The following is a 54657-nucleotide window of genomic DNA, read 5'->3' as shown; positions in this document are numbered from 1 at the left end:
CCTGGGAGCCTTCCACGTGGACCACGTCCCCCAGGAAGAGGGCATGGTCGCCTTCCAGGGGAAGCTCGCCCACCTTGAGCTCGTACACCGCCAGGGCCCCTTCCGGTACCTGGGTGTGCTCCAGTTTCCTCGCCGGGCGCAGGGTCACCCCCAGCCTTTCCGCCTTGCGCACCTTCCGCCCCGAGAGGTAGCCGGAGCGCACCACCCAGCCCCGGGCCTCCCAGGGGAGGAAGGCGAGGGCGGCCTCCCCCAGCTCCCGCAGGAGGGTGAGGGTGTGGTTTTCCCGGTCCATGGCGAAGAGGAAGCGGAAGGGCTTTTTGGACACTGGGGTCCACCAGGCCATGGGCATGAAGTTTGCCCCCACGCACAAGAGGGCCAGGCGCATGGGGTAGAAGAAGGCCCGGTAGGGGGCTTGAGGGGTTTCCTGCTCCATGGCCTAAAGCTCCAACACCTCAGGGGGAGGTTCCCTGAGGACGCCTTCCAGCACCCGCCTGGCCGCCTCCTCGGGGGCCAGGGCCCCCTTGGGGGGGCCGCCCAGGGGGGCCCAAAGCCCCGTGGCCACCGCGGGGAGCCGCACCAGAACCACGCGGACCCCCTCCCGTTTTAGCTCTTTGCGGGCGGCTTCCAGGTAGGCCTCGAGGGCCCCCTTGGCCGCGGCGTAGGCCCCGAAGCCCGGCACCCGCACGTAGGCGGGGTAGGCCCCGAAGAAAACCGCCCTGGCCCCCGGCTGAAAGCGGGCGTGCTTGAGGGCGAAGGCGGCGGTGAGGAAGTGGACGGAGAGCATCCCTTCCAAAAGGTCCCGCCCGGCCTCCCGCACCCCCGCCCGGCCCGCCCGGCCCACCGGGTGGAGGAGGAGGTCTAAAGGGCCTGCTCCCTCCAAAAGGGCCTTGGCCTCCAGCTCGTCCTCGAGGTCCCCGGGGAGGGCCTTGCCCCCCACCTCGCCGGCGAGGGTCCGCAGGGCCTCCGCCCGCCTTCCCGAAAGGAGGAGCTCCTCCCCCCGCAGATGCCTCGCCAGGGCGCTTCCCAAGCCTCCCGTGGCACCCAGGATCAGAACCCGCATGCTTGGAAGCTACCCCTTTCCCCAAGGGGGGTTTGTAGTCCAAAAAGAAGTGGGCCCGAGGGACCCCGGGCCACATGGGCAAAGGTGCGGGCCTAGCGCTCCTCGGCTTGGGGGAAGTCCTCCTCGGAGAGCATGGCGTGGACCAGGTAGTAGGCGGCCTCCACCCCGGAAAGGGCCTGGCGCAGGGCGGTGGGGTCCTCGAGGCTCCCCCGCACCACCTCCACCTGCCCCACCCAGGGGCGGCCCTCCAGACGGGAGGAGTCCCGCACCAAGACCCGCACCCGGTGCCCCGCCTCTAGGAGGCGGGGGACCAGCCTCCCCCCCACGTACCCCGTGGCCCCGGTGACCAGGACGTGCATACCCCTAGCCTAGGGGATTGGGCCTTGGGGCAGGGTGGCCTGGGAGGGGGTTTGCAGCAGGACGATCCCTTCCCGGGCCGCCTCCCCCACCACCCCGACCTCCCCTTGCCGAGCCGCCCATTCCTCCGGGGTAAGGGCCACGTACTCCACGTGGCGGAGGGGCAAGGCGCGGTGGAGGAGAAGGAGCCTTTCCAGGTAGTCCATGCCCCGAAAGGCCGGGGAGACCACCAGGAGGTCCCAGTCGCTGTCCAACAGGGCCTCTCCCCGGGCTCGGGAACCGAAGAGCAGGGCCAGGGCGATGGGCAGGGGGGCCTGGGCCAGGGCTTCCCTCAGCTTTGCCCAACCGACCTCTCCGCCCATGTGAGCACCTCCTCCGCCGCCTGCAGGCGGGCTTCCGCCTGGGCCCTGCCGTAAAGCCGGGCAGGCAGGGTGCCGGCGGCGTCCGGGTAGCGGCTCACCGTGTAGTCCGGGGTGAGGAGGCGGGCTCCTTCCACCACCCCTTCAGGGGCCCCCAGGGCCTCGGCCAGGGCCAACAGGTCGTGGGTGCGGGGTAGGGTGCGCAGGCGTTCCACGTGGAGGGCCTTCAGGGCCTTCTCCGCCGCTTGCTGGGCAAAGAAGGCCGCGGCGTAGTGGCGCTCCCCCTGGAGGAGCACCCGGGCAGTGGTCAGGTCCTCGCGGGCCTGCGCCAGGAGCCGTTCCGCCTCGAGCCGCATCCCTTACCCATCTTAGCCTGGGCCAAGGTCGGGCCCTCCCTTCCCGGTTAGCCTGGGCCCGTGCGCGCGGTGGTGGTGGGAGCCGGCATCGGCGGGTTGGTGGCGGCCAGGCTCCTGCAAAAGGCGGGCCTGGAGGTGGTGGTCCTCGAGGCACACACCTACCCCGGGGGCCTGGCGGGGGATTTCTGGCACCGGGGCCACCGCTTCCCCGCGGGGGCCACCCTCCTCTCGGGCTTCGCCTCTGGGGGCCCCCTGGCCTTCCTGGAAGGCCTCCTAGCCCTGCGCTTCCCCGTGGAGCCTTACCCAGAGGGCTTCCCTCTGATGGAGGTGGTCCTCCCCCGGGGGAGGCTCCTCCGCCCCGTGGGACGCGAGGCGGAAAGGGAAGCCCAGCGGGACTTCTTCGGGCCCAAGATCCTCCCCTTCTGGCGCTGGCAGGGGGAGCGGGCCGAGAGGCTAAAGGCACTGGCCCCCAGGCTCCCCTGGCCCCCGGAGAGGGAGGAGGTCCCCGCCCTCCTCCGCCTTTTCCCCGAGCTTCTCCCCTTGCTTCCCGATCTCTTCCGCCGGGTCTCCCGCCTAGCCCCGGAAGACCCCGATTTCCGCCTCTTCTTCCGGGCCCAGCTCCTCATCGCCGCCCAGACGGAAGACCCCTACGCCCTCTACGCCGCCATGGCCCTGGACCTGCCCCACCTGGGGCCGGCGCGGGTGCCGGGCGGGGTGGGAGGGGTGGCCCGGGCTTTGGCGGAGGACCTGGAGGTCCGCTACCGGGCCCGGGCCACCCGGCTCCTCCTGCGGGAGGGGCGGGCCTACGGGGTGGAGGTGGCCTATGGGGGGAGAAGGCGGGGGGAGAAGGAGGTGGTCTTCGGGGACTTTTTCCTCCTCAATGTGCCTCCTGAGTCCCTCCTGGGCCTTCCCCAAAGAACGCCCAAGGATGCCTGGGGGGCCTTCGCCCTCTATGGGGTTCTGCCCTTCCGGGTGGACCCTCCCTTCTACCGGCAAAACGCCCGGGAGCGGCCCTTTGCCTTCCTCTCCCTCTTTCCGGAAGGGGAGAGGACCGTCTTCTCCCTCTCCCTCCACACCCCCCTGGCCCCCTGGGAGGGCCTCGAGGCGGAGGCCTACCGGGCCCTTAAGGCTCACTGGCAGGAGAGGGCCCTGGCCCTGGGGGAAGCGCTCCTCCCGGGCCTCAGGGAAGCTGAGTTCCTTTTCGCCGCTACCCCCCGCACCTACCGCCGCTTCGCCGGGCGGGCCTGGGTGGGGGGGTACCCCCAGACCCATCCCTTCCGCTTTCCCCGGGTGCGCCTCTTTCCCAACGTCTTCCGGGTGGGGGAGGGGGTCTTCCCCGGGCAGAGCGTCCCCGCCGCTGCCCTCTCCGGCCTGCGCGCGGTCCGGCTTCTTTTGCGGGCCGTGGGCCTGGGGGAGAAATGTGAGCTGGCTCCTGGTGTGTCTGGGGGCTAACCCATACCTACTGGTAGGTATGGACACCCGGTCCCGCATCCTCCAAGCGGCCCGCCGGGCCTTCGCCGAACGGGGCTACGCTGCCACCCGCCTGGACGAGCTGGCGGCGGAGCTGGGGCTCACCAAGGGGGCCTTCTACCACCACTTCCCCAGCAAGAAAGCCCTTCTGGCCGCCCTCCTGGAGGAGTCTCGCCTCCGGGCCCAGACGGCCCTGGAGGAGGAAGGACCCCTGGAGGAGCGCCTCCTCCGCTACGCCCTGGCCTACCGCGAAGGGGTGGAGCCCCTGGCGGCCCTGGTTACGGCCCATGGAGGGCGGGGAGGGGAGGAGGAAGCCCGCTTCCTCGCCCAGGAGGCCATGCGTCGGGAGATGGCCCACTTGGATGCCTTTTTCGAGGCCCTCTACCCCGGGCGGGGGCGTTCCCTGGCGGCCCTCTTCAGTTCCCTGGTCCATGGAGCCCACATGCTGGAAAGGCACGTGGGTGGCTACCGTGCGGAGGAGCTTTTGCAGGACTGGGTCCGGGTGTTCGTGAAGGGTTTGCCGAAAGGAGCAGGTGGGGTATGAGGAAAGTTTTGGCATTTGTGGCGGTGTGGGGCTTGGCTTTCGCCCTGAGCCCAGAGGAGGTGTGGAAGGCCCTCGAGGCCCACGCTAAAGTGACGGGCTATGTGGCCCAGGCCCGCCAGGGCCCGGTGGTCTACCAGGTGGCCTTCCGACGCCCCTGGGTGCGCATCGACTGGCTGGAGGGCCCCGAGTACCTGAAGGGTAGCGCCCTGGTCTCCGATGGACAACGGGCATGGAGCAAGGGCCCCAAGGGCCCCTGGCAGGAGGGCAAGGCCACGGCCCCTGAAGATCCCCTACAGCTTCTCTTTAGCGAGCCCCAGGCCGTGGCCCGGGAGTATGTTCTGCGGGAGGTGCAGGAAGAGGGAGGGCTTTGGCGCTTCCTCCTGGCCAAGAGGGTGCCCCCCAAGGATGAGCGTCAGCCTGCTGCCTGGCGCATCACCCTGAACCCCAAGGGGCACCTGCCCTTCCGCTACGAGGTGCTTTCTCCCTCGGGCAAGGTGCTCTCCCAGGTGGAGTACCTGAAGCTGGACCTCACGCCCCCGCCCCAGAGCCTCTTTGAGGTGAAGCCGTGAGCGGTAGGCTCCTTTTGGCCCTGATGCTGGGCGTCTTCATGGGCGCCCTGGACAACGCCATCCTGGCCCCGGCCCTGCCGGCCATCGCCGAGGACCTGGGCACCGGGGTGGACCGGATCACCCTGGCCTTCTCCATCTACTCCGTGTTCTACGCGGTGTCCGTGCCCATCCTGGGGAGGCTTTCCGACCTCTTGGGCTACGGCCGGGTGTACGGGGTTTCCATGGCCCTCTTCGCTGGCGGCAGCGCCCTGGCGGCCTTTTCCCAGAGCCTGGAGATGCTGGTGGCGGCCCGCGTCATCCAGGCGGTGGGCGCAGGGGGGCTATTCCCCGTGGCCCAGGCCATCGTGGGGGTGGTAGCCCCTGAGGAACGGCGCGGGGCTTATCTGGGCCAAATCCTGGGGGTCTTTGCCTTGGGCAACGTGCTGGGGCCGAACCTGGGCGGGTTCATCGTGGAGCGGGCTTCTTGGCACTGGGTGTTCTGGATCAACGTGCCCATCGGGATCTTCGGGGTGCTACTCCTGGCGGGCATGGCCCTTCCCCGGCCCACAGGCCGGGCCCGGCTGGACCTAGTGGGGGGGGCCTTGGTGGCCCTTACCTTCGGGAGCCTGGTCTTGGGCATTCAGGGGCTGGAACGGCTAGAGGACCTGGGCTTCCTTTCCCCGCGCATCGGCGGCCTCTTCCTCCTGGCCCTGCTGGCGGGGCTGACCCTGATCCTCTACGAAAGGCGCCATCCCGCCCCCCTCTTGGACGTGCGCCTGGCCCTTTCGCCCCCCTTCTTGCCCCTTTGGCTGGTGTCCACCCTGGTGGGCTACGCCCTCCTGGGGGGTATCGTCTTCGCCCCCCTTTACGCCCAGGTGGCCTTCTTCCTTTCCCCCTTCGCCTCCGGGGCCATCCTCAACGCCTTGGCCCTCGCCCTGGGTGGGGTGAGCGGGGCAGCGGGGGCCATGGTGGGCCGGGTGGGAGGCAAGCGGCTGGTGGTCTTGGGGATGGGCCTCACCGCCCTGGGCCTCCTGGTGATGGCCTACCTGGCCAGCGCCCTGTGGCTCCTCCTCCTAGGGCTTTTCCTGCTGGGAACGGGTCTCGGCCTCGTCCAGGGGCCCCTTTCCTACCTGGCCCTGGGCCTAGCCCCGGCGGGGAGCCAGGGGCAGGTTTCCAGCCTGGTTTCCCTCACCCGCAGCCTGGGAGCGGCGGCGGGGATCACGGTCTCCGGGGTGCTGCTGGCCCGCAGGAGCCAGGAGCTGGCCTCCCTCACCGCCGGGGGCCCAGGGGGGTTCTCCGGGGGCACGGGCAACCTGGCCGAGGCCCCGGCCTTCGTGAAGAGCCTGCTCCAGGGCACCCTGGGCCAAGGGGTGCTGGACGGTTGGCGGCTGGCCTTTTTCGCCGCCCTCCTGGGCTTCGCGACCGCGTTCCTCCTGCGGGAGGCTTCCCGGGGCTCCAGGGAGGCCAAGGCAGGGGCCAAGGGCTGAGGGTTTATGCCACCTCACGGGCACGAGGTTCGCGTGGGGGCCCCGGTGAAAGGGTAGCCAGGGCTTCTTCCGGGTTGGGGAGGTTGCCTGCGGGGCGCCTCTAGGGGCGCCCCGCCAGGTATTCCAGGAGGGCCTGAGCGGTGCGCCCTTGCCGCTCCGTGAGGAGGTCCAGGTGGGTGAGGCCGGGGAGGACCAGGGCCCAGCCGGGGGTTTGGGGAAAGGCCTCCCCCAGGTGGAAGTCCTCGGGCCGCGTCACCAGCCCTCGCCCTGCTCCCAAGGCCAGGACGGGGTAGGGGAGGGGCCGGGGCCCAAGGTCTGGGGCCACGTGGGGGTAGCCCGCCACCTCCAGGAGGAGGCGGTAGGGGAAGTACCATTCGGAAAACCCGGTCTCGGGCCGGGCGAAGGCCCGGAGGAAAGCCCTGGGGTCCGTGGCCTCTCCCGTGTCCCGCCATTCCACCACGTGGCTCCTGGGCCCCCGCGCGGTGAGAACCACCCGCCCTTGCAGGAGCCCCAAAAGGCTGAGCCCTTCCCGGGCCCAGGCCCGGCCTGCGCTCACGCTGAAGAGGGGAAAGAGGCTATAGTGGTCGTCCACCCGGAGGAGGGCCCTCGCCTCCCGGGTGGCCCGGTAGGGGCCGTAGGGCACGGGGTCCAGGGGGCGCTTTGCCGCCAGGAAGGCCTCCGCTTCCGCCAGGGCCAGGTCCTTGGGGGAGAGGAAGGGGAGGCGGAAAACGGGGTCGGCCCGGCCTTGGAGGAGATCTTCCAGGCCGGGGAAACGGCCGAAGGGGGTGACGTACCCTTGCTCCAAGGCTTCCCGGGAGAGGGGTTGCAGTTGGAGGGCTCCGTCCAGGAGGATAAGGCCCTTGAGCTTCTCCTCGTGGCGGAAGGCGTAGAGGGTGGCAAGGCTCGCTCCCAAGGAGTGGCCCGCCAGGACCACGGGGGCCCTTTTCCGGGCGGACTCCACCGCCAGGTCTAGGTCCTTCAGGTGCACCTCCAGCCCCCAGGAACGCAGAGGGGTAAGGTCTGGCTCGGGGAGGCCCTGGTAGTAGGCCGTAGGGTCTTGCGTGAGGAAACCCCAGCGGTCTTCCAAGCCGTTGGCCCGCCGTTCCCAGGCCCAGACCTCCAGCCAGGGGGCTTCCCGCCTTAGGTGCTCTGCAAGGAGGGCGAAGTTGGTGCTTCCCCCGAGGAGGCCCGGCACCAGGAGGAGGACCGCCTTTGGGGCCTCTGCCTCGTAGACCAGGGCGTAGCTCCGGTCCAGCTCAGGCCAGCCCGTGGGCGTTCCGGGAAGGGTCCGGTACTCCTGAGCCAGGGCTAAAGCGAAGCTGATGACCAACGCGGGGACGCGCATGAAAGCATCCTGTACCCGAAAGGTGTGGCGCACAGGGTTTGGGGCCACACGTTGCCCCGTCCAAGCTTCCCAGGTAGGGTTCCAGAGGCGCTGGGCGTCGTGCTTACCCCCCAGCGGCGGACCTTCCCCGACGGCGTGAGGAGAAAACGGTTGCGGTCGTCCCGCACCGGGCGCTTCAGCACGTTGAGGACCTGCTTCCTGGCCTCCTTGTCCAGGAGGAGGAAGAGAAGCTCAAAGCGTTTGTGGAAGTTTCTGGGCATGGTGTTAGCGCTGCTGAGGTTGTCCCCTGGCGGCAAAGGCGGAGAGCATGTACATTCGCGAAAGGTACATTTCGCGCATGTATAATGCCCCCGTGAGCCCAGACCGGTCCCAGCTCGTTATTTGGAAAAGCCTCGGCATTAAAAAGCCCGATAAGGCCCTCGAGGACCTGGCCCCCTACGCGGAGTACCTCCTTTTGGAGCGGGGCTACTCCCCCCGGGGGGTGCGGCGCTACCTCCAGGACCTGGCCTTCTGGTTCCGCTTCCTAAAGGCCCAATCCCTCCCGCCGGGCCCCGAGGCAGTCCGGGCCCTGCTGCTCCAGGAGCGCTGGGCGGCCAGGCGAGTCCAGGGCTTTCTGGCCGCCCTGAGGAGCTACTACCGCTACCTGGCCCAGGTGCGGGGCGAGGCGGCGGAAGACCCCACCGAGGGCATCGGCCGCCCCAAGGCGGGCCGGAGGCTTCCCCTGCACCCGAGCCCCGAGGAGCTTCGGCGCTTCCTCGAGGCTTTTCAGGAGGCCAAGGAAGCCAAAATGCTCAGCGCCTTAGCCCGCTTCCTTTACGGCACGGGCTTGCGCATCTCCGAGGCCCTTTCTTTGAAGGGCCGCAACCTGGTTCTGGAAAAGGGCGTTCCCGTGGCGGTGCGGGTGGTGGGCAAGGGCAACAAGGAGCGGCTGGTGCCCCTTTCCAAGACCGCTCGGGAGGCGCTCCAGGAGCTGGGGCCGGTCCAGGGGAATGTGCCCGTTTTCACTTTCCTCCAGGGCAAGCGCAGGGGGCGGGTGCCCTCCGCCCGGTATGTGGAAGCCCAGTTCCGGGAGGCGGCCCTGAGGGCGGGCCTGGACCCCCGCCGCTTCACCCCCCACAAGCTCCGCCACGCCTACGCTACCTTGCTGGTGGAGGTGGGTGTGGAGCTGGACGCGGTGAAGGACCTCCTGGGCCACGAGTCCATCGCCACCACCCAGATATACCTGCACGCCTCGCGGGAAAGGCTTAAGGAGGCAGCCTCGAGGCTTCCCGAACTCTGAAACGGCATCCTGTGGGGGCTTCAATAAGGATCCTGGGGCAGCACCTCGTGCGCCCGGCGGGCTAGGGCCCGGTCCAAGGTGGCTAGGCCCTCGAGGCCCGCCCGGTGCAAGAGAAAAGCGTCCACGAAGCTTAGAAGCCCTCGCCCTGCCTCCTCCAGGGCCAGGCGGCAGGCCTCCCTCTCCACCACCTCCACCCTCCCGGTCCAATAGGCCTGGGCTGCCTCTGCCTTGGGACCCGGTAGAAGGAAGCTAACCGAGGCTGCACGGTGATCCGGGACACTTGTCCCTTCGCTTTGCTTGTGCTAACCTAACGAACATCCGTTAGCCATGGAGCGCCGGGACGAGATCCTCCACGTGGCGGGCCAGCTCTTCAGCCAGAAGGGCTACCACGCCACCAGCATGCGGGAGCTGGCTAAACGCCTGAACCTCCAGGGGGGAAGCCTCTACGCCCACATCACCTCCAAAGAGGAGCTCCTCTTGGGCGTGGTGCGCCAGGCGGCTGCCCGCTTCTTCGCGGTGCTGGAGGGCCTCGAGGGCGACCCGGTAGCCAAGGTGCGCACCTTGGTCAAGGGCCACCTGCGGGTGATTGCCGAGGAACTTCCGAGGGCCACGGTTTTCTTCCACGAGTGGAAGCACCTCTCCCCTCCCCTTTTGGAGGAGGCCAGAGCCCTGAGGCGCCGCTATGAGGCGGGAGTGCAGGCGGTCCTTCAAGAAGGGGTGGACAAGGGGGTCTTCCAAGTGGAGGATGTGCGCCTGGCCACCCTCTTTCTGCTTTCGGCTCTCAACTGGACCTACCAGTGGTACCGCCCGGACGGGCCCATGCCCTTAGAGGAACTCTCGGAGGCCTATGCCAGGCTGGTCCTTAGGGCTCTTGGCGTGCGGGAAGGAGGCGAGGATGATGCAGCTTAGGATCGGCTACCCAGAGGATCGCGACTACGGGGAAAGGCTTGAGGAGTTTGAAGCCCGCATCGCTCGGGGCGAGAAGATCGAGCCCGGGGACTGGATGCCTGCCGAGTACCGGCGCCAGCTCATCCGCATGATCTCCCAACACGCCCACAGCGAGTGGGTGGGAATGCTCCCCGAGGGCGCCTGGATCACCCGGGCCCCCTCCTTGAGGCGCAAGCTCATCCTCCTGGCCAAGGTCCAGGACGAGGCCGGACACGGGCAGTACCTCTACCACGCCGCCGAAACCTTAGGGATCACCCGGGAGGAGATGGTGGAGGCCCTTCTTTCCGGCAAGGCCAAGTACTCCAACATCTTCAACTACCCCACCCTCACCTGGGCGGATGTGGGCATCATCGGCTGGCTGGTGGACGGGATGGCCATCAAGAACCAGACCATGCTGGCCCAGTGCTCCTACGGGCCCTACTCCCGGGCCATGGTGCGCATCTGCGCCGAGGAAACCTTCCACCACAAGCAGGGGAAGGAGGCGGTCCTCCTCTACGCCAAGGGCTCCAAGAAGCAGCGCCAGATGGTCCAGGACGCCCTGAACCGCTGGTGGTGGCCCACCCTGATGATGGCCGGGCCCCACGACACCGACTCCCCCCACACCCCCCTTCTCCTCCGCTGGGGCATCAAGACCAAGACCAACGACCAGGTGCGCCAGGAGTTCCTGAACGAGCATGTCCCCGAGCTCCTGGACGCTGGGCTCACCATCCCCGACCCCGACCTCCGCTACGACGAGAAGACTGGCAACTGGATCCACGGCCCCATCCCCTGGGACGACTTCTGGAAGGTGATCAACGGGGAAGGCCCCATGAACCGGCACCGCCTTGCGGCCCGGAGGAAGGCCCACGAGGAGGGGCGCTGGGTGCGGGAGGCCCTCGAGGCCTACGGCAAGCGCCACCTGGCCCAGGCCGCGGATTAGGAGGGCACCATGTGGGGAACCGAGTGGCCCCGGTTTGAGGTGATGAAGCAGGACACCCCCAGGTCCCCCGTGCAGATGGTGGGCTCGGTACACGCCGCAGACCCCGAGCACGCCCTCCTCGTGGCCCGGCACGTGTTCGTGCGGCGCCCCGCCGCCTACGCCCTCTTCGTGGCCCCAGCCGAGGCCTTCTTTCACGTTTCCCAGGAGGGCCTAAAGGATCTGAAGCCCACCAGAAGGGAGGGAGGAAGCGAAGAACCTTATTGGGTCTTCGCCAAGCGGAGCCACCGCCGGAGCATGGTCTACGGGGACCTGGTGGGCCGTTTCCTGGCGCAAGGCCCCGAGGACGCCATCGCCCAAGCCCTCCTGCAGACCCAGGGGGTGGCCTTCTGGGCGGTTCCCGAGCGCCTGGTGGTGGGGACCGAACCCAAGGAGGAAGTGGTGGAAAGCTGGTTCGCCCCGGCCAAGGAGAAGACCTACCGGCTGCAAAGCTACTACGGGCTCATCACCGCCAAGGGGGTGGAGGTGAACCGGGATGCTTGAGGCCTACCTGAAGGATGCCCTGGTGGCCCGGCTCACCGCCTGGGCTGACGATGAGGTGGTCCTGGCCCAGCGGCTTTCCGAGTGGGTGGGGCATGCCCCCATCCTCGAGGAGGACATCGCCATCGCCAACCTGGCCCAGGACGAGCTGGGCCACGCCAAGCTCTGGCTGGAGCTAAGGCAGGAGCTGGACGGCTCCGACCCCGACCGCCTGGTCTACTTCCGCGATCCCCTGGAGTTCCAAAACGCCATCCTGGTGGAGCTTCCCAAGGGGGACTGGGCCTTCACCATGGTGCGGCAGTACCTCTTTGATGCCTACGAGAACCTCAGGCTCAAGGAGGCGGCGAAGAGCGCCTACCCTCCCCTGGCCGAGGCGGCAAGCTGCATCCTGAAGGAGGAAAGGTTCCACCTGAAGCACTCTTCCCTCTGGGTGGAGCGCCTGGGCCAGGGTACGGAGGAATCCCACCGCCGGACGCAAGAGGCCTTAGAAACCCTCTTCCCCTACGTCCACCAGCTCTTCCAGCCTCTCCCTGGGGACGAGGCCCTGGTGGAGGCAGGGGTGGTGCCGGACCTCAAGGCCCTCGAGGCCCCCTACCTGGAGGAGGTGACCGCCCACCTGGTGCGTTCGGGCCTAAGGCCCCCTGAGGGAGGGTACGTGCCCAAAAGCCGCCGGGAGCACACGGAATACCTCTGGTCCCTCCTGGCGGAGATGCAGTCCGTGGCCCGCTGGGATCCGGAGGCCAAGGCATGGTAGAGCGGTACTGGGAAGCCCTAAAAGGGGTCAGGGATCCGGAGATTCCCGTCCTCAACATCGTGGAGATGGGGATGGTCCTGGGGGTAGAAGCGGAAGGGGAAAAGGTTAGGGTCCGCTTCCGCCCCACCTTTTCCGGCTGCCCCGCCCTGCGGCTCATCCGTGAAGAGATGGAAAAGGCCCTGCGGGGGGCAGGAGCCAAGGAGGTGGAGGTGGTGGAGACCAGGGTCCCCTGGAGCACCGGGGCCATGGCGGCCGAGGCCAAGGAGAAGCTACGCGCTTACGGCATCGCTCCACCCCTGCCCCTGCCCATGGCCGAGGTAGCCCAGGAAGACCCCCCTTGCCCCCGGTGCGGCAGCGGCCAAGTGGTTCTCAAGAACGCCTTTGGGGCCACCTTGTGCAAGATGCTCTACCAGTGCCAGGCTTGCGGGGAGGTGTTTGAAGCTTTCAAGGCCGTCTAGACCAAGCCCCAGGGAAGGGCCCCGGTCCCTCCGGGGCCCAACATGTCACCACGGGAGGGTAGGTTGATGAAGATCAAGAGCTACTTATTGGGAGAGTGGCGCGAGGGCATGGGCGAGGGCGTGGCGGTGCGGGATGCCGCCACGGGGGAGGTGCTGGGCTTCGTCACCTCCGAGGGCTTGCCCCTGCGGGAGGCCGTGGAGTGGGGGCGGGAGATAGGGGGGAAGGCCCTCCTGGCCCTGGACTTTAGGGAGCGGGGGCAGCGGCTACGGGCCTTGGCCCAGTATCTTTCCGAGCGGAAGGAAGAGCTCTACCGCCTCTACGCCACCACCGGGGGGACGAGGCGGGACGCCTGGTACGACGTGGACGGGGGGATTGGGGTACTTTTCGCCTATAGTTCCCTGGCCCGGCAGCTCCCCGAAGGCAACTTCCTCCCCGAGGAGGAAAACCTTCCCCTGAGCAAGGACTTCTCCTTCCAGGGGCGCCACCTCCTGGGGCCCAAGGGCGGGATCACGGTGCAGATCAACGCCTTCAACTTCCCCGTCTGGGGCCTTTTGGAGAAGTTCGCCCCCGCCTTCCTAGCAGGGGTGCCCACCCTGGCCAAGGCCGCCACCCCCACGGCCCACGTGGCCGAAGGGTTGGTGCGCCTCATGCTGGAGTCCGGGCTTCTGCCGGAGGGGAGCCTCCAGTTCGTGGCGGGCGGCCTGGGGGAGGCCCTGGAGGCCCTGGACCACCGGGATAGCGTCTACTTCACGGGCTCCAAGGCCACCGCCGACCGCCTCCGCCGCCATCCCGCCTTTCTAGAAAGAGGAGCCCTCTTCAACGCGGAAACCGACTCCCTCAACGCCGCCCTTTTAGGGGAAGAAGCGGGCGAGGAAGAGCTACAGCGGCTGGCCCAGGAAATCGCCCAGGAACTTGCCATCAAAACGGGGCAGCGCTGCACCGCCATCCGCCGGGTCTTCGCCCCCAAGGACCGCCTCGAGGCCCTCCTCGAAGCCACCCGCAGGCACCTGGAAGGCCTCCGGCTGGGCGACCCCCGGGAGGAGGGGGTGGACCTGGGCCCCCTGGCCTCCCTGGAGCAGAAGGAGGAGGTGGCGCGGGCGGTGGAAGCCCTTCTGGCAGGAGGGGCCCGCATCCATTGGCAACACCCGGGCAAGCGGGATGGGGCCTTCTTCCCCCCCACCCTGCTCCTGGCGGAGGAGCCCTACGGGGAGGCCTTGCACCGGGTGGAGCCCTTTGGTCCGGTGGCCACCTTCTTTCCCTACCGGGACCGGGAGGAAGCCCTACGTTTGGTCCGCATGGGCGGGGGGATGCTGGCCGCCACCCTGGCCACCCCCGACCCCGAGGAGGCCCGCTTCTACCTCCTGGGGCTTTCCGGGGAGGTGGGCCGGCTCCACGTCCTGAACCAGAGGGATGCCCACAGCTCCACCGGCCACGGCTCCCCCTTGCCCCGCCTCCTCCACGGGGGACCCGGACGGGCAGGAGGCGGGGAGGAGCTGGGAGGGCTTCTTTCCGTCAAGCGCCACCTGGCCCGCCTGGCCCTCCAGGCGGACCCCCACACCCTGCAGGCCCTCACCGGGGAGTACGCCAGGGGGGCGGAGCGTCCCACCCAGGTGCACCCCTTCCGCAAGCACTACGAGGAGCTGGAGGTGGGGGAAACCCTCCTCACCCACCGCCGCACGGTGACGGAGGCGGACATCGCCCTCTTCGCCCACCTCTCCTGGGACCACTTCTACGCCCACACCGACGAGGTGGCGGCCAAGGAGAGCCTCTTCGGGAAGCGGGTGGCCCACGGCTACTTCGTCCTCTCCGCCGCCGCCGGGCTCTTCGTGGACCCAGCCCCGGGGCCGGTGCTGGCCAACTACGGCCTCGAGGGCCTGCGATTCACCGAACCCGTGGGCATCGGGGACACCCTGCAGGCCCGGCTCACGGTGAAGGCCAAGCGCCCCCGGGACGAGAGGACCGGGGTGGTGGAGTGGGCGGTGGAGGTCCTGAACCAGGAGGGCAAGACCGTGGCCAGCTATACCGTCCTCACCCTGGTGGCCAGAAAGGCGCAGGGGAATAGGCCCTGAGGAAAAGCCAGGGGAAGGGTGCCCCCTGTGCTACCATGGGGGTATGGCCGAGCCCGAGGCCTTCTGCCCGGTGTACGAGGCCCTCAACCTCCTCCAGGAGAAGTGGACCCTGCACATCATCAGGGCCCTCCTGGAAGGCCCCAAGGGCTTCAACGAGCTCTCCCGGGCCATCGGGGGGGTGAACCCCGCTACCTTGTCCCAACGCCTGGAGCACCTGGTGGGCCTGGGCGTGGTGGAGAAGCGGGTGGAGTCCTACATGCCCCCCCGCACCCGCTACAGCCTCACCGAGGCCGGGCGGGAACTGGAGGCGGTCATCGCCGCCATCGAGCGCTGGGCCCGCAAGCACCTCAAGGCCCCCGTGGGCTAGGGACCCTACTCCGCCTCTCCCGCCAGGTACTGCAGGTAGTTGGCTAGGCCCATCTGCTCCTTAAGCTCCCGCTGGGTCTCCAGCCAGTCCACATGGGCCTCCTCGTCCTTGAGGATCTCCGCCACCAGGTCCCGGGTGCCGTTGTCCCCCAGGGATTGGGCCAGGTTCATGGTCTCGTTGTAGCCCTTCACCGCCTGGAGCTCTCCCTCGTAGTCCTTGAAGAGGATTTCCTCCACGTTCTTGCCGATCCGGATCTCCCCGATGCGGCTCACCTCGGGGAAGCCCTCCAGGAAGAGGATGCGCTCGATGTGCTTCTCCGCGTGGCGCATCTCGGTGATGGCGTGGGCCTTGAGGTGGCGGGCCAGGGCCTTGAAGCCCCAGTTCTCCGCCATTTCCGCATGGACCATGTACTGCAAGATGGCGGCAAGCTCCTCGGAAAGCCTCTCCTGTAGGCTCTGGATCACGTCCGGATGACCTTTCATAAGGGACCTCCAGGGCCATTATACCCCCGCGGGCACCCGGCTGAGGGTGAAGCCCTGGGCCTCGAGGTGGTAGGCCTCCTGGGCTTCCTGGGGAAAGTCCTCCCGGAAGTGGGCCCCGCGGCTTTCCTCCCTAAGGAGGGCCATCCGCAGGAGGAGGCGGGCCAAAAGGGCCAGGCTCCCCGCCTCCAGGGCGGGCCTTGTGGCCCGGTCCGGGGGGGCTTCTTCCAGGGGAAGGCCCTCGGCAAAGGCCAGGGCCTCCTCCAGGCCCTCCCGCCGCCGCACCACCCCGGCTTCCCTCGCCATCCACCGCCGGAGCTCGGGGAGAAGGCTTGGGTCCAGGGTGAGGGCAGGCAGGGCCTCGGGAGCCCTTGGAAAGGAGAGGCTCTCCAGCGCCGCCCGCGCGGCCCGCTCCCCCAGGACCAGGCCCTCGAGGAGGCTGTTGGAAGCCAGGCGGTTGGCCCCGTGTAGCCCGGTGGAGGCCACCTCCCCTGCGGCGTAGAGCCCTTCTACCCCGGTGAAGCCCCGAAGGTCCGTCTTCACCCCGCCCATGGCGTAGTGGGCGGCGGGGGCTACGGGGATGGGTTCCTTCAAGGGGTCCAGGCCTAGGGCGCGGGCCGAGGCCACCACCGTGGGGAAGCGCTCCTCCAGGCGGGGGATGGGCCTCAGGTCCAAAAAGACCCCGCCCGTGCGCTCCCTCTCCCGGAAGACCGCCCGGGCCACCACGTCCCGGGGGGCCAGCTCCCCCAGGGGGTCGTAGCGGGGCATGAAGCGCTCTCCAAGGGCATTCAGCAAGATGGCCCCCTCTCCCCGGCAGGCCTCGCTCACCAAGGCGCCATGCGGCAGGGCCGTGGGGTGGAACTGGACGAACTCCAGGTCCCTAAGGACGGCCCCTGCCCGGTGGGCCAGGGCCATGCCGTCCCCCGTGGCCCCAGGGGGGTTGGTGGTCACGGGGAAAAGCCGCCCGAAGCCCCCGGTGGCTAGGAGGACCGCCCCGGCCCGGACCTCCACCGGCCCTTCCGGACCGAGGACCCAGGCCCCGGCCACCCGCTTTCCCTCCACCAGAAGGCTCACCGCCAGGTGCCCCTCCAACACCGGGCTCTGCAGCCGGGCCAGGAGCCCCCGGAGGAGGAGGAGGCCGCTTCGGTCCCCACCCAGGTGGCGCACCCGGGCCCGGGAGTGCCCGCCCTCCCGGGTGGGCTCGGGGTGGAAGGGAAGGCCCCAGGCGAGGAGGCGCTCCAGGTGCCTGGGCGCCTCCTCTAGGATGGAGCGGGCCACCCCTTCCTCCACCAAGCCCCGCCCGGCCCGCAAGGTATCCTTCAGGTGGGTTTCTAAGTCCTTGTCGTCTAAGGGGAAAGCTATCCCGCCCTGGGCCCAAGGGGTAGAACCCGAGGGCAGGGGGTCCTTGCTGAGGAGGAGGACCCTGGCCCCTTCCGCCTCCGCGGCCAAGGCGGCGTACACCCCCGCCACCCCCGCGCCCAGGATCAGGAGGTCTACGCTCCGGCTGTGCATAAGGCGCGGAGGCCAGGCGCTAGCCCACGGCTACCATGGCCTCGAGGGCCCGCCGGGCCCTAAGGGCCACCTCCTCGGGTACCCGCACCACGTGGCGCATCTCCCTGAGGGAGAGGTAGACCTTCTCCAGGGTGATCTTTTTCATGTACTCGCAAACCGCTTCCGGCTTCACCGGGATGAAGGTCTTCCCCGGGGCCTCCTTGGCGAGGCGGTGGAGGATCCCCACCTCCGTGGCCACCACGAACTCCTTGGCCTCCGAGCGCTTGGCGTGACGCACCATGCCCTCGGTGGAGAGCATCTTGGCGTCCGGCTTGAGGTAAAGGCAGCTGGAACCGCAACCGCACTCGGGGTGGATCATGAACTCCGCTCCCGGGTGGGCTTCCAGGAGGGCCTGGATGTGCTCCTCGCGGATGCCCGCGTGCACGTGGCACTCCCCAGGGAATAGGTCCAGCTTCCTGCCCGTGACCCGGGCCACGTGGGCCCCCAGGAACATGTCGGGCACGAAGAAGATGGGCCGGTCCTCCGGCAGGCGGGAGACCACCTCCACGGCGTTGGCGCTGGTGACGCACACGTCCGCCAGGGCCTTCACCTCGGCCTTGGTGTTCACGTAGGCCACCACGATGCCCTCCGGGTGGGCCTCCTTCCAGGCCAGGACGTCCTCGGGGCGGATGCTGTCCGCCAGGGAGCAGCCCGCTTCCAGGTCCGGCAGGAGCACGGTCTTGTCGGGGTTGAGGATGGCGGCGGTTTCCGCCATGAAGTGCACCCCGGCGAAGACGATCACCTTGGCCCGGGTTCGCTGGGCCTCCCGGGCCAGGCCCAAGGAGTCCCCCACGAAGTCCGCCACCTCCTGCACCTCGGGGAGCTGGTAGGAATGGGCCAGGATCACCGCCTGCCGCTCCGCTTTCAGGCGGAGCACCTCTTGCGTAAGGAGTTCCTTGTCCATGGTCTAAGCGTCCACCGGGCTGAAGCCCTGTTCCCAAAAGTGTTCGTCAAAGGCCAAGGCCTTCCTTAAACCCCTTCGTTGCATGAAGAAAAAACTGGTCCAGTCCACCAGGCTGATTTCCCTCCTCCCGGAGGCCAGGAGGGCGGTCAGGGCCACCTGGTGCAGGTCCTCGTCCACAGGAACGGTATGGACCACCTCCAACAGGCCGTGGCAAAGGGCCCGCACCGCCTCGAGGCCCAACCTTCTCTGAACCAAGGCCACGCTTTCCACCACCACGTAGCTGTGGGTTACCAACCGCTCCCGGGCCGCCAAGAGGCGGCGAAACCTTTCCGCCGCCTCCGGGTGCCGGGCATCGTCCCGGTCCAGGAGGGCGTAAAGGGCCGAGGTGTCAACGAAGACGGCCAAGGTGGTCCTCACCCATCGCCAGGTAGCGGTCGTGCTCCTGGCTCACATCGGTAAGGCCCGAGGCAAAGCGGCCCACCACGGCCAAGGCCCGCTCTGCCCGCTCGGAAAAACCCCCGTTCTCCCTCTCCAGGAGATAGCTCTCCACCGCCCGGCGCACCAGCTCCGCCAGGGATACCCCTTCCTCCTGGGCCAGGGCCTTTAGGCGCTGGGCCTGTTCCTCGGGAAGCTGCACCTGGGTCCGCACCATGCCCTCATGGTAGCACAGCATGCCATCATGGCTTCACCACCAGGAGGGAAAGGTCCAGGGCCTTGGCCGAGTGGGTGAGGGCCCCCACGCTCACGTAGTCCACCCCGGCCTCCGCCGCCTGGCGGGCGCGCTCCAGGGTCATGTTGCCGCTGGCCTCGAGGGGCACCCGCCCCCCCACGCGGCGCACCGCTTCCCGCAGGTCTTCCACGGAGAAGTTGTCCAGGAGGATCAGGTCCGCCCCCGCCTCCAGGGCCTCCTCCAGCTCCGCCAGGCTCGTCACCTCCACCTCCACCTTCAGGTGGTGGGGCGCCCCGGCCTTGGCCCGGCGCACCGCCTGGGCCACGCCCCCCGCCGCCCGGAGGTGGTTCTCCTTGAGGAGGATCCCGTCAAAGAGGCCAAAGCGGTGGTTCTTTCCCCCGCCCACCCGCACCGCGTACTTCTCCAGGGCCCGGAGGCCCGGGGTGGTCTTGCGGGTGTCCAGCACCTGGGCCTTGGTCCCCTTGAGGGCTTCCACGTAGGCCCGGGTGAGAGTGGCGATGCCGGATAGGCGCTGGAGGAGGTTCAGGGCCAGCCGCTCCCCAGCCAGGATGCCCCTGAGGGGCCCCTCGAGGCGGGCCACCTCTTGTCCGGGGCCCACCCTTTCTCCTTCGGCCACAAGCGGGGTGAAGGCGATGTGGGGGTCAGCCAAGGCGAAGACCGCCTGGGCCACGGGAAGCCCGGCGATAACCCCTTCCGCCTTGGCCAAGATCACCGCTTGACCCCATAGGTCCTCGGGCACCACCAGCTGGCTGGTGAGGTCCCCATGGCCCAGGTCCTCCCAAAGCCACGCCCTGAGGGTCTCCTCCGACACCATGCCCTCCATTGTAAGGAAAGCGCCCCGGGGCGTTCCGTCTGCGGGCTAGGCTAGGGCCATGGGGAATCGCCTCAAGAATGCCCGCAGCCCCTACCTCCTGGCCCACGCCGACGACCCGGTGGACTGGTATCCCTTTGGCGAGGAAGCTTTCCAAAAAGCGCGGGCCGAGGATAAGCCCCTCTTCCTCTCCGTGGGGTACCACGCCTGCCACTGGTGCCATGTCATGCACCGGGAGTCCTTCCAGGACCCGGAGGTGGCGGAGCTTCTGAACCGCCACTTCGTCCCAGTGAAGGTGGACCGGGAGGAGCGCCCCGACGTGGACGCCGCCTACATGCGGGCCCTGGTGAGCCTCACGGGCCAGGGAGGCTGGCCCATGAGCCTCTTTCTGACCCCGGAGGGCAAGCCCTTCTTCGGGGGGACCTACTTCCCCAAGGAGGACCGGGGAGGGCTTCCGGGTTTCCGGCGGGTCCTCCTGGCGGTGGCCCGGGCCTGGCGGGAGGAGCGGGAGGCCCTGCTTAAGGAAGCGGAAGGGCTGTCCCAGGCCCTTTGGCGAAGCCTAACTCCCCCTCCTGGACCCGTGCCCCAGGACGTGGAGGGAAAGGCCTTGCGGTATCTGATTTACGCCTTCGACCCGGAGTGGGGCGGGTTTCTCCCCGCGCCTAAGTTTCCCCAAGGGAACCTGCTCCTTTACCTCCTGGCCCTGGCCTGGCGGGGGGAAGGGGAGGCGCGGCGGATCCTCCGGAAAACCCTAAGGGCCATGGCCCTAGGCGGGGTCTACGACCAGGTGGGCGGGGGGTTTCACCGCTACGCCGTGGACCGGTTTTGGTACCTTCCCCACTTTGAGAAGATGCTCTACGACAACGCCCTTCTCGCCCGGGTGTATCTGGGGGCCTATCGGGTCTTCGGCGAGGACCTTTTCCTGCGGGTGGCCCAAGAGACCTTGGACTGGCTTCGTGGCATGCAGGGACCCGAGGGGGGTTTTTACACTGCCCTGAGCGCCGAGAGCGAGGGGGAGGAGGGGCGCTACTACACCTGGACCGCAGAGGAGTTGGAGAAGGCCCTGGGCGAGGACTTCCCCTTGGCCCGCTGCTACTTCCGCCTGGAAACCACCCCCCTGGTGGGGGAAGGAGGGAGGAGGGTCCTCACCGCCTGGGGCGAGGAGGAGCTCCGGGAGGAGCTGGGGGAGGCCTTTGCCGCATGGCGGGCGCGGGTGCGCTTCCGCCTCCTGGCCTGGCGGCGCCGCCGCCGGGTTCCCCCAGACCTGGACGACAAGGTCCTGGCGGATGGGTCGGCCTTGGCGGTGCGGGCCTTGGCGGAGGCGGGTAGGCTCCTTGGCCACGAGGGCTACCTGGCGGCTGCCTACAAGGGAGCCCGCTTTCTCCTGGGCACCCTGGGCAGGGACGGCCTGGTGCGCCACACCTGGCGCGCGGGGGCCCTGGGGGAAGAAGCCTTCCTCCAGGATCAGAGCCTCACCGTCTTGGCCCTGCTGGAGCTTTACGCTGCCACTGGGGAGTGGCCCTATCTGGAGCGGGCAAGGTCCTTGGCGGAGGCGGCTTGGGAGGTTTTTCGGGGAGGGGACCTCGAGGGTAGCCCATCCAGCCCAAAGCCCCTACCCCTCCCCGCTAAGGAGGTAGAGGAGACCACCGTTCCCTCGGGTGCAAGCGCCCTGGCGGAGGCTTTCTGGCGGTTGCAGGCCGCCTTTGGTGGGAACTACCGGGAGCGGGCCCAGGTTCTCTTGGAGGAAAAAGCCCTCTGGCTGGCCCGGTATCCCCAGGCCCTCCCGGGGCAGTTATGGGTCCATCGTCTTCTCCTCGAAGGCTCGGAACTGGCTGTGCCTACCCCTTCCTTGGTCCTCGAGGAGCTTCGCGGCCTATACCTTCCCCTCACCCAGCTGGTGAGCGGCCCTGCTGGCGCGCTAGCTGGCTTGGAGGGGTGTGAGCCTGGGAAGATCTACTTGTGCCGAGAGGGGGCTTGCCGTTTGCCTGTGGAGAGCGTGGAGGGAGTTCTTGGGGAGGTGCAGGCACTGTATTCCGGTGATGTCAGTATGTAGCTTTTTTCACAATTATTCCACCACGTGCCCGTTTTCCCCGCTCAGCCCCTTGAACTCCACCCGCCACCCCCCTAGACTGTTACCGACCGACCGGTAAGGAGGCCTCATGCCCAAAGCCTGGATCGTCCAAGCCCTAAGAACCCCCATCGGCAAGCACGGGGGTGCCCTGGTCAGCGTGCGCCCCGACGACCTCCTAGCCCATGTCCTTTCCGCCCTCATGGAGCGCTCCGGCGTGCCCAAGGAGGAGGTGGAGGACGTCTACGCCGGCTGCGCCAACCAAGCGGGGGAGGACAACCGCAACGTGGCCCGCATGGCCCTCCTCCTGGCGGGTTTCCCCGTGGAGGTGGCGGGCTGCACCGTGAACCGCCTTTGCGGCTCTGGGCTTGAGGCCGTGGCCCAGGCGGCCCGGGCCATCTGGGCCGGGGAGGGCCAGGTCTACATCGGAAGCGGCGTGGAGTCCATGTCCCGGGCTCCCTTTGTGGTGCCCAAGGCGGAAAGGCCCTTCCCCACCGGCAACCAGGTGATGTACGACACCACCCTGGGCTGGCGGCTGGTGAATCCCAGGATGCAGGCCCTCTACGGCACGGAGAGCATGGGGGAAACCGCCGAGAACCTGGCGGAGATGTACCGCATCCCCCGGGAGGAGCAGGACCGCTTCGCCTTCCTCTCCCACCAGAAGGCCCTCCGCGCCTGGGACGAGGGCCGCTTCCAAGAGGAGGTGGTCCCCGTACCGGTGAAGCGGGGCAAGGAGGAAGCCCTGGTGGCGGTGGACGAGGGTCCCAGGCGGGACACCTCCTTGGAGCGGCTGGCCCAGCTCCGGCCCGTGTTCCGGGAAGGAGGCACGGTGACCGCGGGCAACTCCAGCCCCTTAAACGACGGGGCGGCAGCGGTCCTCCTGGTCTCCGACGGCTACGCCAAAGCCCACGGCCTCACCCCCCTGGCCCGGGTGCGGAGCATCGCCGTGGCCGGGGTTCCCCCCAGAATCATGGGCATCGGGCCAGTGCCCGCCACGAAAAAGGCCCTGGAGCGGGCCGGGCTTACCTTAAGGGATATCGGCCTTATCGAGCTCAACGAGGCCTTCGCTGCCCAGAGCCTGGCGGTGCTCAGGGAGTGGGGCCTAGACATGGAGGACCCCCGCCTGAACCCCAACGGGGGGGCCATCGCCCTAGGCCACCCCCTGGGGGCCTCGGGGGCCCGGATCCTCACCACCCTGGTCCACGAGATGAGGCGGCGGGACGTGCAATTCGGCCTGGCCACCATGTGCATCGGCGTGGGGCAGGGGATTGCGGTGGTGGTGGAGCGGGTCTAGCCATCCCGTCGGGGCTTGCCCCAGGCTGGGAGCCCCAGAAGGGTAATGGGTAAAGGACGCTAGCCCCCATAGGGCGGTTTCCGTGCGGGCGCTTTAGTCTACAGGCTAGCGGAGGCGTTGGGGGTTTACTCTCTCCCAGGGCAACCGGATGGGCATTTTGTGCCTCTGTTCACGATTAGACCCGCTTGTGAACTTCAGCTCTGCACCCGGCCACACCTGCCCCAGCAGCCAAAGGTCCTTTGGATGTACCCTCACCGGCTTGGCGTACCCCCCGAGGCTCCCCTTGTCCGCCAGGAGAACTAGGGGCCTGCCGGAAGGGGGAACCTGCACCCCGCCCAAAGGAGTGGCCTCGGAAAGCCCCTCCCCTCCCGGCACCTCCGGGCCCAGGAGCTCCACCCCCATGCGGTCCGCCCGCACCACGCGGAAGGCCCCGGAGAGGAACGCCCTCCAGGCCTCCTCGGTGAACTGGGGCCCGGGGAGGAGGCGCAAGCTCAAGGGTAGCGGCAGGGAAAGCTGGGGAAAGGCCATGCCCGGACGCGCAGGCCGGTCCTCCCCCAAGCCCAACACGTCCCCGGCCCTGAGGGCCCGGCCCACCCGGCCCCGGAGATCCGGGGAAGCGGAGCCCAGGAAAGAGCGGACCCCGAGTCCCCCCGCCACCGCCAGGTAAACCCTTACCCCTCGGTCTCGAGGCCGGAAGGAAAGGGTCTTGCCCTTTGGCCAAAGAAAGCTCTGGCCTGGCCCGATCTCCTCCCCATCCAGAAGGGCCACAAGGCCGTATCCCGCCAAGCCCACCACCAAATCCCTAAGGGCGGTGAGGACCGGACCCCGGTAGGCCACCTCCAAAAGAGGCGCGCCCGGGGGGTTCCCCACCAGGCGGTTCGCCAGCCCCGCCGACCGGGGGTCCAGGGGGCCGGAGCGGGCCAGGCCCAGGTGCCCCACCCGAAACCGTCCCCCGTCCACCACCAGGTCCAGAAGGCCGGGTTCCTCCACCCGGAAGGCGGGAAGCCTGGGGTCTTGCGGCAGGAGCTCCAGGGGCTCGGGCTCGGGAGGCGTGGGGCCCTCCACTTCCCGGAAGCGCACCCGGTCCCCCGGGCGGAGGAGGAAGGGCTCCTCCCGGTGGGGGTCATACACGGCCACCAAAGCGGTGCCCAAAAGGTGCCAGCCCCCAGGGGAAGGCAGGGGGTAGATGCCCGTCTGCGGCCCCGCCATGGCCACGGCGTGGGCGGGCACCCGGGGCCTGGGGTGCGCCCTGCGGGGCAGGCGCAGGACCTCGTCCACCGGGGCCATGAAGGGAAACCCCGGGGTGAAACCCAGGGCGTAGACCCGGTAGAGAGGGGCTTGGTGGCGGCGCTTTACCTCCTCGAGGGCAAGGCCGGTGCGGGCTGCCACCTCTGGGAGGTCTTCCCCATCGTAGCGGAGGGGAACCTCCACCACCCGCTCCTCAAGCCCCTCCTCCTCCGGAAGGCGAAGGAACCGGAGAAGACGCCTCCGGGAGAGGCGCCGGGGGTCGTACTCCAGGTAGAGGGTGCCGTAAGCGGGCACCGCCTCCAGAAGGCCTTGGGGCGGGGCCTTCAGCAGGGCCCGGGCCAGGGTCTGCGCCCAGCGGTTGGCCTCCTCGGAAATCCCCTCCCCGAAGACCAGGTAAAGCCCCTCCACCCCCTCACTCTAGCGAAGGCCGGGGCCCTAGACCCCTGGCCAGCTCCCGGTCGGGGAGGAAGAGAAGGGCCGAGGCCGCCAGCCCGGTGAAGAGAGCGCTGAAGAGGAAGATGCGCCGCAAGGCCTCCACGATCCCCTCCTTGAGGGCCTCCGTGAGCCGGACACGTACCTCTCTAAGCCGGGAAAGGGCCTCCTCCGGTACCTTGACCAGGGCCTCGGCCTGGGCGCGCTCCAGCCCGGCCTGGGCCACCACCTCGGCCTCCAAGGCCTTCAATCGGGCCAGCACCTGCGCCCGCAGGGCGGGCGGCGGAGGGGCGGAAAGGAGCCCCGCCAGGCCCCGGCCCCAAGGAAGCGCCAGGAGGGCGCTCTTCGCTCCCTCGTCCCCGGCCCAAGCCCGCTCCAGAAGGAGCAGGGTGCCTTCGACTACGCCCCCGGGGAGGAGAAGAGCCCGGTACGCCGGGGGCAGGCCAGGCTCCCGCAAAAGCCTCTGCCGCGCTTCCTCGTCCCCCCGCAGGGCCTGGACCAAGAGGGACCGCATCCGGCCAAACTGGGCAGGAAGCCCCCCGGGAACCAGGCTGGCCTTTAAGGCCTCGGGCAGAAAGGGATCGGCCCTCAAAGCCTCGTAGGCCGCCATATCCCCCTTAAGGGCCTTGGGAAGGAGGGCCTCGAGGCGGTCGAACTCCCGGTCCAGGTCCAGGGCCATGCCCTCCCCGCTCCGCACCATGGCCGGGGAGGAGGCGTTACCCCCGGGGAAGGCGCCCTGGAGGTGATGGGTGAGGCTCTGGGCCAAGACCGTGCCCAGGAGGGCGATCCCCATGGTGGAGCCGATCTGCCGGGTGAACTGGACCATGCTGGTGCCGCTTCCTATGCGTTCCTTGGGCAGATCGCTTTGCGCCACGATGTTGAGGACGCTCTGGGCCGGGCCGAGGCCAAGCCCCAAGAGGAAGAAGAGGAAGACCACCAGGGCCAGGGGCGTGCCCACCGCCAGGAAGAAGTGGAGCAGGAGGAAAAGGGCCAGAAGGAAGAGGGCGCTTCCCAAGAGGAGAACCTTGTACCGCCCCAGGCGGGCCACCAGCTGCCCCCCGCCGATGCTTCCCGCCATCACCCCCAAGGTGAGGGGCAAGACGGTGACGCCGCTTTGGCTGGCGGAAACCCCCTTGACCACCTGCAGGTAGAGGGGCAGGAAGGCTACGGCGCCCAGGAAGGCCGGACCGTAGAAGAAGGCCGCGGCGGCGGAGAGGCTGAAGGTGCGCCTTTGGAACACGGAAAGGTCAAAGAGGGGATGGGAAAGCCGCCGCTCCAAGGCTACCCAGGCCACAAGCCCCACCAGGGCAGACCCCAGAAGCCCCAGCATCACTGGGCTTCCCCAAGGGTACGTGCTCCCGCCCCAGGAGAAGGCCAGCATGAGGGGCACGGTCCAGAGGATCAGGAAAAGGGCTCCCAAGAAGTCAAAGGGTTCCCTGTGGCCAGGCCGCAGGCGAGGCATGTAGCGGAGGATAAACCAAAGGGCCACCGCGCCCACGGGCATATTGATGTAGAAGACCCAGCGCCAGGAAAGATGGTCCGTGAGGAGCCCGCCCAGCCAGGGGCCCACCGCCGAGGAAAGCCCAAAGAGGGCCCCGAAGGCCCCGGCCAGCCGCCCCCGCTCCCTGGGAGGGAAGAGGACGGCGATGGTGGTGAGGGCTAGGGCAAAGAGGGCCCCGCCTCCCACCCCTTGGAGGCCGCGAAAGAGGATGAGCTCGGCCATGTTCTGGGAAAGGCCCGACAGGGCCGAACCCAGGAGGAAAAGCCCTACCGCCCAAAGCAGGATGGTCTTCCGGGAGAAAAGCTCCGTGAGCCGCCCGAAGATGGGCGCCGACACCGTGGAGGTAAGGAGGTAGCTGGTGGTGACCCAGGCGTAGTACTCGGCCCCTTTTAGCTCCCCCACGATGCGGGGCATGGCGGTGGAAACGATGGTCTGGTCCAGCGCGGCCAAGAAGAGGCCGAGCAGGATGCCGGTCATGGTAAAGCGAACTTCTTGGGGTGTAGGGTTCATGCTTCCTCCAAACGCGCCAGGAGCCCAAGGAGGGCCTGGACCTCCTCGGGGCTCAGGCGGGCAAGCCTGCGGCGCAGGGCCTCGGCCATCAGGGCCTCCGCCCGGGAAAGGGCCTCCTCTCCCCTATCCGTGAGGCGGAAGGCAAAGCGGCGGAGGTCCTTGGGGTCCAGGGCGCGCACCACAAAGCCCCCCTCCTCCAGGCGTTTCAGCATGTGGCTCACCGTGGGCAGGGGCAGGCCCATCCTCCGGGCGGCCTCCGAGGGGTAGGGGTGAAGCTGGAGCACCCGCAAGAGCCAGGCCTCGAGGCCCGATATCCCTAGGTGTTCCAAACCCTTTTCCGTCTCCTCCCGCAGGCTCCGCTGGAGCCGCCACAGGTGCCCCAGCAGGTCCCAAACCATGGGTTTAGACTATTTCATCATGAACTATTTGATTGTAAACCACGCCACCTTGACCCCGGGGCGCCTCCGGGCGTAGCCTCTCGCTGGAGGTCCAGATGAAGAGCCGCTTCTACAGCCAAGGCGAGAACCACTACGCCCTAGACCCCGACCTGAAAGCGATCCTGGGCACCTTCGCTCCCGGCCTTCCCCAGGAGGAGCTTTCCGCCTTCGGGAGGCTGGTGGGGGAGGAGGTCTTGGAGGTGGCCCACCACGTGGACCAAGACGCCCCGCCCCGCCTGCAGATGCACGACCTGGACGGCAACCGCATCGACCGGGCCCTCCTCTCCCCCGCCCAGGCCGCCCTTCTGGAAAAGCTCCGCCCCATGATCCGTCCCGCCTACGAGGGCCGGGGCTGGCCCCTTCACTACGCCCTGGGCTACCTCCTGGCGGACGGAGGGCTTTACTGCATCCTTACCATCACCCACCAGGTGGCCTACGCCCTCCACAAGTACGCCCCGGAGCACGAGGCGGTGAAGCGGGAGCTCCTTTACGGCCCGGCCTTCGGGGCCACCTGGATGACGGAGATCCAGGGGGGAAGCGACCTGGGGGCCAACCGCACCCTGGCCCGGAAGGAAGGTGGGGCCTGGCGGCTCTACGGGGGGGACAAGTACTTCGCCTCGGGAGCGGGCCTGGCGGACTACGCCATCGTCACCGCCAGGCCGGAAGGGGCTCCCGAAGGACCCAAGAGCCTGGCCCTCTTCCTCCTGCCCCGGGAGGTGGAAGGGCGGCTCAACTTCACCGTGCGCCGCTTCAAGGAGAAGCTGGCCACCCGGGCGGTGCCCTCGGGGGAGGTGGAGCTGGAAGGGAGCCTGGCCCATCTCATCGGCAAGGCCGAGGAGGGCATCTACTACACCTTGGAGAACCTCACGGTGAGCCGGCTGGCCAACGCGGCCGCCGCCATGGGCATCGCCAAGAAGGCTCACCTCGAGGCCCTCTTCCGGGTGAGGCGGCGGACCGCCTCCGGCAAGAGGCTCCTGGACCACGACCTGGTCCAGCACGACCTCCTCACCCTACGCCTACGGCAGGTGGGGGGCACGGCCTTGGCCTTCCTGGCCATCCAAGCTTTTGACCGGGCCTGGGAGGAGCGGCCGCCCTACAGCGAGGCCTACCACCTGGCCAGACTCCTTTCCCACCTGGCCAAGGGGCGCACCGCCGAGCACGCCAGCGCCATCACCCAGCTGGCCATGGAGCTCTTTGGAGGCCTGGGCTTTTTGGAGGAGTACGGGGTGGCCCGCTGGCACCGGGAGGCCCTCATCACCCCCATCTGGGAGGGCCCCGCCAACATCCAGGCCCTGGACATGGCGGAGGCCATCGCCAAGAAGCGAGCCCACGAGCCCCTCTTGGCCATGCTAGGGGGAAGCCCAAGGACCCAGGCCGAGGCGCACAAGATCCTCAAGAAGCTGCAAGAGGAAGGACCCTGGTACGCCAAGGAGGCCCTTAGGGCTTTAGCGGACGTGGTGACGGTCTACGCCTTGGAGAAGTTGGCCGCCGAACCCTTCCCCGAGCTTGCGGAGCTCTACGCCCGCCGCTTCCTTAAAGGGGAAACCCTTCCCCCCTCCGCCCAAAGGCCCGAGCTTTACGACCCCTGGTCCAGCCTCTCGTAAAGGGGCGCCAGGTCCTCGGGGCGGAAGCGGGCGGTGTAGCCCTTGGGGGGCACGGGCTCCTCGTAGAAGAAGGCGGGGAGGCGGTCGTCCTCGTGGCTGAAGCCCGCCAGGTGGTTGAAGCGGTGCTCCAGGCGAAGCACCCCCTCCCCCAGCTCCCGCCAAAAGGCCGGGGTGAGGGCGGTGCCCAAGGCGGCGTTCACGCTTTCCGTGATGAACGCCACCTGCTTGTTGGTGACGCTTCCCCCGAAGACGCATAGCCCCAGGCTGTCGTTGGCGGCGGCGTTCACCTGGGCTTGGTAACTGGCCTCGAGGATCTCCTCCACGGGCATGGCCCGGGTTTCCAACCTGGGAGCGTTTCCCGCGGTGTGGTCCGCCCCCTGGGCGGTGGTCATCATGGTGATGCCCGTGGCCTCCACCACCCGGGGATCGTAGGCGGAGATGGCCTGGCGCTTGATCACGGGAACCCGCTTCAGGCCCAAAGCCTCCCCCACCCGGGCCGTGCCCTGAGCCAGGAAGCGGGCCTCCTCGCTTGGGGTGTAAAGGGCCTTAAGCTTGGCCTCCATGAAGGCGTAGTCCCCCCAAGGCCCCTCCCCCTTCTCCATGAGGAGGGCCAAGGTGGCCCCGGTTTCGATGGTGTCGATGCCCAGGTCGTTGGCCAGGCGGTTCAAGCGGGCGAGGGCATCCGGGTCGGTGAGGCCGCAGTTGGTGCCCAGAAGGCCGATGGTCTCGTACTCCAAGGGGGAGACCACCTCCTCCCCCTTCTCGTCCACGATTACGTTGGAGCACTGGATCACGCACCCCGGCATGCAGGCATGGGTGTGCTTGCCGCCCCGCGCCCGGTTCAAAGGGGCGATGTACTGCCCGCCCATGCGGAAGGCCTCGGGCGGGGCCAGCCTCCCCTCGCGGAAGTTGCGGACGGGAAGGCCGCCGAAGGCGTTTTGGAAGTCGGCCATGCCCATGGTGCCGATGGCGTTGTAGAACTGCATGACCAGGGGGTCTTCCCGTAGGAGCCCCGCGTAGCGGCGGACGCTCTCCGCCACCTTGGGCTTGTCCCAGACCTCCGCCTTCCCCGGGACCTCCAGCACGATGGCCTTCACCCGCTTAGCCCCCATCACCGCCCCCACGCCCCCCCGGGCGGCCAGACGGGAAGGGCGGCCGTCCGTGTCCGAGAAGGCGATGCCGGAAAGAAGGCCCAAGTACTCCCCCACGGGGCCCAGGAGGGCGAAGGCGATCTTCCGGCCGTAGGCGGCGAAAAGCCTCCGCGCCACCTCAAAGTTCCCCAGGCCCAAGAGGTCCTTTGCTGGTTCAAAGAACACCTGGCCGTCCCGGGTGAGGCGCAAGACCACCCAGTCGGGGCTTGCCCCCTCGAGGACCAAGTGGGAAAGCTTCATCTGCCCCAAGGCGTAGCCGAAGGTGCCCCCGCCATTGGCCTCCTTGATGCCCAGGGTGAGGGGGCTACGGGTGCCCACGCTGGTGCGGTTGGCGTTGGAAAAGCCCGTGCCCGCCAAAGGGCCGATGGCGAAGACCAGGGGGTTTTCCGGGGAAAGGGGGTCAAGGCGCCAGGCCTCCTGTTCCAGGAGGATCCGGCCCGTGCGGTACCGCCCGCCAAAGGCCACCTCCTCCGGGGCCACCTCTTGCCAGTACGCCTTGCGCGCCGAAAGGTCAAGCTTCAAAGACCGCCACACCGTCCACCACCCCTTGACCCCCAGGATAATCCCGAGGCGCAGGAGGAAAGGTTCAGTCCCCCACCCGCAAAACCTCTAGGGCCCTGAGCCGGTTCACCGCCGCCCCCAGCTCCAGAGGGCGCACCTCCGCCACCTCAGGGGCCTCCTCGAGGGCAAAAAGGTCCTCCACACCCTCCAAGGCGGTTTCCACCAGGGTCCTTAAGGGGAGCCGACCATCCGCCAGCCGCCAAAGCCTCTGGAACCAAGCCCCCAGGGCCCGCACCTGGGCGTTTTCAAACAGGTCCAAAGCGGACAGGTCCACCACCTCCTCGCCGTAGACCAGCTCCCTGAGCCCCCGGCCCTTCACCCGGGTCTTCCGGCCCCGCCTGGGATCAAAGCTCTCGGGCAGGGGGGCCCGGGAAGCCACGGCAAGGGGATACCGAGGCTCGCCAAAAGCCCGCCCCGTGGGATGGGCTTGGGCAATGGCCTTGGCCTCCAAGGTGGCCTCCCTCGGCCGGTACTCCTCCAGAAGCAAGACCGTGTCCGCCAGGTCCAGGTAGTCCCCCACCCCACCCACCACCAGGACCAGGCTCACCCCCCTGGCCTTAAAGTCCTGAACCCGGTCCAGAAGGGGGGTGAGGGTTTCCCGGCGCACCAGGGCCTGCATGCGGGCATCCCGCACCAGGAGGTTGGTGGCGGAGGTGTCCTCGTCCAAGAGAAGCACCCGCGCACCCAGCTCCAAGGCCTCCAGGATGGCGGCCGCCAGGCTGGTGGAGCCGGAGGCATCCTCCGTGGAGAAGAAAGAGGTGTCCTGGCCCAGGGGCAGATCGTGCACGAAGGGCCTTAGGTCCACGCCCTTCACGCTTCGGCCATCCTCCGACTGGACGCTTTGGGCCAGGGCATGGGTTACCACCCACTCCCGCCCGTCCCCGGGCACGTGGGGATAGACCCCATGGACCAGGGCCTCGAGGAGGGTGGTTTTCCCATGGAAGCCTCCGCCGGTGATCAGGGTGAGGCCCTGGGGGATACCCATGCCGAAGACCTCCCCCGCGTGGGGCACCCGGAAGGCCACCCGCAAGGCGGGGGGGCTTTGGAAGGGGATGGCCCCCTTGAGGGGCCTCTGGCTCACCCCGCTTTCCCGAGGGAGGATAGCCCCATCCCCCACGAACGCCACCAGGCCCCGCTCGGTAAGGCGCTCCTGGAGGAAGGCGAAGTCCTCCACCTGGCGCACGTGGCGAAGGAGCGCCGCCCGGTCCAGCTCCGGAAGAAGCCCGCGGAGATGGTCCACCAAGGTGCGGAAAAGCCTCTCCGCCTCCTTGCCCAGGATGCGCCGCCCGGCGGCGGGCAGGCCCACCCGGAAGCGAAGGAAAAGCCCGCCCTCCCCCTGGGGCCGGCCCTCCGGACCCGGGACGAGGAGGTGAGCCCCGGCGCGCTTCAGCACCTTGGGGCTTTCCACCTCCACCCGCACCTCTCCCGAGTGGCCGCTACCCCCGGCGCGCAGGCCGCGGAGGCGGGCCTTGAGGGCGCGCAGGAGAAAGTCCTCCACCGCCACCTTTCCCTCAGGCCGGGTGTAGACCCGAAGGGGCCCCAAGGCCTGGGGAGGGTAGCGGACCTCGAGGACGCTGGGGGTAGCAAAAGGATCCCCTTGGACGTACACGAAGCGCAGGTCCAACTCCTCCCCGCGCCACACGCCCTTAAGGTCCTTGTAAAAGGGGTAAGGCCTCCCCTCCAAGGAGGCCAGGAAGGGGAAGAGCTCCGCAAGCCGCCGCACGCCCTCAGGTTAGCCCAAGGCCTCCACCTCCACCCGCCTTAGGGCGCGGGCGAGGCGCTCCACCCCCTCCAAAAACTCCTCCTCGCAGATGGTGAGGGGCGGGGCCACGATGAGGACGTTGTGCTTGGCCAAAACATAAACCCCTTCCCGCAGAAGCTCCTTGAGGAGGGCCTGCATGGGGGGGCTAAAGGGCGCGTGCCAGGGGGAAAGGGGTTCCCGGCTCTCCCGGTCCCTGACGAGCTCCAGGGCGTAAAAAGCCCCCAGGCCCCGCACCTCCCCCACCAAGGGGTGCTCCCGCGCCAGGGCCTCCAGGGCTTCTCGGAAAAACCCTTCCAAGGCGCGGACCCGCTCGAAGATCCCCTCTTCCCGGTAGGCCTCGAGGGCGGCCAGCCCCGCCGCCACCGCCAGGGGGTGCCCGGCGTAGGTGTGTCCCGTGGGGAGGGGCACCTGGTCAAAGTGGCGGGCCAGGCCCTCCCGCACCAAGACCCCACCCAGGGGCACATAGGCGGAGGTGACCCCCTTGGCGAAGGTGATGAGGTCAGGCACCACGCGGAAGCGCTCCGCGGCGAAGGCCGCCCCCACGCGGCCGAAGCCCGTCATCACCTCGTCAAAGACCAGGAGGATGCCGTGCCGGTCGCAAAGGGCCCGCACCCCTTCCAGGTACCCTTCCGGGTAGACGATGACCCCGTTGGAACCCACCACCGGCTCCAAGAAAATGGCCGCTACTCGGCTCGGGTCCTCGTGGAGGAGAACCCTTTCCAGATGCTCCAGGGCCCGGCGGGTTTCCTCCTGGGGATCCTCGGTGAAGAAGGGGCTCCGGTAGGGGTAGGGGGCGAAGAAGTGCACCACCCCCGGGGCCGTGCCTGGCTCTGCGGGCCAACGGCGGTTCTCCCCGGTGAGGCTGGCCGAGGCGTGGGTGGCCCCGTGGAAGGAGCGGTAAGCGGCCAGCACCTTGAAGCGCCCAGTGAGCTGGCGGACAAACTTCACCGCATCCTCGTTGGCCTCCGTGCCCGAAGGGGTGAAGAAAACCCGGGCACCCTCCTCCCAGGGGGCGAGGTCGGAAAGGGCCTTGGCCAGGAGGGCCCGCCTGTCGTGGAAGAAGCTGGGGGCGGCGTAGGCCAGCCTCGCCGCCTGCTCGGCAATGGCCCCCACCAGCTTGGGGTGGGCGTGGCCCAGGTTCACCGCCACCAGCCCCGCGGAGAAATCCAGGTAGCGGTGCCCCTCTTCGTCGTAAAGCCAGACCCCCTCCCCGCGCACCACAAGGGGAGGGTTGAGGCCAGCCTGCGCTACCCAGGGGGTGAGGACGTGCTTCTTGTGCAGGGCTTTCAGGTCCATTTGCCCGGATTATACGCCCATTCCCCATCCCCACCTTGACAAATATATGAAAATGGCTTATCACTATTGCCATGAGGCCTTGGTTTCTCCTCCTCTTCCTGGGCCCTGCCCTGGCCCAGGTGCCGGTAGCCGCCACCACGCCCATCCTGGCCGACCTGGTGCGCCAGGTGGGGGGTAGCCGGGTGCAGGTGGTGAGCGTGGTTCCTCCTGGGGCTGACCCCCACACCTTTGACCCCAGCCCGGCCACAGCCAAGGCTCTGGCGCAAAGCCGCCTCCTCTTGGCCAACGGGCTGGGCCTCGAGGCCTACCTGCCCAAGCTGCAAAGCCTCCTCCCCACAGGGGCCCGGGTAGTGAAGCTGGGAGAGGGGCAACCCGGCCTCATCTGCGCGGGGGAAACCCACGAAGAAGCCCGCGGCGAAGAAGACCACCACCACGGCCCCTGCAACCCTCACCTCTGGCTGGACCCCACCCACGCGGTGCGCTACGCGGAGCGCATCGCCCAGGAGCTCAGCCGCCTGGACCCCGCAGGGAAGGCCCAGTACCAGGCCAACCTGAACCGCTTCCGCCAAGAAGTGGCCAAGCGGGACCAGGCCTTCCAGGCCTGCGGCCTCAAGGGGAAAAAGGTGGTGGTCCAGCACGACGCCTTCCGCTACTTTGCCCGGCGCTACGGCCTGGTGGTGGTGGGGGTATTGACCCAAGCCGGGGCCCAGGAAGTGAGCAGCAAGAGCTTTTTGGCCCTTCTGGAAAAGGCCAAGCGGGAAGGAGTGAAACTGGTCCTGGCCGAGCCCCAGTTTCGGGGCACGGCCCTCAAGACCTTGGCGGAGGCCTTGGGAGCCAGGCTCGTGGTGATGTACACCGATACCCTGGACCAGAAAGTGAATAGCTACCTGGCCCTCCTGGACCACAACCTCAAGGCCCTGTGCCCATAATGGAGGCATGGGGTTCCAAGAAGTGTTCGGCGTCCTGCCGGAGGCCAGCGCCCAGGCCCCGGGGCGGGTGAACCTGCTGGGGGAGCACACCGACTACCAAGAGGGCTATGTCCTCCCCACCCCCCTCCCCTACCTCACCCGGGTGGAAGCGGGCCGGGCGGAGGGGCGGGTGGAGGCCTACAGCGAAACCCTGAAGGAGCTCAGGGCCAGGCCCCTAGGAAGCCCCCCCCAGGGGGACTTCCTGGACTACCTCCTGGGGGTGGTCTGGGCGCTGAGGGAGGCCGGGCATCCCGTGCCGGGAGCCCGTTTGTACATCCGGAGCGAGCTGCCCACGGGGGCCGGCCTCTCCAGCTCCGCCGCCCTGGAGGTGGCCGCCCTCAAGGCCCTCCGCGCCCTCTTCCGCCTGCCCCTAAGCGACCTGGAGGTGGCCCTTCTGGCCCAGAAGGCCGAGGTGGACTACGTGGGGGTGCGCTGTGGCATCATGGATCAGATGGCCGCCAGCCTCGGGGAGGCGGGCAAAGCCCTTTTCCTGGACACCCGCACCCTGGCCCACGAAAACCTTCCCCTGCCCCCTGGGGTGCGGGTGGTGGTCTTGGACCTGGGGCTTGGGCGCCGCCTGGCGGAGGCGGGGTACAACGAGAGGCGGCAGGAGGCGGAGGAGGCCGCCAGAAGGCTTGGGGTGCGTTCATTGCGGGACGTGGCCGACCTCTGCCTGGTGGAAAGCCTGCCCTCCCCCTTGGACAAACGGGCCCGGCACATCGTGGGGGAAAACCTCCGAGTGCTAAGGGGGGTAGAGGCGCTCCGAAGAGGGGATGTCAAGGCTTTCGGCGAGCTCATGACTCAAAGCCACCGCTCCCTTTCCCAGGACTACGAGGTGAGCCTTCCCGAGCTGGACGCCCTGGTGGAGGCGGCCTTGGAGGCCGGGGCCTACGGGGCCAAGCTTACGGGGGCAGGGTTCGGCGGGGCGGTGGTAGCCCTGGTGCCCGAGGGGCGGGTGGAGGATTTTCAGAGGGCCCTCCACGCCGGTTTCCCCCAGCTGCGCATCCTCTGAACGGAGCAGCCCCCTTCGGCCGGGTAAGCTAAGGGCATGGGAAAGCCCAGCCTCCTCCCCCTCCTGGACGAACGCCTGCCCCTCACGGAGGAGAAGGTGGCGGAGGCCGCCCGCCTGGCGGGGGTGCCCCTGGCCCAGGCCTGGGGGGTGGTCCGCTACTACCCCCGGTACCGGGGCCTACCCCAAGGCAGGCTTTTGGTGGACGACCCCGTGGCCCGGGCGCGGGGGTTCGCCGGGCTAAGGGCAAAGGCGGACGGGACCTATCCCCCCTTGGGCCTCGAGGCCCTCGCCCCCAGCTACCTGCGCTTCACGCCCAAGGGGCGCTTCGTGGAGTGGGAGGGGCGCCTCGTCCCCTTCGCCGAGTTCCGGCTCCCCTTCGCCCTAGGCCACGGGGAGCGGCTTCTGCCCCCAGAGCCCGTGGAAAGCCTGGCCCAGTACCGGTCCCTAGGGGGGCTAAAGGCCCTGGAGGCCCTGCAAAAGGGGCACCTGACGCCGGAAGCCCTCTTCCAGGCGGTGGAGGAGGCAGGGCTCCTGGGCCGGGGCGGGGCCGCCTTCCCCACCCACCTGAAGCTGCGGGCCGTGGCCCGGGGGGAGCCCCCCCGGTACCTGGTGGTGAACGCCGACGAGTCCGAACCCGGGAACTTCAAGGACCGCTTCCTCCTGGAGCACCACCCCTTTTTGGTCCTGGAGGGCGCCCTCTTGGCCGCTTGGGCCATCGGGGCGGAGCGGGCCTACCTCTACGTGCGGGAGGAGTTCGAGGCCGCCATCCGGGGGCTGGAGAAGGCCATTGGGGAGCTGGAGGAGGCCGGGCTTGCGCCGGTGCCCCTCGAGGTCTTTCGCAGCGGCGGCCTCTACATCTGCGGCGAGGAAACCGCCCTTTTGGAGTCCATGGAGGGCCGGCGGGCCGAGCCCCGCCTCAAGCCCCCCTTCCCGGTGGAGCGGGGCCTATGGGGCAGGCCCACCCTGGTGCAGAACGTGGAAACCCTGGCCAACCTCCCCCTCATCCTGCGGGAAGGCCCCGCAGCCTGGCGGGCCCGGGAGCCCAAGCTCTTCTCCCTAAGCGGGGACGTGGAAAGGCCAGGCCTCTACGAGCTTCCCCTGGGCACCCCCTTAGGGGAGGCCTTGCGGCGGGCGGGCGGGGAGCCAGGGGAGCTTAAAGCGGTCCTCCTGGGAGGGGCGGCGGGGGTCTTCACCCGGGACTGGGCCTTACCCTTGCGCTACCGGGAGAAGCTTCCCCTGGGAGCGGGCGCCTTGGTGGCCTTTGGCGAGGGCGTGGACCTGTGGGAGGTGCTCTTGGGCCTCGCCCACTTCTTCCAGGAGGAGTCCTGCGGCAAGTGCTTCCCCTGTCCCTTGGGCACCGCGGTGCAGGTGGAGATGGTGAAGCGGCGGGAGCGAAACCCCAGCCTGGTGGCCGACCTGGTCGCCACCATGAAAGGAAGCCTCTGCGGCCTCGGCCAGTCGGCCTTCTGGGCGTACCAAAGCCTTTTGGAGGTGGAAGGTGCGGCTTAGGGTGAACGGCAAGGAAGTGGAGGCGCGTCCCGGAGCGCTCCTTTTGGAGGTGGCCGAGGTGCCCACCCTCTGCCACCACCCCCACACGGAAACCCGGGGGCTTTGCCGGCTGTGCCTGGTGGAGGCCGATGGCCGCCTCGTCCCCGCCTGCGCCACCGAGGCCCGGGAAGGGATGGAGGTGCGGACGGAAACAGAGGGGCTCAGGACCCTCCGGAAAACCCTTCTGGAGTGGCTAGCCCTTACCACCGACCTCGCCCAAGCCCCAGACCTCCTGGCCCTCATGGAGCGGTACGGAGCGGAGCCCGAACGCTGGGGGGAGGTACCCAGGAGGCGGGGACGCGAGGTCTTGAAGGATAACCCCTTCTACCTCCGGGACTACGCCAAATGCGTGAACTGCCGCCGCTGCGTGGACGCCTGCGGGGATGGGATCATGGGGGTCTACGCCCTCACCCTGGAGGGCAGGGGCCTCCTGGCCCACCCCACCACTCCCCTGGACCGGCCCCTTCCGGAAACCCCCTGCGTCTTCTGCGGCAACTGCGTCCAAGTCTGCCCCACGGGAGCCCTAAGGCCCCTCTCCCTGGAGGTGGGATGATGCGCACCACCTGCCCTTACTGCGGCGTGGGCTGCCAGGTGGAGCCCGAAATCCAAGGAAACCGCATCCTCCAAGTGCTGGCCCCCGACATCCCTCCCAACCATGGGGCCCTTTGCGTCAAGGGGCGCTTCGGCCTGGACTTCCCCTTTTCCGGAAAGCGCCTCCTCTACCCCATGGTGCGGGAGCGGAAGGGTGCCCCTTTGCGTCGGGCCACCTGGGAGGAGGCCTTGGACTTCGCGGCAAGAAGGCTACTAGAGGTGCTCGGGCGCCGAGGCCCAGAGGCCCTGGCCGTCTTCCCCTCCGCCAAAACCACCAACGAGGAGGTCTACCTGGCCCAGAAGCTGGCCCGGGTCCTCCTCGGCACCAACCACGTGGACCACTGCGCAAGGCTTTGCCACTCCTCCTCTACCGCCGCTTTGAACCGCTCCCTGGGCGGGGCCAGCATGACCAACCCCCTGGAAGATATCTGGAAAACAGACCTCTTCCTGGTGGTGGGCTCCAACACCACGGAAACCCACCCGGTCATCGGAGCTATGATCAAGAAACGCGTTCGCCAAGGGGCCCAGATGATCGTGGTGGACCCCCGGTACACGGGGATGGCGGAGGCCAGCACCCTTTGGCTCCGGGTGCGCCCCGGCACCGACCTCTTCCTCCTCAACGCCATAGCCCGGTTCATCCTGGAGGAGGGCCTTTGGGACCGGGCCTACGTGGAGGCGCGCACCGAGGGCTTCGCCGAGTGGCGGGCTTCCCTGGAAGCCTACACCCTCGAGGAGGCCGAGCGCCTCACGGGGGTGGAAAAGGAGAAGATAGCCCTGGCCGCCAGGCTCTACGCCACCACAGAGCGGGCCGGGGCTTACTGGGCCATGGGGGTGACCCAGCACACCAAGGGCACCGCCACCGCCCAGGCCCTGGTGAACCTGGCCCTGCTCACAGGCAAGGTGGGGAAGGAGGGCGCAGGCCTGAACCCCTTGCGAGGCCAGAACAACGTGCAAGGAGCCGGGGACATGGGGGCTTTGCCCGATGTCCTCCCAGGGTATTGGAAAGTGGCGGACCAGGAAGCCATAAGGCGCTTCGAAGCCCTTTGGGCAACCCCCTTGAACCCCGACCCCGGCCTGCGCATGACCGAGGTGTATGAGGCCATCCCAGAAGTGGAGGCCATCTACCTCATCGGGGAGGATCCCGTCACCAGCGAGCCCCACCAGGACCACCTCAAGGCCAAGCTGGAACGCCTCCCCTTCCTCATCGTCCAGGACATCCTGGAAAACGAGACCACCCCCTTTGCCGACGTGGTCCTTCCCGCCGCCAGCTTCCTGGAAAAGGACGGCACCTTCACCAACACCGACCGCCGGGTGCAGCGAGTGCGGCTGCTTTTAGACCCCCCCGGGGAGGTCCGGCCCGACTGGTGGATCACCCAAGAGCTGGGGCGGAGGCTGGCCCAGGCCCTGGGCCGCCCCTGGAAGGTCTACGAGGGCCCGGAGGGGATTTGGGAGGAGATACGTCAAGCCCTCCCCGAGATGATGGGAGGAATCAACTACCCGAGGCTGGAGCGGGAAGGGGTGCGCTGGCCCTGCCCCTCTGAAGAGCATCCTGGAGAAGCGGTGCTCTTCCGGGAGCGCTTCAACACCCCCTCGGGCAAGGCCCGCTTCTTCCCTGTGCACTTTACCTCCCCTGCGGAAACCCCTTCGGAAGCGTACCCCCTGACCCTCTCCACGGGCCGGGTCCTCTTCCACTGGCACGGAGGTACCTTAAGCCGCAACAGCCGCCTCCAAGAGGCGTACCCAGAGCTCAAGGTGGAGGTCAACCCCAAGGATGCGCAAAGGCTTGGCCTAACCGATGGCGAGCCCGTTTACGTGGTGAGCCGCAGGGGCCGCATCCGGGCCAAGGCCTGGGTGACAGACCGCACCCCAGAAGGTGTGGTCTACGCCCCCTTCCACTTCGCCGAGGCCCCGGCCAACCGCTTGACCTTGGACGCCCTGGATCCCATCAGCCGCATCCCTGAGTACAAGGTGAGCGCGGTGCGGCTGGAAAAGGTGGATTAGTACCACCCCACAGGGACGCCGTTCGCGCGGGGGCCCGGCCAAACGGGTGGGGCACGGCCTCACCCTCCCTCAGGCGCTGGGGAAGGCGAAGCTTTCGTAACCCAGCTCCGCCACGGCGAACCAGCGGAACTGCTCGGCACGGAAGGCCCAGTAGGCGGAGTAGACCTTGCGGTAGGTGGCATCCTTGGCCGCCTGCTCCTCGTAAAGGCCCTGCGTCTCCTCGAGGGCCTTCTTCATGATCTCCGCGGGCCAGCGGCGCAGCCGCACCCCCGCCTTCAAAAGCCGCTGCAGGGCCGGGGGGTTCTGGGCGTCGTACTTGGCCATCATGGTGAGGTTGACTTCGGCAGCCGCCACCTGGAAGGCCTCCTGGAACTCCTTGGGAAGGCGTTGCCACTCCCTTTGGGAAACCAGGAAGGAAAGCTGGGCCGAGGGTTCCCAGAAGGAAGGGTAGTAGTAATACTTGGCCACCTTGTAGAAGCCCAGCTTTTCGTCGTCGTAGGGGCCGGAGAACTCGGTGGCGTCTATGGTGCCCCGCTCCAAGGCCGGGTAGATATCCCCGGCGGCCAGGGTCTGGGGCACCACCCCGAGCCGCCCCATGACCATGCCCCCGAGGCCAGGGATCCGCATGCGCACCCCTTTGAGGTCGGCCAAGGCCTTGACCTCCTTGCGGAACCACCCCCCCATCTGCGCCCCGGTGTTGCCTCCGGGGAACTGCAGCACGCCAAAGTCGGCGTAGACCTGGCGCAACAGCTCCAACCCCCCGCCGTAGCGCATCCAGGCGTTGTGCTGACGGTAGGTCATGCCGAAGGGCACCCCGCCGTCAAAGGCCAGGGCTGGATTCTTGCCCACGTAGAAGGGGCCGTAGGTATGCCCGGCCTCCACGGTCCCCTGCTGCACCGCATCCAGCACCTGGCCGCCCGGCACGATCTCCCCCGCTTGGAAGACGCGGATCTGGAAGCGGCCTTCGGTGAGCTCCGCTACCCTTTTGGCCAGGTCCTCGGCACCCCCGTACAAGGTATCCAGGCTCTTAGGGTAGCTGGACACCAGGCGCCAGCGCACCTGGGGGGCTGCTTGTGCGAAGGCCGTGTAGGAAAGGCTGACCGTGAGCCCCACTCCCGCCCGCTTGAGAAAGCTTCTGCGGTTCATAAGCTCTCCTTCGCCTCTGAGTGTATCGCGACGTGGACCTGTAGGGCTAACCCCCTTGGCCTCCGGACTCAGCCTGATCACGGGGGTTGAAGAGGAGGCGCTCCACGTGGGTCAAGAGGGTTTGCCCCTCAAAGGGCTTGCCCAAGAAAGCCTGGGCACCGGCCTCGAGGGCCTCCTGCTGGCTCCTTGCGGAAACACTGGCAGAAAGCGCCAGCACCGGGGTGTTGCCCAAGGCGCGCACCCGCCGGATGACTTCTATCCCGGACACCCCCGGCATCACCAGATCGCACACCACCAGGTCGTAGGCGCCGGGCAGCTTCTCCAAGGCCGTTTTCCCCGAGGGAGCCCAGTCCACCTGGTGGCCGGCCCGCTCTAGCATACGCCGCACCATATGGGCCACCAAAGGCTCGTCCTCAACCAGCAGGATGCGGGCCATACAAGGGTAGGATAACCCGAAAGAGGCTCCCCTTGCCTTCCTCGCTCTCCACCTCGATCCGCCCCCCGTGGGCCTCCACGATGTGCTTGGAGATGAATAGCCCAAGCCCTGTGCCCGCAACCCCCCGGGCGCTGGCGTTCTTGGCACGGGCGTAGCGCTGGAACAGCTTCGGGAGCTCCTCCTTGGGGATCCCCGGACCGGTGTCCGCCACCTCCAAGACCAGGTCTTCCCCTTCCACTTGGGCCGCAAGGCGCACCTCCCCCCCTGGGGGGGTGAACTTGAAGGCGTTGCTGAGCAGGTTGCCCACCACCTGCACCAGGCGGTCAGGGTCGGCCTCCATCACGGGCAGCTCGGCCACCTCCACGCGGAACTCCACCCCCGAAAGCCGGGCCACGCCCTGGAAGCTCCTGGCCAGGTCCAGGAGGAGGGGCTTAAGGTTCACGGGCCTTCTCGCCACCTCGAAGCGGCCCGCCTCGAGGCGGCTGGTGTCCAGGAGGTTGTCCACCATGGTCTTCAGGCGGAAGGCGCTTTCCAGTATGAGCTCCACCGACTCCTGGGCACCCTCCGACAGGGGCTCCTCCCGCAACAGCTCCGCCAACCCCATGATCACCGCCAAGGGTGTGCGCAGCTCGTGGCTCACCGCGGCGATGAACTCGCCCTTGAGGCGCTCCGCCTCGAGGCGGGGCCTAAGGTCCCTGAGGTTCACCACCACCCCGCGCACCCTGGGTTCATCCAGCAGGTTCCTTCCCCAAGCCTCCACCGGAATGGGGATCCCACTGGCGTGGAGCACGCGAAACTCGCCGGTGCGAACCTCGCCCGGGTGAGCGAGCAGCTCTCGGAAAAGCTCCTCTGCCAGTTCCCGATCCTCGGGATGCACAAATTCCAAGCCTTGTAGGGAAGCCCGCTTGTAGCCCTCCGGATCGTAGCCCAGCACGGCCCGCACGCTGGCGCTCACAAAGCGAACGATCCCCTCCCGGTCCAGCACGTACACGACGTCTTGGGAGTGCTCCAAGAGGGCCTTGAGCCGGTCCTCCTCCGCCTCCAAGAGCTCCAGGAAGCGGGCCTTCTCCAGAACCAGAGCGAGAAGGGTGCCCACCTGTGTCAAGCGGGAAAGGAGCCTCTCGGAAAAACGGCGCTCCTGGCGGTAGCCCAACAAAAGCCCCCCCCGGAACCCACCCACCCGAAAAGGCACCACCAGGGCGCTCCTCAAGCCCAAGGCTGCAGCCAGGGCGCAGTCCCTGGGCCCTAACACCTCCACCCCCAAGGGGCTTTCCTCCGAGAAGGCCTGCTCCAGGAGGTTGGGCTTGGGAAGCTCAGATGGCAGGGCACAGGTGCTAAAGTGCACCTCCCGCACCCCCTCGCCCTCCGCCAGCAAAAGCCCTTCGTCCGCGGCGAAGAGGGCCTTGAGCCGCTGCACAATGGCTTCGGCCAGCGCCCGCAAGCTCCCCTGGCGTAGCGCCGCCTGGGCCACGTCCACCAGGGCTTGGGTGAAGGCCACCTGGTCCCGGAGGGCCCGCTCCATCCGGGTGCGCTCGGTGATGTCGTGGAGAACCAGGATGCGCATCTCCCCCACCTGCCGCCCGCGCACGCTGTAGGTGGACCCGTGCAGGCTGGCCTCCAGCCTTCCTCCTTCCAGGGCAGGGGTCAGGGAGGCGGGGAGGTCCTCGAGGCCCAGCTCCGCCCCCACGGACAAAGCCTGCCGCGCCCGGCCGTTGGCAAACCCCCGGTCCCCGAAGAAGACCACAACCCCATCGGGAAGCTCTTCCAGCACCTGGGAAAGCCGCCTACGCTCCGCCGCTAGGGCCAAGGAAAGCTGGGTCTTCTCCCGGTAGAGCTGGGCGTTCCGCAAGGCCACCCCCGCCACCCCGGTGAGGAGCTCCACGTAGCGCACCTCATCCTCGCTCACCGGTGGCCCGCCAGGGCCTTGGTCCACCGCCACCACGCCCAAAGGCTCGGACTCCGCCATAATGGGCACGAAGGCCACGTTGGGACCCGTATCCTGGGCAACAAGGGGAGGCAGGTCCGTGCGCTTCAAGACCAGGGTGCGGCGCTCCCGCACCGCCCTCGCCAACGGGTCCGAGGAAGAGCCCACGGGAAGGTGGATGCGGCTGCGTCCCTCGGTCCAAAAGAGCTCCTCGCCCTTCACCGTGAGGTGGCCCTCCAACCGGTCTCCCCGCACCAAGGCCACGGTGACCCGATAGAAACCAAACCGTTCGGAAAGAGCCCGGGCCAAGGTCTCCAGCACCGCGCCAGGCTCGAGGGCCTTGGCCACCTCCCGAGCCAGGGCGCTCACGTGGGAAAGGGCCTCCACGTGACGGGAGAGGCGGCCTAGAGCCTGGTTTCGCTCGGCCAAAAGCTCCCCGTTTTTCAAGGCCAGGGCGGTGAGCTGCGCCAAGAGGGGCAACAGGGGAACCAGGAACTGGGGCACCCCTTCCAGGCTCAGCACCCCCTTGGGGGCAAAGCGGCTGCAGGAGGGGCACACCAGGGCGCGGGTGTCCTGGGAGGCCTTGGGACGTGCGCTGCACCGAGTGTCGGGTTCGGACCAGCAAAACGCCGCCTCCTCCCCCACCACCGGCAGGAGCCACTCCTGGCCACGCTTCACGGGCCCCTCGGCGAAGAAGGCCTCCTGCACCGGGCCCTTACTGTAAAGGGGCAGGGCGATGGCGGAGACCGTATAGTGCCTTCCCCGCCCCGAGGCCACCTCACCCATAAGCTCGCGGGTCTCTTGGTGATAAAGGAAGAGGGCCGCCCGTTCCACCCCCTCCTCCGTGGCCACCTCCAAGAGGTTGCGCAAAATTTGCACCGGCTCCAGGTCCTTCAGCAACGCCCGCTGAAAGCGGCCTAGAACCTCCATCTGTCCCCCGAGTCTCATCTGCCTCCAATGGTAGCATGGGGCCGGGGTTGCAAGGGGAAGGGCAAAATCTTAGACTTGGTCAAAGAGTAGGGCCCCTTGGCCTTCCAGGAGGGAAGCCATGCCCATAGATTTCCGCCTTACCGAAGAGCAGAAGCAGCTCCAGGCCCTGGCCCGGCGCTTCGCCAAGGAGGTGATCCTCCCCGTGGCCCAGGAGTACGACGAGAAGGAAGAGGTGCCCTGGCCGGTCATAGAGAAGCTCCACGAGGTAGGCCTCCTGAACGCCATCATCCCCGAGGCCTACGGGGGCATGGGCCTCAAGATGCTGGACGAGGTCATCGTGGGGGAGGAGCTGGCCTACGCCTGCATGGGCATCTACACCATCCCCATGGCCAGCGACCTGGGCATCACCCCGGTGCTCTTAGCGGGCACGGAGGAGCAAAAGGAGCGCTTCCTGAGGCCCCTCACGGAAAAACCGGCCCTAGCCGCTTTCGCCCTCTCCGAGCCCGGCAACGGCTCCGACGCCGCCGCCCTCAAGACCAAAGCGGTGCGCCAGGGGGACCACTACGTGCTGAACGGCACCAAGATGTGGATCAGCAACGGGGGCGAGGCGGAGTGGGTGGTGGTCTTCGCCACCCTGAACCCCGAGCTCCGCCACAAGGGGGTGGTGGCCCTGGTGGTGGAGCGGGGTACCCCTGGCTTCCACGCCGTCAAAATCCACGGCAAGCTGGGGCAAAGGGCCTCCGGCACCTACGAACTCGTCTTTGAGGACGTGAAGGTGCCCGTGGCCAACCGCCTGGGGGAGGAGGGCGAGGGCTTCAAGATCGCCATGAACACCCTCAACAAAACCCGCATCCCCGTGGCCGCAGGCAGCGTGGGAGTAGCCCGGCGGGCCCTGGACGAGGCCAAGAAGTACGCCAAAGAACGGGAGGCTTTTGGCCAGCCCATCGCCCAGTTTCAGGCCATCCAGTTCAAGCTGGCGGACATGGCCATCGGTCTGGAAACCGCCCGCATGTACACCTACTACGCCGCCTGGCTGGCCGACCAGGGCCTTCCCCACGCCCACGCCAGCGCCATCGCCAAAGCCTACGCCTCGGAGGTGGCCTTCGAGGCCGCCAACCAGGCCATCCAGATCCACGGGGGCTACGGGTACGTGCGGGAGTTCCCAGTGGAAAAGCTCCTTAGGGACGTGAAGCTCAACCAGATCTACGAGGGCACCAACGAGATCCAGAGGCTCATCATCGCCAGGCATCTCCTGGCGGAGTGAAAGGAGGCAAAGGATGAAGGTCGTGGCGGTCATCCGGCAGGTACCCGACGGGGAGAGCAGGCTGAAGATCCAGGGAGGACGGGTGGACCTCTCAGGGGCCACCCTGATCCTGGACCAGATGGACGAGTACGGGGTGGAGGAAGCCCTGCGCCTCAAGGAAAAGCACGGGGGGGAGGCGGTGGTGGTGGGGTTCGGCCCCGAGCGCACCGAGGAAGCCATCCGCACCGCCTTGGCCATGGGCATGGACCGGGGCGTGCACGTGGTCTTTGAGGGCTACGCCGACCCGGTGACCGTGGCCGAGGCCTTAGCCCCGGTGCTGAAGGAGGAAGCCCCCACCTTGGTCCTCACCGGAGGCCAGCAGGCGGACTGGGACAGCCAGGCCCTGGGGGCCGCCCTGGCCGAAGCCCTGGGGGTGCCGGTGGTGGCCTGGACCACGGCTTTGGAGCTGGAGGGGGAAACCGCCCGGGCCAAGCACGACCTGGACGAGGGAGCGGAGTGGGTGAGGGTCCGGCTTCCTGCCGTCTTCACCACGCAACAAGGCCTGAACGAGCCCCGCTACCCCACCCTGCCCGGCATCATGAAGGCCAAGAAGAAGGAGATCCGCAAGGTGGCCTTCCAGGGTGGGGCCAGGGTGGAGATCCTGGAGGAAAGCATTCAGGAAAAAGCTCGCCTGCAAAAGGTGCTGGACGGCAAGGACCCGGTGGCGGCGGCAGAGGAGCTGGTGCGGCTTCTCCACGAGGAAGCCAAGGTCATCTAGGAGGTAGCCCATGATCCTGGTGGTGCTGGACCACGACGGAAGCAAGCTGAGGAAAGGAAGCCTCGAGGCCCTCACCCGGGCCCGGAAGCTGGCCGAGGCCCTGGGAGCGAAGGTGGCAGGGGTGCTTCTCGCGGAAGGCCCGGCCCCCGTGGAGGAGGCCCGAGGCTACGTGGACACCCTTTACGTGGCCGAGCTCGGCCCCTACACCGCCGAGCAGTGGGCGGCTGGGGTGCTGGAAGCGGCCAAGGCTGGGGCCAAGGTCATCCTGGTGCCCTCCTCGAGGCAGAGCCGGGCCTACCTGGGCCGGGTGGCCTATGCCCTCAAGGCGGGGCTTCTGGAGGACACCCTGGACTCCTGGACGGAAGGGGAATGGGTCTACGCCACCCGCTACGCCTACCTGAACCGGGTGACCCAAAAGGTGCGAAGCGGCCTCCCCGCGGTCCTCACGGTGAAGCCCAACACCACCCCCTTGGCGGAGCCCTTGGGGGGCCAGGGCGAGGTGGTGGCCCTGAGCGTGCCCTCGGTGCCCACGGTGGAGGTGCTGGAACGGGTACAGGAGGAGAAGAAGGGCGTCTCCCTCACCGAGGCCGACGTGGTGGTCACCGGGGGCCGGGGGATGGGAAGCGCCGAGGCCTTCCAAAAGGTGGAGGAGCTAGCCCTCCTCCTCGGGGGGGCGGTGGGGGCCACCCGGGCGGTGGTGGACGCGGGCTGGCGCCCGTACGCCGAGCAGGTGGGCCAGACCGGCAAGACGGTGCAGCCTTCCCTCTACATTGCCTTGGGCGTGTCCGGAGCGGTGCAACACCTGGCAGGGATGAACAAGAGCAAGTTCATCGTGGCGGTGAACAAAGACCCCGAGGCCCCCATCTTCAAGCAGGCGGACTACGGCATCGTGGGGGACGTACACCAGGTCCTACCCGCCCTCATCCAGGCGGTGAAGAAGCTCAAAGACTAAGGGGCGGGGAAACCCCTGCCCGACCAGCCCCTCAGCGGGCTGGTTTCTTTATCCCTTGGAAGGAGGGGCTCCCTCGTCCTCCATGCGGGAGATTTCGCTGTGGAGCTCGTTTTCCCCCTTGGTCCCCTCTGTCGCCCGGGCCCTTCCCCCACCCTGGAGCATCCGCAGCAGGAGGTAGAGGAGCAAGGCCACCACCACCACGCCCACGGCGTAAGGCCAGGCGGGGACGCCGGGCGCCTCGGGGACCGCAGGCAGGGAAAGGGGCGGTGCAGGAGCCTTAAAAACCTCCCCTTCCAGCTTGCCCACCCGGTCGGCCAAGCCCCTTAGCCCATCTTCCTGGGCGGAAAGCCGCGCCTCCAAGGAGGCTACCCGGCCCTCGAGGGCCTGTAACCAGACGTACTCGCGGTAGCCCACCCACCCCAGGAAGAAGGCCACCACGAGCAGCAGGGCATACGTCAACCATCGCCTCACGCGCATCACCTCCTTGCCAGGCCAAGCAAGCTGGAACGATGCCCGGCTTCTTAGTGTATCATGCGGCCAGTATGGCCGACAACGCCCGACTCATCCTGGACGAACTTCTTGCCGAACTGGAAGAGCGGCGCAAAAAGGTGCTCCTGGGCGGCGGCAAGGACCGCATCCAAAAGCAACACCAGCAGGGCAAGCTCACCGCCCGGGAGCGAATAGAATACCTTTTGGACCCGGGAAGTTTCGTGGAGCTCATGCCCTTCGCCGAGCACCTGGAAACCGGGCTCATGGAGGGCCTCGAGGCCCCGGCCGACGGGGTGGTGACGGGCTACGGCACCATCGGGGGCCGCCTGGTCTTCCTCTTCAGCCAGGACTTCACCGTCTTGGGCGGCTCCCTGGGCAAGATGCACGGACGCAAAATCGCCAGCCTCATGGACCTGGCGGCCAAGGTGGGGGCCCCCATCATCGGCCTCAACGACTCCGCCGGGGCCCGCATCCAAGAAGGGGTGGACAGCCTCTCCGGCTACGGCGAGGTCTTCTACCGCAACGCCATCTACTCCGGGGTGGTGCCCCAGATCTCCGCCATCCTGGGCCCCTGCGCCGGGGGAGCGGTCTACAGCCCGGCCATGACCGACTTCATCCTCATGAGCCGGGGGACCAGCTACATGTTCATCACCGGCCCCGAGGTGATCCGGAGCGTGACCCGGGAGGAGGTGAGCTTTGAGGAGCTGGGCGGGGCGGACGTGCACATGGAAAAAAGCGGCGTGGCCCACCTGGAAGGCCAAAACGACCAGGAGGTCCTGGACCTCATCAAAAAGCTCCTCTCCTACCTGCCGCAAAACAGCCGGGAAAAACCCCCAGTCCTGGAGCCCAAGGACGACCCCCACCGCCCCACTCCGGAGCTCCTGGAGATCGTCCATCCGGATGCCAAAAGGCCCTACAACATGCACCAGGTCATCAGGACCCTCCTGGACGAGGGGGAGTTTTTGGAGATCCAGCCGGGCTTCGCCCGGAACATCATCGTGGGCCTGGGAAGGCTTGGCGGCTACCCCGTGGGGGTCATTGCCAACAACCCCCGCTTCATGGCCGGGGCCCTGGACATCAACGCCTCGGACAAGGCCGCCCGCTTCATCCGCACCATGGACGCCTTCAACATCCCCCTCCTCACCCTGGTGGACGTGACCGGGTTCCTGCCCGGGGTGGCCCAGGAGCACGGGGGCATCATCCGCCACGGGGCCAAGATGCTCTTCGCCTACGCCGAGGCCACGGTGCCCAAGATCACCCTCATCGCCCGCAAGGCCTACGGGGGGGCCTACCTGGCCATGAACTCCAAGGACATGGGGGCGGACGTGGTCCTGGCCTGGCCCACGGCGGCGGTGGCGGTGATGGGGGCCGAGGGGGCGGCCAACATCATCTACCGCCGGGAGATCCAGGCCTCCCCCAACCCTGAGGAGACCCGCCGCCGCAAGATCGAGGAGTACCGCCGGGCCTTTGACAACCCGTGGGTGGCGGCGGGCCGGGGCTACATCGACGACGTCATCGACCCCGCCCACACGAGGCGCCTCCTCTACCAGCACCTCAAGATGCTTTGGGACAAGAAGGAGGAAAGGCCCTACAAGAAGCACGACAACATCCCCCTATGAGCTCCCCGAAGCGCAGGTGGGCCCAAAGTCCTAGGACTTTGGGCCGTTTCCTTGGAGGCGGCGGCTGGCCTAGCCTGGATATGAACGGGAGGTCAAGCAGAAATGAAGACCTATGGACAAGCCTTTATCGGCGGACTAACCCTCCTCGTCCTCGCCGCTTGTTCTGGGCCACAAGGGGAGGTGGGGCCGCAGGAGATCGTGGTAACCGAAGGAATCCCTGCCCCCAAGGCCGCGGCGGCACCCCTCCGGCCCCAGGGGAACCTCGAGGGCCAGCTGGCCTCCGTGGTGGGCTCCCAGACCACTCCCTTGGCGGTGGACGGTTGCGCCAACGGGGCTCCCAGCACGGTGCAGGTGAGCTACGCCATCAAGACACCGCCTGCGCAGGCCTACCCTGCCTCCTTCAAGGTCTACACCACCTGGGCCCACGAGGCAGGGGCATGGGTGGGGTCGGATGAAGCCACCGTCACCTTCCAAAGCGCCAGCGACCAGCCCAAAACGGTGACGCTCACCGTGCGGAATGGGGGTTCCCCTGCCACGGGCACCAGCGCCTTTACGGTGGAGCCCCGGGATCCCCAGCCCAGCTCCGGTCCCGGAAGGCTCCAGACACCTCCTGGGCAGTCCGAGGTCACCGTCCACGTGAGCTTCAACCCCTGCCCTGCCACCGACCCCCCTCCCTCCAACACGCCCCCTACCCTCACCGTGCCCAACTTCGTCCTGGCAGAGGCCACCGGCCCCGCCGGGGCCCAGGTGGCCTTCTCGGTCACGGCCACGGACCTCGAGAACGGGGACCTCACGGGGAGCGTGGTCTGCACCCCCACAAGCGGTACCCTCTTCCCCATCGGCGAAACCACGGTGACCTGCTCCGTAACCGACTCCGGGGGACTTTCCGCCAGCGCGAGCTTCCCCGTATACGTGGAGGACTCGACCCCGCCCATCTTCTTTGGAGTGCCCAGCGGCACCGCGACCCGGATCGCCCAGAACATCCAGGGATGGGCCCTAAACCTTGCGGATCTTGGCATTTCCGCTAGCGACCCGAACGGCGTTTCGGAGCCCGTGACCGTGACCTGCACCCCTGCGGAGGGGAGCTACATCCCCATCGGGGCCACCCAGACCGTGGTCTGCACCGCCCGGGACAGCGCCACCTACCGCGCCCCCGTAAGCGCCGCACCCCCTCCCCCCAACGAGAGCCAGGCCAGCTTCCAGGTATTCGTGACCCTGAACGTGAACCCTGCAAGCTTCTTACCCCCCTTGCGCATGGCCGCCCCGTATAGCGCCCACAAGCGGAGCTCCGCCATCCCCCACAAGTTCTACCCACCCACCTACGCCGACGGCACACCCGCCACCGATCTGGCCGACGGCCTGCGGCTGGTGTTGCGCTATGTCAGCAGCTGCAGCGCCCTGACCGGGGAGGAAACGCAGGGCAACGACTACCCCACCGGCTCCACCGCCTGGCGCTATGATCCCGACAGCGGCCACTACATCTTCAACCTGAAGACCCAGACGGCTTGGAGCTTGGGGTGCTACCGCACCACGGTCTCCTACGCGGACATCCCCCTGGCGGAGACCTACTTCAACCTCACCCGCTAAGGGTAAAACCAGGGAATCTGGGTAAACTGGGGCTAGGCCATGGTGAAGGTCTGGCTCCAGCTTCCCATCTACGCCGAGCAGGAAGCCTTGGCAGAGGCCCTGAAGGCCCGGGGCTTCGAGATGGTGGAACACCCCCTCCTGGCCCAGGTGGGCCTGGTGGAGGTGGACCGGGAGGTCCACGCCCCGCCGCCGGTGCCCACGGTGATCCTCCTCAAGGACCCGGGCCAATCAACCCAAGCCCTGAGGAAGGGGTATAGGGGCTACCTGTACCCGGAACAGGGCCTCGAGGTCCTAGAAAAGGCCCTCAAGGCCGTGGCCCAAGGGGAAGTTTGGGCAGAGAGGCGGGTGGTGGCCGCTTTGGTGGGGGAGCCCTTCCCCCACCTCACACAAAGGGAAAAGGCAGTGGCCGGCTTGGCCGCCATCGGCCTCAGCAACGAGGAGATCGCCAAGGAGCTTGGCATCTCTGTTAAAACGGTGAAGGCCCACCTCTCCGTAGTCTTCCAGAAACTCGGGGTGAAGAAGCGAACGCAGCTGGCCCACATGCGCTTTCTCTTCTGAGCAGAGGCACGTCAGACTTCCATCCAAATCGTCCTAGGACTTTTAGCGAATTAAACCTAGACCAAAGGCCGGTTGTAGCCTCTCTTCACCTCGGGGACAATGAAATCGAAAGGAGGCCTTTATGCTAAGCAAAAGAAGCGCCGGGTTTCTAGCGGGGGTAGCCCTGGCGTTGATCCTCGCGGCTTGCGGCGGGCAGATGGGTAAAGCGCCTGCAGAACAAGGGTTAGGCTCTGCCGCAGTAGCCTCCAGTTCTCCCCAGGTCATCCCTAAGCCCACCTGGCAATCCGGAAACGCAGTGGAAGAGTGCAGCCAGGCAGGAATCCCCTTTGACGGGGCCTATAAGATAGACCCGCCCCTTAACGGCACTTATTCTCTGGACAGCTACGGCAACACCGTCACCGTAAGCTTCTCTGGGGACGGTCGCTTTGTTGACTGGTCTGCGAACATCGCCATGAGCGCTGTCATCGTGAAAGGCGGCCCCGGCGCCAACATCTACCTCTATGATCCCCCTGCCACCTCGGGAAGCGGCCTGCGGGCTCCCGACCACCCTAACTCTGGCCAAATCCCCGCGATTAGCCATGTGACCTTCTGTTGGGAGTACCGCCTCGCCGCTGAAAAGGACGCCCGCACCACCTATACCCGCCAGTACTACTGGGAGATCCAAAAGACGGGAAGCCACAACGAAATCACCTTGAGCGAAGGCCAGGTCTTCCCTGTAAGCTACACGGTGCGGGTGGCTGTTAGCCGCTTTGAAGAACGGGACTTCGCCGTCAGCGGCACCATCACCATCCGCAACAACACTCCCATCACCTTCGTGGTGCAGAGCGTATCCGATGTGATTTCCCCAGAGATCGCCGCCAGCGTGAGCTGCGAGGCCTTGCCCTTCACCTTGGCGCCGGGAGGCACCATGAGTTGCAGCTACAGCGCAAACCTCCTCGACAAGGTCGGGCGCACCAACACCGCCACCGTGAACTACGTGCGCCAGGGAGAAGAGCGGGTCCGCACCGCCACCGCCACCGCCCCCGTGGCCTTCGGTGAACCTACGAACGTGGTGGACGGAAGCGTGCAGGTATCCGACGACCGCTACGGGAACCTGGGCACGGTGACCTTCGCTGAAGCTCCTCAAACCTTCTCCTACACCCTGGACGTTGGCCCCTACCGGTGCCAGCCCCAAGATGCCTACTACGCCTTCACCAACACCGCCACCTTAACCACAAGCACCACGAACACCTCCGTTTCCTCCTCCTGGACAGTGAACGTGCGGGTGCCTGCCTGTGCCTTAGGCTGCACCCTCACCCAGGGGTACTGGAAGACCCACACCAAGTACGGTCCCGCCAAACCTCGGGACGAGACTTGGGACCGGATCGCCAACGCAGGTGAGGACACCCTCTTCTACCGCTCGGGCCAGACCTACTACCAGGTGCTCTGGACCCCGCCTTCCGGGGGCAACCCCTACTACCAGCTGGCGCACCAGTTCATCGCCGCCACGCTGAACAAGCTGAATGGGGCGGCCACCCCGTCGGAAGTGGAGGTGGCCCTGGCCTGGGCCAACGAATACTTCTCCACCTACACGCCTAGCGGTCCCTTCTCCCGCAACCTCACTAACCAAGCCCGCCAGTACGCCGACCTCCTGGCCCGGTACAACGAGGGCTACATCGGGCCCGGGCACTGCAGCGAGTAGAGGCCCTAGTCCGCTCCCCCGGGCTTCGGCCCGGGGGTTATCCTTTGGGAGTATGAACCGCTTCGACGCCTTCCGCCAATCCCTCACCGCCTGCCGCCTCTGCCCCCGCCTGGTGGCCTGGCGGGAGGGAGTGGCGGGAACCAAACGGGCCCACTGGGGGGAGAGCTACTGGGCCCGGCCCGTCCCCGGCTTCGGAGACCCCCAGGCCCGGCTGGTTCTCTTCGGCCTGGCCCCCGGGGCCCACGGCTCCAACCGCACGGGCCGTCCCTTCACCGGGGACGCCTCCGGGGCCTTCCTTTACCCCCTCCTTCACCAGGCGGGGCTTTCCAGCAAGCCGGAGAGCGAACCCGGGGACGACCTCAGGCTCTTGGGGGTCTACCTCACCGCGGCCGTGCGCTGCGCCCCGCCGGGGAACAAGCCCACCCGGGAGGAGCTCCTGGCCTGCAGCGCTTGGACCCGGGTGGAGCTTGGGCTTTTGCCGGAGGCCCGGGTCTACCTCGCCCTGGGAAGGGTGGCCCTCGAGGCCCTCCTGGACCACTTCGGCCTGAAGAAGTCGGCCCACCCCTTCTTCCACGGGGCCCACTACCCCCTGCCCCAGGGGAGGCACCTCCTCGCCAGCTACCACGTCTCCCGGCAGAACACCCAGACGGGCCGGCTCACCCGGGAGATGTTCCTGGAAGTCCTCCTAAGGGCTAAGGCCCTCGCCGGGCTTTGAGCCAAGCCATAAGGTCTTCGTAGGAGAGGGTGTTCAGCACCCTCTCGGGTCCGATCCAGGCCCTTTGCGCCGTGCCCACCGCTAGCTCCATGAAGCGCAGGTGATCCACTTGGTGGGCGTCGGTGGAGAGGCTGATCCAAAGCCCCATCCCGTAGGCCATCCGGGCCAGGTCGTCGGGGAGGTCCATGCGGTCGTAGTAGCCGTCGATCTCCACCGCCACCCCCCGCTCCTTGGCCTTGCGGAAGATGGCCTCCCAGTCGACTTCGATGGGGGGCCTCCGGCCGATCAAGCGGGCCGTGGGGTGGGCCAGCACGTGCACGAAGGGGTTCTCCAGGGCCCGTAGGATCCTCTTGGTCTGCTCGGCCTTGGAAAGCTTAAAGCTTGAGTGGATGGAAATGAGGACCAGATCCAGCTCCCGCAAAACCCAGTCCGGGTAGTCCAGGGAACCATCGGGCCGGATGTCCACCTCGGCCCCCGCCAGCAGGTAGGGGGGGCCGTGGCCCTCGTTGAAGCGGCGGATGGCCTCGATGCGCTTCAGGGCCTCTTCCGGGGAAGGCCCCCCCGCCACCCGCACCGCCGGGGAGTGATCGGTGACCCCCAGGTACTCGTAGCCCAGGGCCTTGGCCGCCTCCCAGAGCTCCTCCAAGGAGTTTTGCCCATCGGAGTAGGTGGAGTGGACCTGGAGGTCCCCCTTCACCTGGGAAAGCTCCAGAAGGGTAGGAAGACGGCCCTCGAGGGCCGCCTCGATCTCCCCGTGGTCCTCCCTAAGGGGTGGGGGGATGAAGGGGAGGCCCAGGGCTTCATAAATCCCTTCCTCCGTCTCCCCAGCCAGGCGCTCCTCCCCGCGGAAAAGCCCGTACTCGGAAAGCTTCAAACCCCTTTCCTGGGCAAGGCCCCGGAGCCGGATGGAGTGCTCCTTGCTCCCCGTGAGGTACTGGAGCCCGGAGCCCCAACTCTCGGGCGGCACCACCCTCAGGTCCACCTGGAGGCCGTTTTTCAAAAACACCGTGGCCCGCTCCTTGCCCTGGGCGTACACCTCCTTCACCTGAGGAAGCTTCACAAAAGCCTTCACCACCTCCTCGCTTCTTTCGCTGGCCACCAGGTAGTCCAGGTCCCCCACCGTGTCCTTATACCGTCGGGCGGACCCGCAAAGTTCCGCCCTCTCCACCCCGGGCAGATCCCAGATGGCAGCAAGGAGGTTTCTCGCCAAGGAAAGCACCGCTCCCAAGGGCCTTCGCTTGCCCGCCACCTGCACCAGGGCCAGGCCCTCTCGGATGCGCTCGGCCTTCTTCTGGCCAAAGCCCTTCAGGCGAAGGAGATC

52 protein-coding genes and 1 pseudogene (2 of these 53 running past the window's edge) are annotated in these 54657 nt (G+C 67.8%); 28 read left to right on the top strand and 25 right to left on the bottom strand.

Translation table 11 applies throughout. The annotated features are described in order from the left end of the window. The 5 genes and pseudogenes from L1088_RS04180 to L1088_RS04160 form a co-directional block, all read right to left on the bottom strand. On the bottom strand, window positions 1-433 hold the 5' portion of the coding sequence (locus tag L1088_RS04180) for a flavin reductase family protein (protein ID WP_234553853.1). 80 nt of this gene lie to the left of the window's left edge; 433 of the gene's 513 nt are visible here — the first part of the coding sequence; the start codon lies at window positions 431-433; its stop codon lies beyond the left edge, outside the window. Between the two features lie 3 nt (window positions 434-436). After that, window positions 437-1060: an SDR family NAD(P)-dependent oxidoreductase gene (locus tag L1088_RS04175; RefSeq protein ID WP_234553852.1), complete on the bottom strand. Its 624-nt coding sequence runs from the start codon at window positions 1058-1060 to the stop codon at window positions 437-439. 95 nt (window positions 1061-1155) lie between these two features. Further along, window positions 1156-1419: pseudogene (locus L1088_RS04170) on the bottom strand (NmrA family NAD(P)-binding protein); the annotation flags it as partial. A gap of 9 nt (window positions 1420-1428) precedes the next feature. Further along, window positions 1429-1779: a nucleotidyltransferase domain-containing protein gene (locus tag L1088_RS04165; RefSeq protein WP_267961014.1), complete on the bottom strand. Its 351-nt coding sequence runs from the start codon at window positions 1777-1779 to the stop codon at window positions 1429-1431. Then, the gene (locus L1088_RS04160; protein WP_267961013.1) at window positions 1749-2132 is read right to left on the bottom strand and encodes a HEPN domain-containing protein; all 384 of its coding nucleotides are present in this window, start codon (window positions 2130-2132) and stop codon (window positions 1749-1751) included. Before L1088_RS04160 ends, L1088_RS04165 begins: the two co-directional genes overlap by 31 nt. 60 nt (window positions 2133-2192) lie before the next feature. Between L1088_RS04160 and L1088_RS04155 the strand changes: the two genes are divergently transcribed. Genes L1088_RS04155 through L1088_RS04140 form a run of 4 tightly spaced genes read left to right on the top strand, consistent with a single transcriptional unit; the run spans window position 2193 to window position 6181 of the window. Next, entirely contained in the window at window positions 2193-3584 is a 1392-nt protein-coding gene (locus tag L1088_RS04155; RefSeq protein WP_234553850.1) for a phytoene desaturase family protein, read from the top strand. A 19-nt stretch (window positions 3585-3603) separates the two neighbouring features. Beyond that, window positions 3604-4146: a TetR/AcrR family transcriptional regulator gene (locus L1088_RS12420; RefSeq protein WP_267961012.1), complete on the top strand. Its 543-nt coding sequence runs from the start codon at window positions 3604-3606 to the stop codon at window positions 4144-4146. Then, complete coding sequence (locus L1088_RS04145) at window positions 4143-4715, top strand: LolA family protein (RefSeq protein WP_152560764.1); 573 nt, start codon at window positions 4143-4145, stop codon at window positions 4713-4715. Before L1088_RS12420 ends, L1088_RS04145 begins: the two co-directional genes overlap by 4 nt. Then, on the top strand, window positions 4712-6181 hold the full coding sequence (locus L1088_RS04140) for an MFS transporter (RefSeq protein ID WP_234553849.1): 1470 nt from the start codon (window positions 4712-4714) through the stop codon (window positions 6179-6181). The genes L1088_RS04145 and L1088_RS04140 overlap by 4 nt, the downstream gene beginning before the upstream one ends. Before the next feature lie 100 nt (window positions 6182-6281). Here L1088_RS04140 and L1088_RS04135 read toward each other — a convergent pair whose 3' ends face one another. Next, complete coding sequence (locus L1088_RS04135; protein ID WP_234553848.1) at window positions 6282-7526, bottom strand: alpha/beta hydrolase; 1245 nt, start codon at window positions 7524-7526, stop codon at window positions 6282-6284. Further along, the gene (locus L1088_RS04130; protein WP_234553847.1) at window positions 7490-7786 is read right to left on the bottom strand and encodes a hypothetical protein; all 297 of its coding nucleotides are present in this window, start codon (window positions 7784-7786) and stop codon (window positions 7490-7492) included. Before L1088_RS04130 ends, L1088_RS04135 begins: the two co-directional genes overlap by 37 nt. Window positions 7787-7863: 77 nt before the next feature. Here L1088_RS04130 and L1088_RS04125 point away from each other — a divergent pair, with 77 nt between their 5' ends. After that, window positions 7864-8805, top strand: a complete 942-nt coding sequence (locus L1088_RS04125) for a tyrosine-type recombinase/integrase (protein WP_267961011.1) — start codon at window positions 7864-7866, stop codon at window positions 8803-8805. A 20-nt stretch (window positions 8806-8825) separates the two neighbouring features. On the opposite strand, the gene L1088_RS04120 is transcribed toward L1088_RS04125, so the two are convergent. After that, a complete protein-coding gene (locus L1088_RS04120; RefSeq protein ID WP_234553845.1) occupies window positions 8826-8999 on the bottom strand; it encodes a hypothetical protein in 174 nt (57 codons plus the stop codon). A 133-nt stretch (window positions 9000-9132) separates the two neighbouring features. On the opposite strand from L1088_RS04120, the gene L1088_RS04115 reads away from it, so the two are divergent. The 7 genes from L1088_RS04115 (at window position 9133) to L1088_RS04085 (ending at window position 14858) form a co-directional block, all read left to right on the top strand. Beyond that, the gene (locus tag L1088_RS04115; protein ID WP_234553844.1) at window positions 9133-9714 is read left to right on the top strand and encodes a TetR/AcrR family transcriptional regulator; all 582 of its coding nucleotides are present in this window, start codon (window positions 9133-9135) and stop codon (window positions 9712-9714) included. After that, entirely contained in the window at window positions 9701-10672 is a 972-nt protein-coding gene (gene paaA, locus L1088_RS04110) for a 1,2-phenylacetyl-CoA epoxidase subunit PaaA (protein WP_234553843.1), read from the top strand. Before L1088_RS04115 ends, paaA begins: the two co-directional genes overlap by 14 nt. A gap of 9 nt (window positions 10673-10681) precedes the next feature. Continuing rightward, the gene (locus tag L1088_RS04105) at window positions 10682-11212 is read left to right on the top strand and encodes a phenylacetic acid degradation protein (RefSeq protein WP_038042443.1); all 531 of its coding nucleotides are present in this window, start codon (window positions 10682-10684) and stop codon (window positions 11210-11212) included. Beyond that, window positions 11205-11963, top strand: a complete 759-nt coding sequence (gene paaC / locus L1088_RS04100) for a 1,2-phenylacetyl-CoA epoxidase subunit PaaC (RefSeq protein WP_234553842.1) — start codon at window positions 11205-11207, stop codon at window positions 11961-11963. Before L1088_RS04105 ends, paaC begins: the two co-directional genes overlap by 8 nt. After that, entirely contained in the window at window positions 11957-12421 is a 465-nt protein-coding gene (gene paaD, locus L1088_RS04095) for a 1,2-phenylacetyl-CoA epoxidase subunit PaaD (protein ID WP_234553841.1), read from the top strand. Before paaC ends, paaD begins: the two co-directional genes overlap by 7 nt. A gap of 66 nt (window positions 12422-12487) precedes the next feature. Next, the gene (gene paaZ, locus L1088_RS04090) at window positions 12488-14491 is read left to right on the top strand and encodes a phenylacetic acid degradation bifunctional protein PaaZ (RefSeq protein WP_234553840.1); all 2004 of its coding nucleotides are present in this window, start codon (window positions 12488-12490) and stop codon (window positions 14489-14491) included. Window positions 14492-14534: 43 nt separating this feature from the next. Next, window positions 14535-14858 (top strand): winged helix-turn-helix transcriptional regulator, encoded by a 324-nt coding sequence (locus L1088_RS04085; RefSeq protein WP_038046472.1) that lies wholly within the window; start codon window positions 14535-14537, stop codon window positions 14856-14858. 5 nt (window positions 14859-14863) lie between these two features. Here L1088_RS04085 and bfr read toward each other — a convergent pair whose 3' ends face one another. Genes bfr through nadC form a run of 6 tightly spaced genes read right to left on the bottom strand, consistent with a single transcriptional unit; the run spans window position 14864 to window position 19297 of the window. Then, window positions 14864-15340 (bottom strand): bacterioferritin, encoded by a 477-nt coding sequence (bfr, locus tag L1088_RS04080; protein WP_038043556.1) that lies wholly within the window; start codon window positions 15338-15340, stop codon window positions 14864-14866. 18 nt (window positions 15341-15358) lie between these two features. Next, window positions 15359-16849 (bottom strand): L-aspartate oxidase, encoded by a 1491-nt coding sequence (nadB, locus tag L1088_RS04075; protein ID WP_234553839.1) that lies wholly within the window; start codon window positions 16847-16849, stop codon window positions 15359-15361. A 19-nt stretch (window positions 16850-16868) separates the two neighbouring features. Further along, the gene (gene nadA / locus L1088_RS04070; protein WP_234553838.1) at window positions 16869-17792 is read right to left on the bottom strand and encodes a quinolinate synthase NadA; all 924 of its coding nucleotides are present in this window, start codon (window positions 17790-17792) and stop codon (window positions 16869-16871) included. Window positions 17793-17795: 3 nt separating this feature from the next. Beyond that, window positions 17796-18197, bottom strand: coding sequence for a type II toxin-antitoxin system VapC family toxin (locus L1088_RS04065; protein ID WP_038046481.1), 402 nt, complete (start codon window positions 18195-18197; stop codon window positions 17796-17798). Next, window positions 18181-18444 (bottom strand): ribbon-helix-helix domain-containing protein, encoded by a 264-nt coding sequence (locus L1088_RS04060; RefSeq protein WP_234553837.1) that lies wholly within the window; start codon window positions 18442-18444, stop codon window positions 18181-18183. Before L1088_RS04060 ends, L1088_RS04065 begins: the two co-directional genes overlap by 17 nt. Before the next feature lie 25 nt (window positions 18445-18469). Continuing rightward, on the bottom strand, window positions 18470-19297 hold the full coding sequence (gene nadC, locus L1088_RS04055; protein WP_420883013.1) for a carboxylating nicotinate-nucleotide diphosphorylase: 828 nt from the start codon (window positions 19295-19297) through the stop codon (window positions 18470-18472). A gap of 58 nt (window positions 19298-19355) precedes the next feature. On the opposite strand from nadC, the gene L1088_RS04050 reads away from it, so the two are divergent. Next, window positions 19356-21347, top strand: a complete 1992-nt coding sequence (locus L1088_RS04050; protein ID WP_234553836.1) for a thioredoxin domain-containing protein — start codon at window positions 19356-19358, stop codon at window positions 21345-21347. Window positions 21348-21453: 106 nt separating this feature from the next. Beyond that, the gene (locus L1088_RS04045) at window positions 21454-22656 is read left to right on the top strand and encodes a thiolase family protein (protein WP_234553835.1); all 1203 of its coding nucleotides are present in this window, start codon (window positions 21454-21456) and stop codon (window positions 22654-22656) included. 105 nt (window positions 22657-22761) lie between these two features. Here the strand turns inward: L1088_RS04045 and pxpB are convergent, their stop codons facing one another. From pxpB to L1088_RS04030, 3 genes are read right to left on the bottom strand one after another with little or no spacing between them, the layout of a single operon-like run. Continuing rightward, entirely contained in the window at window positions 22762-24312 is a 1551-nt protein-coding gene (gene pxpB / locus L1088_RS04040) for a 5-oxoprolinase subunit PxpB (RefSeq protein WP_234553834.1), read from the bottom strand. Between the two features lie 4 nt (window positions 24313-24316). Further along, entirely contained in the window at window positions 24317-26347 is a 2031-nt protein-coding gene (locus L1088_RS04035) for an MDR family MFS transporter (protein ID WP_234553833.1), read from the bottom strand. Next, window positions 26344-26745: a MarR family winged helix-turn-helix transcriptional regulator gene (locus L1088_RS04030; RefSeq protein ID WP_234553832.1), complete on the bottom strand. Its 402-nt coding sequence runs from the start codon at window positions 26743-26745 to the stop codon at window positions 26344-26346. The genes L1088_RS04035 and L1088_RS04030 overlap by 4 nt, the downstream gene beginning before the upstream one ends. A gap of 95 nt (window positions 26746-26840) precedes the next feature. On the opposite strand from L1088_RS04030, the gene L1088_RS04025 reads away from it, so the two are divergent. Then, window positions 26841-28388, top strand: coding sequence for an acyl-CoA dehydrogenase family protein (locus L1088_RS04025; protein WP_234553831.1), 1548 nt, complete (start codon window positions 26841-26843; stop codon window positions 28386-28388). Here L1088_RS04025 and L1088_RS04020 read toward each other — a convergent pair. The 3 genes from L1088_RS04020 to L1088_RS04010 are packed head-to-tail and all read right to left on the bottom strand — an operon-like array spanning window position 28361 to window position 33158. Beyond that, entirely contained in the window at window positions 28361-30073 is a 1713-nt protein-coding gene (locus tag L1088_RS04020) for an aldehyde ferredoxin oxidoreductase C-terminal domain-containing protein (protein ID WP_326490749.1), read from the bottom strand. The genes L1088_RS04025 and L1088_RS04020 overlap by 28 nt on opposite strands. A 52-nt stretch (window positions 30074-30125) precedes the next feature. Then, window positions 30126-31823, bottom strand: coding sequence for a P-loop domain-containing protein (locus tag L1088_RS04015; RefSeq protein WP_234553829.1), 1698 nt, complete (start codon window positions 31821-31823; stop codon window positions 30126-30128). A 9-nt stretch (window positions 31824-31832) separates the two neighbouring features. Beyond that, a complete protein-coding gene (locus L1088_RS04010; RefSeq protein ID WP_234553828.1) occupies window positions 31833-33158 on the bottom strand; it encodes an aminotransferase class III-fold pyridoxal phosphate-dependent enzyme in 1326 nt (441 codons plus the stop codon). A 71-nt stretch (window positions 33159-33229) separates the two neighbouring features. On the opposite strand from L1088_RS04010, the gene L1088_RS04005 reads away from it, so the two are divergent. From L1088_RS04005 to fdhF, 5 genes are read left to right on the top strand one after another with little or no spacing between them, the layout of a single operon-like run. Then, entirely contained in the window at window positions 33230-34087 is an 858-nt protein-coding gene (locus tag L1088_RS04005) for a metal ABC transporter substrate-binding protein (protein ID WP_234553827.1), read from the top strand. 7 nt (window positions 34088-34094) lie between these two features. Continuing rightward, on the top strand, window positions 34095-35138 hold the full coding sequence (gene galK / locus L1088_RS04000; RefSeq protein ID WP_234553826.1) for a galactokinase: 1044 nt from the start codon (window positions 34095-34097) through the stop codon (window positions 35136-35138). A 36-nt stretch (window positions 35139-35174) separates the two neighbouring features. Next, a complete protein-coding gene (locus L1088_RS12415; RefSeq protein WP_267961010.1) occupies window positions 35175-36647 on the top strand; it encodes an NADH-ubiquinone oxidoreductase-F iron-sulfur binding region domain-containing protein in 1473 nt (490 codons plus the stop codon). Beyond that, window positions 36637-37239 (top strand): 2Fe-2S iron-sulfur cluster-binding protein, encoded by a 603-nt coding sequence (locus L1088_RS03985; RefSeq protein WP_234553825.1) that lies wholly within the window; start codon window positions 36637-36639, stop codon window positions 37237-37239. Before L1088_RS12415 ends, L1088_RS03985 begins: the two co-directional genes overlap by 11 nt. Beyond that, a complete protein-coding gene (gene fdhF / locus L1088_RS03980) occupies window positions 37239-39278 on the top strand; it encodes a formate dehydrogenase subunit alpha (protein WP_326490751.1) in 2040 nt (679 codons plus the stop codon). The genes L1088_RS03985 and fdhF overlap by 1 nt, the downstream gene beginning before the upstream one ends. Before the next feature lie 69 nt (window positions 39279-39347). Here fdhF and L1088_RS03975 read toward each other — a convergent pair whose 3' ends face one another. From L1088_RS03975 to L1088_RS03965, 3 genes are read right to left on the bottom strand one after another with little or no spacing between them, the layout of a single operon-like run. Next, window positions 39348-40424, bottom strand: coding sequence for a TRAP transporter substrate-binding protein (locus L1088_RS03975; RefSeq protein ID WP_234553823.1), 1077 nt, complete (start codon window positions 40422-40424; stop codon window positions 39348-39350). 46 nt (window positions 40425-40470) lie between these two features. After that, the gene (locus L1088_RS03970) at window positions 40471-40860 is read right to left on the bottom strand and encodes a response regulator transcription factor (RefSeq protein WP_051913555.1); all 390 of its coding nucleotides are present in this window, start codon (window positions 40858-40860) and stop codon (window positions 40471-40473) included. Then, window positions 40838-43732, bottom strand: a complete 2895-nt coding sequence (locus L1088_RS03965) for an ATP-binding protein (RefSeq protein WP_234553822.1) — start codon at window positions 43730-43732, stop codon at window positions 40838-40840. Before L1088_RS03965 ends, L1088_RS03970 begins: the two co-directional genes overlap by 23 nt. 100 nt (window positions 43733-43832) lie before the next feature. Between L1088_RS03965 and L1088_RS03960 the strand changes: the two genes are divergently transcribed. From L1088_RS03960 to L1088_RS03950, 3 genes are read left to right on the top strand one after another with little or no spacing between them, the layout of a single operon-like run. Then, a complete protein-coding gene (locus L1088_RS03960) occupies window positions 43833-44978 on the top strand; it encodes an acyl-CoA dehydrogenase family protein (protein WP_234553821.1) in 1146 nt (381 codons plus the stop codon). A 13-nt stretch (window positions 44979-44991) separates the two neighbouring features. Further along, on the top strand, window positions 44992-45735 hold the full coding sequence (locus tag L1088_RS03955; RefSeq protein ID WP_234553820.1) for an electron transfer flavoprotein subunit beta/FixA family protein: 744 nt from the start codon (window positions 44992-44994) through the stop codon (window positions 45733-45735). Window positions 45736-45745: 10 nt separating this feature from the next. Then, window positions 45746-46687 (top strand): electron transfer flavoprotein subunit alpha/FixB family protein, encoded by a 942-nt coding sequence (locus L1088_RS03950; RefSeq protein ID WP_234553819.1) that lies wholly within the window; start codon window positions 45746-45748, stop codon window positions 46685-46687. 48 nt (window positions 46688-46735) lie between these two features. On the opposite strand, the gene L1088_RS03945 is transcribed toward L1088_RS03950, so the two are convergent. Then, complete coding sequence (locus tag L1088_RS03945; RefSeq protein ID WP_234553818.1) at window positions 46736-47164, bottom strand: hypothetical protein; 429 nt, start codon at window positions 47162-47164, stop codon at window positions 46736-46738. A 65-nt stretch (window positions 47165-47229) separates the two neighbouring features. Between L1088_RS03945 and L1088_RS03940 the strand changes: the two genes are divergently transcribed. The 5 genes from L1088_RS03940 to L1088_RS03920 all read left to right on the top strand — a co-directional run bounded on the left by L1088_RS03940 (window position 47230) and on the right by L1088_RS03920 (window position 53336). Further along, window positions 47230-48795, top strand: a complete 1566-nt coding sequence (locus tag L1088_RS03940) for an acyl-CoA carboxylase subunit beta (RefSeq protein WP_234553817.1) — start codon at window positions 47230-47232, stop codon at window positions 48793-48795. Window positions 48796-48897: 102 nt separating this feature from the next. Further along, entirely contained in the window at window positions 48898-50382 is a 1485-nt protein-coding gene (locus tag L1088_RS03935; RefSeq protein ID WP_234553816.1) for a PxKF domain-containing protein, read from the top strand. 39 nt (window positions 50383-50421) lie between these two features. After that, entirely contained in the window at window positions 50422-50940 is a 519-nt protein-coding gene (locus tag L1088_RS03930; protein WP_234553815.1) for a LuxR C-terminal-related transcriptional regulator, read from the top strand. A 295-nt stretch (window positions 50941-51235) separates the two neighbouring features. Then, window positions 51236-52621, top strand: a complete 1386-nt coding sequence (locus L1088_RS03925; RefSeq protein WP_234553814.1) for a hypothetical protein — start codon at window positions 51236-51238, stop codon at window positions 52619-52621. Window positions 52622-52673: 52 nt separating this feature from the next. Further along, the gene (locus tag L1088_RS03920; protein WP_234553813.1) at window positions 52674-53336 is read left to right on the top strand and encodes a uracil-DNA glycosylase; all 663 of its coding nucleotides are present in this window, start codon (window positions 52674-52676) and stop codon (window positions 53334-53336) included. Here the strand turns inward: L1088_RS03920 and polX are convergent. Further along, window positions 53314-54657: the 3' portion of a DNA polymerase/3'-5' exonuclease PolX gene (gene polX / locus L1088_RS03915; protein ID WP_234553812.1), read on the bottom strand. It continues 384 nt past the right edge of the window; the window shows 1344 of its 1728 coding nt (coding positions 385-1728); the start codon falls outside the window, past its right edge; it ends in the stop codon at window positions 53314-53316. The genes L1088_RS03920 and polX overlap by 23 nt on opposite strands.

It is taken from the genome of Thermus caliditerrae (assembly GCF_021462525.1).
GTDB classification, from domain to species: domain Bacteria; phylum Deinococcota; class Deinococci; order Deinococcales; family Thermaceae; genus Thermus; species Thermus caliditerrae.
Note: the sequence above shows the minus strand (reverse complement) of the source record. Positions and strands in the feature narration are given on the sequence as shown.

What these genes read in the sequence shown, in the direction of transcription:
- L1088_RS04175 (WP_234553852.1), bottom strand. Translation starts at nt 1,060, where the DNA reads ATGCGGGTTCTGATCCTGGGTGCCACGGGAGGCTTGGGAAGCGCCCTG.
- L1088_RS04165 (WP_267961014.1), bottom strand. Translation starts at nt 1,779, where the DNA reads ATGGGCGGAGAGGTCGGTTGGGCAAAGCTGAGGGAAGCCCTGGCCCAG.
- L1088_RS04160 (WP_267961013.1), bottom strand. Translation starts at nt 2,132, where the DNA reads ATGCGGCTCGAGGCGGAACGGCTCCTGGCGCAGGCCCGCGAGGACCTG.
- L1088_RS12420 (WP_267961012.1), top strand. Translation starts at nt 3,604, where the DNA reads ATGGACACCCGGTCCCGCATCCTCCAAGCGGCCCGCCGGGCCTTCGCC.
- L1088_RS04145 (WP_152560764.1), top strand. Translation starts at nt 4,143, where the DNA reads ATGAGGAAAGTTTTGGCATTTGTGGCGGTGTGGGGCTTGGCTTTCGCC.
- L1088_RS04135 (WP_234553848.1), bottom strand. Translation starts at nt 7,526, where the DNA reads ATGCGCGTCCCCGCGTTGGTCATCAGCTTCGCTTTAGCCCTGGCTCAG.
- L1088_RS04130 (WP_234553847.1), bottom strand. Translation starts at nt 7,786, where the DNA reads ATGCCCAGAAACTTCCACAAACGCTTTGAGCTTCTCTTCCTCCTCCTG.
- L1088_RS04125 (WP_267961011.1), top strand. Translation starts at nt 7,864, where the DNA reads ATGTATAATGCCCCCGTGAGCCCAGACCGGTCCCAGCTCGTTATTTGG.
- L1088_RS04115 (WP_234553844.1), top strand. Translation starts at nt 9,133, where the DNA reads ATGGAGCGCCGGGACGAGATCCTCCACGTGGCGGGCCAGCTCTTCAGC.
- paaA (WP_234553843.1), top strand. Translation starts at nt 9,701, where the DNA reads ATGATGCAGCTTAGGATCGGCTACCCAGAGGATCGCGACTACGGGGAA.
- L1088_RS04105 (WP_038042443.1), top strand. Translation starts at nt 10,682, where the DNA reads ATGTGGGGAACCGAGTGGCCCCGGTTTGAGGTGATGAAGCAGGACACC.
- paaC (WP_234553842.1), top strand. Translation starts at nt 11,205, where the DNA reads ATGCTTGAGGCCTACCTGAAGGATGCCCTGGTGGCCCGGCTCACCGCC.
- paaD (WP_234553841.1), top strand. Translation starts at nt 11,957, where the DNA reads ATGGTAGAGCGGTACTGGGAAGCCCTAAAAGGGGTCAGGGATCCGGAG.
- paaZ (WP_234553840.1), top strand. Translation starts at nt 12,488, where the DNA reads ATGAAGATCAAGAGCTACTTATTGGGAGAGTGGCGCGAGGGCATGGGC.
- L1088_RS04085 (WP_038046472.1), top strand. Translation starts at nt 14,535, where the DNA reads ATGGCCGAGCCCGAGGCCTTCTGCCCGGTGTACGAGGCCCTCAACCTC.
- bfr (WP_038043556.1), bottom strand. Translation starts at nt 15,340, where the DNA reads ATGAAAGGTCATCCGGACGTGATCCAGAGCCTACAGGAGAGGCTTTCC.
- nadB (WP_234553839.1), bottom strand. Translation starts at nt 16,849, where the DNA reads ATGCACAGCCGGAGCGTAGACCTCCTGATCCTGGGCGCGGGGGTGGCG.
- nadA (WP_234553838.1), bottom strand. Translation starts at nt 17,792, where the DNA reads ATGGACAAGGAACTCCTTACGCAAGAGGTGCTCCGCCTGAAAGCGGAG.
- L1088_RS04060 (WP_234553837.1), bottom strand. Translation starts at nt 18,444, where the DNA reads ATGGTGCGGACCCAGGTGCAGCTTCCCGAGGAACAGGCCCAGCGCCTA.
- nadC (WP_420883013.1), bottom strand. Translation starts at nt 19,297, where the DNA reads ATGGTGTCGGAGGAGACCCTCAGGGCGTGGCTTTGGGAGGACCTGGGC.
- L1088_RS04050 (WP_234553836.1), top strand. Translation starts at nt 19,356, where the DNA reads ATGGGGAATCGCCTCAAGAATGCCCGCAGCCCCTACCTCCTGGCCCAC.
- L1088_RS04045 (WP_234553835.1), top strand. Translation starts at nt 21,454, where the DNA reads ATGCCCAAAGCCTGGATCGTCCAAGCCCTAAGAACCCCCATCGGCAAG.
- L1088_RS04035 (WP_234553833.1), bottom strand. Translation starts at nt 26,347, where the DNA reads ATGAACCCTACACCCCAAGAAGTTCGCTTTACCATGACCGGCATCCTG.
- L1088_RS04030 (WP_234553832.1), bottom strand. Translation starts at nt 26,745, where the DNA reads ATGGTTTGGGACCTGCTGGGGCACCTGTGGCGGCTCCAGCGGAGCCTG.
- L1088_RS04025 (WP_234553831.1), top strand. Translation starts at nt 26,841, where the DNA reads ATGAAGAGCCGCTTCTACAGCCAAGGCGAGAACCACTACGCCCTAGAC.
- L1088_RS04010 (WP_234553828.1), bottom strand. Translation starts at nt 33,158, where the DNA reads ATGGACCTGAAAGCCCTGCACAAGAAGCACGTCCTCACCCCCTGGGTA.
- L1088_RS04005 (WP_234553827.1), top strand. Translation starts at nt 33,230, where the DNA reads ATGAGGCCTTGGTTTCTCCTCCTCTTCCTGGGCCCTGCCCTGGCCCAG.
- galK (WP_234553826.1), top strand. Translation starts at nt 34,095, where the DNA reads ATGGGGTTCCAAGAAGTGTTCGGCGTCCTGCCGGAGGCCAGCGCCCAG.
- L1088_RS12415 (WP_267961010.1), top strand. Translation starts at nt 35,175, where the DNA reads ATGGGAAAGCCCAGCCTCCTCCCCCTCCTGGACGAACGCCTGCCCCTC.
- fdhF (WP_326490751.1), top strand. Translation starts at nt 37,239, where the DNA reads ATGCGCACCACCTGCCCTTACTGCGGCGTGGGCTGCCAGGTGGAGCCC.
- L1088_RS03975 (WP_234553823.1), bottom strand. Translation starts at nt 40,424, where the DNA reads ATGAACCGCAGAAGCTTTCTCAAGCGGGCGGGAGTGGGGCTCACGGTC.
- L1088_RS03970 (WP_051913555.1), bottom strand. Translation starts at nt 40,860, where the DNA reads ATGGCCCGCATCCTGCTGGTTGAGGACGAGCCTTTGGTGGCCCATATG.
- L1088_RS03965 (WP_234553822.1), bottom strand. Translation starts at nt 43,732, where the DNA reads ATGAGACTCGGGGGACAGATGGAGGTTCTAGGCCGCTTTCAGCGGGCG.
- L1088_RS03960 (WP_234553821.1), top strand. Translation starts at nt 43,833, where the DNA reads ATGCCCATAGATTTCCGCCTTACCGAAGAGCAGAAGCAGCTCCAGGCC.
- L1088_RS03955 (WP_234553820.1), top strand. Translation starts at nt 44,992, where the DNA reads ATGAAGGTCGTGGCGGTCATCCGGCAGGTACCCGACGGGGAGAGCAGG.
- L1088_RS03950 (WP_234553819.1), top strand. Translation starts at nt 45,746, where the DNA reads ATGATCCTGGTGGTGCTGGACCACGACGGAAGCAAGCTGAGGAAAGGA.
- L1088_RS03945 (WP_234553818.1), bottom strand. Translation starts at nt 47,164, where the DNA reads ATGCGCGTGAGGCGATGGTTGACGTATGCCCTGCTGCTCGTGGTGGCC.
- L1088_RS03940 (WP_234553817.1), top strand. Translation starts at nt 47,230, where the DNA reads ATGGCCGACAACGCCCGACTCATCCTGGACGAACTTCTTGCCGAACTG.
- L1088_RS03935 (WP_234553816.1), top strand. Translation starts at nt 48,898, where the DNA reads ATGAAGACCTATGGACAAGCCTTTATCGGCGGACTAACCCTCCTCGTC.
- L1088_RS03930 (WP_234553815.1), top strand. Translation starts at nt 50,422, where the DNA reads ATGGTGAAGGTCTGGCTCCAGCTTCCCATCTACGCCGAGCAGGAAGCC.
- L1088_RS03920 (WP_234553813.1), top strand. Translation starts at nt 52,674, where the DNA reads ATGAACCGCTTCGACGCCTTCCGCCAATCCCTCACCGCCTGCCGCCTC.